The following is a 57,671-nucleotide window of genomic DNA, read 5'->3' as shown; positions in this document are numbered from 1 at the left end:
AGTGGCAATAAGTGATAACGAGCCGTAATGCGCTGGGCAAGCTGCCTTAATTCAGTGCGTTTTAATAACTCTTGCAGTTCAGGTTGCCCTACTAACACAATTTGCAGTAGCTTTTTATGATCTGTTTCGATATTGGTTAACAGGCGCAATTGCTCTAGCACATCAGGAGCGAGTAATTGAGCTTCATCAATAATTAAAATGGTATGACCGCCCGCTTGATTATTTGCCTCAAGGTGCTTTTTAATCACATCAGTAAGTGTCTTCAGAGTCGCATTCGCGCTGTCATACTCAATCTTTAATTCGTCACAAATACTGGCAAGCAGCTCAAGCTGTGACAAAGCTGGGTTATGAATTTGTGCCACTTGCGTGTTTTCAGGTAACTGCTCTTGCAGGCTTCTTGTTAGTGTTGTTTTACCTGTACCCACTTCGCCTGTTAATAATACGAAGCCTCCCGCTTCACCTAATCCATAGGTAAGGTGCGCTAATGCCTCTTTGTGGCGCTCACTAAGAAATAAATACTCAGGATTTGGGGCAATCGAAAAGGGTTTTTCTGACAAGCCAAAATAGCTTAAATACACCGTGTTATTCCTTGCGTTTAAAATCACGGTCTATAATGGCAAAAAACATCGCTACTTAAAACCTTGTTTACATTTTATTGGTTAAATAACGTAAAATAGCGAAAAGGTAAAATTATAGGTGTTTTATGCAGGTTTATTTAGTCGGTGGCGCAGTCAGAGACGCCCTACTTGGTCGTGACGTTAAAGAACGCGACTATGTGGTAGTTGGTGCCACGCCAGAACAACTGATCAGCCAAGGTTATCAACAAGTTGGTAAAGATTTTCCGGTATTTTTACACCCACAAAGTAAAGAAGAATATGCGCTGGCGCGCACCGAGCGAAAACAAGGTCAAGGTTACACTGGCTTCATTTGTGATTTCGCGCCGGATGTCACATTAGAGCAAGACTTAGTTCGTCGAGATCTCACCGTAAACGCCATAGCACAAGCCCAAGATGGCAGCTTAGTTGACCCATTCTCTGGCCAGCAGGATCTTGAAAATCGTGTCTTACGCCATGTCTCAGATGCCTTTAGTGAAGACCCTCTACGCATATTGCGAGTAGCCCGCTTTGCTGCTCGTTATCATTACCTAGGTTTTACTATTGCGCCAGAAACCCAGTCACTATTGACCGAGATGGTTAAAGCCGGTGAACTGAACACGCTAACTGCTGAACGCGTTTGGTTAGAATGCGAAAAATCCCTCAGTGATGGCGCATTTAGCGAGTTTCTGAATGTACTTGCCAGCATCCATGGTCTGTATGTAATTAGCCCTGAGCTTGAAAGTAAATGGTGTGATGAGCTTTACCGTACCTTACAAGCTCGCTTTGCCTATGCGAATGAACAACAAATTAGTGACACTGCGTTATTATTCAGCCAAGTTACCTTAGCGCTTTCAAGCAATGAGATAAAAGCGATAGCTAGCAACATACGCTTACCTAATGAAGTGCGCGATTTAGCGCTGTTTAGCCAAACTCATCAAACAAGTTTAAGTGCAGAAAAGCCGACTAGCGAGACCGTTTTTGCTTGCTTTAATCAACTTGATTTATGGCGTCGCCCTGAACGTTTTGAGCAAGTACTCAAAACATTAGAAGTTAGTCACCAACAGCCTGTAGTTTGTTATGACTCTCTCAAAAACGCAGCCACCCAAGCACGAGCTGTTAACCCGCAACAGTTTATTGCGCAAGGTATTAAAGGCGCAGAAATAAAAACCGCGCTTGAGCAAGCGCGGTTAAAGATTATTAAAGGTTACTTTTCGTAGCGCACTAAACGCAAATAAACATCGGACGTTTTTGCGTGAAGACTGTTGATGCCTTTATCAAATTGATACACCCAAGCTAGATCAGTGCGACTGATCCCTGAAGTGCTACTCCAGTAGTTTTGCAGCTTAGTCGATAAAAATGCGTTTTCGTTAATGCTAGGCTGCACACAACTATGCTCTAAAATACTGGCTAACTCTTTAACATTTGGCACATGCCAATCGCTGTAATCAGCAAAGGTTGCATTTTCAGCCCCGCGTAAAGCTTCGCCCCAAGTAAGCTGCTGACTATTACCTTCACACGTATCCGTTTCAGCGTTGTAGCTTTGACCAAACGTACAACGTTGCCACATTAGACCTGTTTCGCTGTCGCTCACTGTGCCATCTTCGTTAATAACAAAGCGGCTATCAGGAGTCGTTTCATTGACAGCGCTATAACATACTTGCGCAGCGGCATAACCCGATTGAAGAGCAATAACTGTAAGTGCTGTAATTAATGGTAACTTTCGCATATTACTCTCCTGGCGTTCTAACTAAGCGCACAAAGGCGGTGTTACTTTTCGGATAGGCTAAATCATTAGCACTACTCATATCGATAATATAAGCTTGCGATAAACTTGTACCGTCTGCCGCGGTTTGCGAAGTCCAATAAGGCATAAATGAACTGCTACCAGTGCTTAACTGAGTATCACTTGGTTGATTTGGGAAGAAGTCACTGTTAAGTAACGTAGACTCACCTTGCTTGGCATAATCTAATAACCCTAATAATTCCGTGTAAGTTGGCACACGCCAGTTTGTACCACCGCAAAAGTCGCTGCTGTTCACATCATTAATGTAAGTTTGTAGGCCACAGTCACTGGTGCTTGGACAGGTAGAGCCCGCAGCCCCTTGTATACTACCCGTTTGCACACCGCTTGAACCATTTAAATACCAAGTATAATGATTTGATGCTGCACGCTCGGAGGTTGCCGGTGGCAATGTTGAACTTGCTTCTTTTACTTCCCAAATAAGCCCAGTTACATTATCGCGTACGCAACTAAAGCTAGTCGCATCATCTGGAAGTTCGTCAGCAAACTCATTCATCTTAGTAAAATCAAATGCCAAATCACCTAGGCCGACTTTATCGAGCTGATTTGCGACGCTGTCACGACCTATATCTGCGTCTTGGCTTGGGAAGTCTTCGCTGTCACAGTTAATTTTTTGCGAATTGTTGTAGCAATCACTCATCCCGGTATCGTTAATTAACCCCAGTGGTTTTGGGCTAATATCAATAATCACTGTATCTGTGTCGCTACGCGATTTACTGTCTGTCACGGTAACTTCAAAACTAAGCTCTGAATCGGTATCAACATCAGGGGCTACAAACGTCGTGATACATTGGTTCTGGTTTGCCAAGGTCACGGTTTCGCCTGTTAATTGCTGCCAAAAACATGATTTTGTTGCCGTCACAATTTCACTATTGCTGGCATCAAGGGTTACGGTATCAAACTCGATAACCTGCTGATCAACACCTGCATCAGCAATAATTACCTCAACCGTTTTGTTTAAGGTGAACGACGCCTCTGTACTTGCTGAGCCACCTTCATCATCCGTTACAGTTAAACGCCATGTCATCGCTGTATTTGATTCAAGTAGTGGGTGAGTAAAGCTAATGGTTTGGTTGTTGTAGTTGTCAGCCGTTAAATCAGGGCCATCAAGTTGAGTCCATAAATAACTGTCAACTGTACCGTTTTCATCTATATCAGCAGATTCTTCGCCACTTAATGTGATCACATCATTATATTTTGACGGTAACTCTTCTGGCGCAGTTTGGGTGATCACTGCAACTGGCAGTTGATTATTCGAGGTAATAAAAATACTGACCTGATCGGAAACAAGTTGCCCATCGTCGGTTTGGTAATTTACTTTTAAAACAAGTTCTGAGTTAAGTTTAATATCAGGAGCTGTAATGGTTTGTTCAGCACCTTCGGCAGGAAAACCTTCTACTGCGGGGCCACTGACACGCTCCCAGGTAAAGGTACCATCTGCAGGAGAGCCTTTAGCTGAGACAGTAAATTCACTTTTTTCAATAATTTGTTGATCTGAACCAGCATTAACTGTCGCTGCGATTGTATTCGAATCACTCGAACCGCCACCACCACAAGCTGTTAATGTTGTTAATGCTATTAGGCTAAGAGGCACTAATCTCATGAATACCACCTTAAAATACAAAGCCGGCAATAACCGGCTGCCAAATAAACTAACAACTAGCAATTAAAATGCCAAACTTGGGGTTATAAATAACTTTCTTGGTGGATACGTACGAAGAGCTTGGTGCCTATTTTACTGTAATCAACTTTGTATTCTCTGCCATCTAGGGCTTGGATAAACAACAAACGTTTTTCTTCTGCAAATACATCTGGGCTTGATACATACACCATTTCTAAATAACGCTCTTTAGCCTCGCGACGATTTTTTGGCAGGTCTTCTTTAAACGGCTCTAAACCATTTTGAGTAACTTTAATGCGCGGATGGTTCTCACCATTCACAACCACTAAATCGAGTTTCTTATCTTTATGTATAATTGTGTTTCGACCGCTTTTAATAAAAGAACGTTCTTGACTCATAGTCTTTTCCTACTACATAACTGCCGCCTATAGCTTACTTTTCTGTAAGCGAGTCTCTAAAAACTCTTTAGGGTTCAGTTTCCAACGATTCAAATCAGCACTGAATTGCCAAATATCAACATCAAGAACATTGGCAGGTAATAGTAAATCGTATCCTGTCAACTGCCTTAAATGTTGCGTACGATTGGCAAACATGGCAATCAATCCTTTATAAATCTGACCACTAGGGGCCGTGTAGTCCGTCTCTTCCATTAACCATTCTGATGGGCAATCACCATTTTTGCAATACTTTTGAATGACTTGCATAAATAAATGACGTTGCTCGATAAGTAATCGTCCGGCAATTCTTGGGTGAATCTGTGTTAAAAATTCATCTATGTTATTGAGTTTAATACCAACTGCATTTAACTCAAGGTATTCTAAGCCCTGTTCCACTTTTGGTATACCACTATGATGAAAATTAGCACGATTTAACTGCCAATTCCCAATCTTATGATGATAAATAAGCAAATTCTGAGTAAAAGTTAAGCTAAAGTATGGTTCTTGAGTTTTTAAAAAGCCAATAAAAATTGCCGCTATGCAGGTTGTGGCTAAAAAAATCTCAACAATGCTAATTTCACCGGGTCTCAATAAGTTAACCAGCATAATAATGATTAACCCAATTCCGCCAACAATTAAAAACTCACTGCCATGGCGAGATGATTGAGCACGCACTTTTAGTGCAGGAAGATTTTTATCCATAAACAGAGAAGTAAAAAATAAACATCACAATTGTGACCAATATTATTTTTCTGAGCGTTAAACAATAATTACACTTTGGTGCTTTACTCATTCTAAACCTTTCTTAATTTGTCACAATAAAGGAACAAATTAGCATAACTTTTCACTTTTACGCTAAATGCACAAATTTATGAGATACCTGACATACGTGGCACGTACTAATTTTGTACACTACACTCAACTAAATTTCTGGTAACACGACGATGTACTCTACACAATCTGGTAAGGCACTATTCCCTTTTATTATTACCCTTTTTCTAGGGTTATGCATTTACTTATACCTTCCTTCGAGCCAAGGTGAGCAGAGCAACTTCTCAGGCGCTGCAACTCAAGTAACAGCTCACACTGTCACATCTGAAGAAAATGCTGTGCTCATAGAAGCAATAGGTAGCGCTCGTGCTAACCAAGCGATCTATATTCGCAGTGCGCAAAACGATTATGTTACAGATATATTTTTCAATGATGGCGACTTAGTCAGTAAAGGTCAAAAACTGGTTCAGTTACAGTCTCAAGAAGAAGAATTAGCAGTTAAAGAGCTAAGCATTAATTTACGCGAAGAGCGCCGTCAACTTGATCGTCTCACTGAGCTATCACGCTCACAATCAACGGCTAAATCTTTACTAGAAGAGCAGCTTTCACGTGTTGATGCAACCGAGGCGCAGCTTGAGAGCGCCAAAACCAAGCTGGCAGAAATGACAATTAAAGCACCGTTTTCTGGCTTACTTGGCAAGCGCGAGATTTCAATTGGTACTTATGTTAGCAATACTACAAACATCACCACCCTTGATGATATCAGTATCATTAAAGTCGACTTTAAAGTGCCAGAAAAATACCTAGCGCAGTTACAACTGGGTATGAAAGTGATGACGCAAAATGATGCTTACCCAGAAAAAACCTTCAACGGTAAAGTGACCCACATTAGCTCGCGTATCGATTCAGTCACTCGTAGCGTTGAAGTGACAGCAAGCTTTATCAATGAAAAAGGCCTATTACGCCCAGGCATGCTGTTAAATACAGCATTAGAGTTAAGCTCAAACCAAGCGCTAATGGTACCAGAGAAAGCCGTCATTCCTCAGCAAGACAAACACTACGTGTTCCAAATTGAAGATGGCGTTGCTAACAAAGTCGAAGTACATGTAGCGGGTCGTCACAATGGCTGGGTAGCTATTGATAAAGGCCTTGAAAATGGTCAGCAAGTCGTGACTGAAGGCATCATTAAGATCCGTACTGGCAGCAAAGTAAGTATCAAGGGCTAAACCATGAAAATTACTGATACTAGCGTTAAACGCCCGGTCTTTGCGATCGTAATAAACCTGTTGTTACTTACCTTTGGTTTGGTGGCATTTTCTATGCTACCACTGCGCGAATACCCAGATATTGAAACACCGATTGTTAGTGTGAGCACTGATTACACCGGCGCCAGCGCAGAGATCATTGAAACTAAAATCACCCAAGTACTCGAAAACCGCATTTCGGGTATCGAAGGCATTAAAAGTATTAACTCGTCGAGCCGAAATGGCCGCTCAAACATCACCATTGAGTTTAATATCAGCCGCGATATCGATGCCGCATCAAACGATGTACGCGAACGTGTAGCCCGAGCCCTTGATAGCTTACCTGAGCAAGTTCGCCCACCAGAGGTCTCTAAATCAAACAGTGATGAAAGCCCAATTGCCTGGTTCGTACTAAACAGTACTACCATGGATTCATTACAGTTATCTGATTACGCACAGCGCTTTATTGTTGACCGATTAGCCGTTGTTGATGGTGTTTCTAACGTACGCGTGGGTGGCGAGCGTAAATACGCCATGAAAATTTGGTTAAACCGTAAAGCGATGGCAGCACGCGGTATTACCAGTAGCGATATTGAAAACACCTTACGCACTGAAAACGTTGAATTACCCGCCGGTGAAATCGAATCTATCGACCGTGATTTTACAGTACGTACCGCGCGTAGTTATAAAGATCAGCGAGATTTTAGAAACTTAGTGATCAAACGTGGTGATGATGGCTATTTAGTACGTTTAGGTGAAGTGGCTGATGTTCACCTAGAAGCTGCTGACGACGAAAGCTTATTCCGTGGTAATGGCCGTAATATGATTGGTTTGGGTATCGTCAAGCAAGCCAAAGCCAATACCCTAACCGTGGTTGATAATGCCCGCGCAGAGCTTGAAAAAATTAAGCGTAACCTGCCAGAAGGTACCACCATTCAAGACAGCTATGACTCATCTATTTTCATCAAAGAGTCTATTGATGAAGTATATAGAACCCTTGGGATTTCAATGGCGCTGGTTGTATTGGTTATTTACCTATTCTTAGGCAATATTCGCGCAACCCTAGTGCCTGCTGTAACCGTACCAGTGGCGTTAGTGGGTAGCTTTATGTTCTTGCTCGCTATGGGTTACTCAATCAACTTGTTAACTCTTCTGGCACTCGTGCTTGCTATCGGTTTGGTAGTGGATGATGCGATTGTAATGCTTGAGAATATTCACCGCCGTATAGAGCTGGGTGAACCACCACTGCTTGCTGCATTTCGTGGTGCCCGTGAAGTTGGCTTTGCGATTATTGCCACCACCCTCGTACTGATTGCGGTGTTCGTGCCACTAGTGTTTATGGATGGCCGTATTGGTGCCCTATTCACAGAATTTGCGATGGCAGTAAGCGCCGCAGTGTTCTTCTCTAGTATTACGGCATTAACACTTTCTCCAGCGCTTTGCTCTAAAGTATTGAAAGCTTCAGAAAAAGAAAGCAAGTTTAGCCAGTGGATGGATAGAACCTTTAACAAAATCGAAAACGCCTATCGTAACTCGCTGGCTTCAAATATGAGCCGTAAATGGAGCTTGCTACTGACTATGATTTTGGCTGGTGTTGCCAGCTTTATGCTGTTTCAAAAAGTGCCTTCAGAGCTTACGCCAAAAGAAGACCGCGGTACTTTCTTTATCATGATGAGTGGTCCTGAGGGCGCAAGTTATGAAAATAACGCTGCAAACATGGCAAAAATTGAAGAACGTTTAATGCCTTACTCTGAATCTGGTGAATTAAGCCGAGTGCTTGTTCGTGTACCTGGCTGGGGCGGCCAAGGTGGTGTTGCTATCATTGGTATGGCCGACTGGGATAAGCGTAAGCGCTCAACATGGGAAGTAATGGACGAAATCAGCGGCAAAATGACTGAAGTGACCGATGTGCGTGCATTTGCAATTATGCGCCGTGGTATTGGTGGCGGTGGTTCATCTCGCCCGATTGAATTTGTACTGCAAGGTAACGATTACGACCAACTAGCCGATTGGCGAGACCGTATTATTAAGCGCGCTGAGAAAAACCCAGGCATGGTAAGAATCGATCATGATTACAAAGAAACGTTCCCGCAGTTTTTAATCAACATTGATAAAAACAAAGCCGCTGATTTAGGGGTTTCTGTATCGGATGTGGGCCGCACACTCGAAACCATGTTAGGCCAACGCCGCGTAACGACCTTTATCGACCGCGGTGAAGAATACGATGTGATTTTAAAAGGCACCAAAGAAGACTTTGCTAATCCGACTGATATCTCAAATATCTATTTAAAATCACGCAGTGGCGAATTAGTACCGCTTGATAGCTTAATTAGCTTAAAAGAAGAAGCCACTGCATCGCGTTTAAACCGTTATAACCGTATGCGCGCAATTACGTTAAGTGCGAACTTAGCAGATGGTTATACCCTAGAAGAAGCGCTTAACTTCTTAAATCAAGTTGCAGCAGAAGAAAACGACATCGACGGTGCAATCGACTACAAGGGTGAATCGCAGCTGTTCTATGAAGGCGCATCGGCAATGACCTATGTATTCATACTGGCATTGACAGTCACCTTTTTGGTACTTGCTGCCCAGTTTGAAAGCTTTATTCACCCATTTGTGATCATGCTTACTGTGCCACTTGGTTTAGTGGGAGCATTATTTGGTTTGTGGTACACCGGACTTACTCTTAATATTTACAGCCAAATTGGTATTGTAATGCTGATAGGTTTAAGTGCGAAAAACGGTATCTTGATTGTTGAGTTCGCCAACCAACTGCGCGATAAAGGCGTTGAGTTTAACGAAGCGATTAGCCAAGCTGCTACGCAGCGTTTACGCCCAATTATTATGACCTCATTGACCACAGTAATGAGCTCGGTACCGCTAGTTCTTGCAAGTGGCCCAGGTGCAGAAAGCCGCATGGTAATTGGTGTGGTGGTGTTTACTGGTGTTATTGTTGCAACCTTACTTACCTTATTCGTGGTACCTGCAGCATACAGTGCACTTGCTCGAAATACTCAGTCGCCTGAGTACTTACAAAGCAAGTTAGAACAACAAGCAAAAGACAAGCCGTTAGAAGAAATTTAAAACGCACTTTATTGATACAAAACGCCGTCTTTACGGCGTTTTGTTTTTTCGGCTATAGTCAGCAAAACGATAAGGGAGTTTAATATGGATAACAACATACAAATTGCCACTTTTGGCGGCGGCTGCTTTTGGTGTATTGATGCCGCATTTAGACGTGTGAAAGGCGTGCTTAATGTCAGCTCTGGCTATGCAGGCGGTGAGATTGAAAACCCTAGTTATCAGCAAATTTGTACTGGCTTAACGGGTCACGCTGAGGTGGTTCAGCTCGATTTTGACAGTAGTATCGTGAGCTATAACACCCTGCTTGAAATGTTCTTCACTTTACACGATGCCACACAATTAAACCGCCAAGGTAATGATGTCGGCACTCAGTATCGCAGTGTTATTTATTATCATAATGAACAGCAAAAAGCAGAATCTCAAGCCATGATTGATGCTTTACAAAAGCAAATTCGTGAGCCGATTGTCACCGAGCTGAGTCCGCTTACAAACTTTTACCCTGCAGAGCAGTACCATCAAGACTATTACAATGAAAACCCAAATCAAGGTTATTGCAGTATTCTTATTGCCCCAAAGCTTGCAAAGTTCGAACAGTATTACGCAGCTAAACTTAAATGAAAAAAGCCCGCTAAGTAGGTAGCGAGCTTTTAAACGCAGAACTAATAATTTTCCTTATTATTAGAACTGATAACGGGCACCTACAAACAAGCGACGCTCGGCCGTGTTGTAATAATAAAATTCGTCGTTGATGTAATCTCCATCTAGGTCTGTACCATAGGCATCAACGGCGTTGTACTCTTTATCGAATAGGTTTTCTACACGAAGTGACACTGTTAAGTTGTCAGTCGCTTGGTAGTGACCAACTAAATTCCATAACGTATACGATGGTAAGTGCGTTAACTTGCCATCACGATCACCACGGTATTGCATATCGATACCAGCATCAAAATCACCCCATGCTTTGTTTAATGACCAATTTACACTGTGATTTGACACATAGGTTAGTGACTGACCTGTCTCAGTATCTTCAGCTGAAAGGTAGGTAAAGTTAAAGCTGTGATCAAAGCCAAACACTTGGTTTTTAAAGCTAAATTCAACACCTTCATGGCGAGCTTCGTTTATATTAGTTGGGATCCACTGCCCTGATGCATTTGGTGCCCAAGCGATTTTGTTGTCGATTTCGCTGCGGAAAATCGCAATATCAAGGCTGATATCATTCACATTGAGTGATAAGCCAAGCTCTTGGTTATCTGATGTTTCAGGGTTTAACTCTGGGTTACCTGAGCCCGGGTAATATAGGTCATTAAATGTTGGAGATTTAAAACCTGTGCTTTGACTTACGCGGAATGTAGCGATGTCATTTAAGTGATAGCCAACAGCTGCAGTGTAAGTTGTTTCATCACCAAACTGCTGATCATCATCTTGGCGAACGGTTAGGTTTGCCAGCACGTGTTCGTCGTCATAATAAGCGCCAACAAACGCAGCGAATACTTCACGGCTGTCTTTTAAATAAGTACCTGAGTTAGTGTTCACTTCATCTTTATACCAATTCAGACCGCCACTAAGAGTCAGTGCTTGATTGAAAAAGTATTGGCCATTGTAATCAATTTGCTCACGCTCAGTTTCAAACTTATCAACCACCGTTGCACCCGTGTAATCAATGCGTGAGTCATCTGAGCTATCACTTGATATGGCAATATCAATGGCATGACTGTGTTTTTCGAAAGCCTTTTTCCAACCTAGTGAAGCTTGGTAATTTTCGAACTCGCCTTTTTCTACGGTGCTGTCTGCAGGGCTATAAGCACTATCGTATTTTGCTTCGCCTTCTGAGTATTGTGCTTGCGCTAAAAACTCACCTAACTGCTCATTTTGATAACCAAGATTAAAGCCAAGGTTTTTGTTCTCGTAGCCGTCTTCATCTGGCGCTAAGCCTTGCAGAACATCAAAACCATCTGTTTTTTCATAACCGGCATTAACGGCAACATCAACACCTGCAAACTGACCACCTGTCGCTACTTGGTACTCTTGGTAAGAGTCTGAGCCAAAAGTAACATCTAAGGTCGTGTTTTGTGCTTTACGGGTAATGATATTAATCACACCAGCTAGCGCATCAGAACCATATACAGCTGCACGTGAGCCTTTAATTACTTCAACACGCTCAATACTGTTTAAAGGAATATTGCTAATACTTTTATAGCCAAGTGTTGCAGAGCCTGTGCGTACACCATCAATTAAAATAAGTGTATGACGAGAACTTGCACCACGTAATGACACACCAGAGCTTTGCCCAAAACCACCATTGGCATTAATTTGAAAGCCTGCTTGAGTGGCTAGTAAGCTTGGTAAGTCACGAACATAGCTTGCTTCAATATCAGCGCGGTCGATGACAGTAACACTGGCTAATACATCATTAATTGATTGTTCGAATTTATTGGCAGAAACTGTGATGTGCTCGATTGATTGCTCGTCAGCAGATACAGAAAAAGACAACGCAGCAGCAACCGCTACGCCTAACGCAGATTTATTTAGCATGATATCCCCTAGCCTGTGCCCACCGCACACGCGAATAGTAAGTTACTTCAAGGCCGGTCTCCGGACTCTGTACATGCATGGCATCTACATTACCGTTGCGGGGGCAGTGTTGGCATTGTTTTCTCCCTGAAAACGCACCAACTTCCCGATTATCTTGCGACTATTTCACCCTTTGAAATAAAACGTATCTGAAGATACAGCAAGCACCTCGAAAATAGGCCGTTATTGTGATGATTTTGGGGAGGAAAGTCAATGGACGGCTACACTTCTAAACCAAAGTTTTAAGTCTAAAGCTTCAAGCTGCAAGTTAAGTGCTAAGGTGTAAGCCTAAAGTAAAAAAGCCAATCAGCATGGCTGATTGGCTTTTGAATCTCATTTATAAAATTAGAGAAAAATACTCAATATTAATCACAGTAATTCTCAACAACTTTATAGTTTGAGCTTTCAACTTTTTCATAAGTACCTTCATTCGAAAGTACAATTTCAAACAGTTTTACACCGCACGTTTCTTTCCCATTAGGCAACTCAACGTAATCATATAAAGCCTCATAGTTAGCATCTTCTTTTGGCATGAAAGTTATTATTTTTCTACACCAAGAGTACAGCACACCACCTGAATCGTTCTGACCTGGAGAAAAGCCGGTAATTCCAACCCCATTAAATTGAAATGAAAATTGCTTTTCTGCAGGAATATAAACTTCATTTTGATGCGAGTCACCAAGCTCTGTATCATAAGCTGGCATGTTTAAACGGCTGAGACTTCTTACGAGGTTTGCTTTAACACCAAGAGTGGCTATGTGATTATTTGACCCTACTTTTTTAGCAATACACTCACTTTTTTCAGGTACATTGATAAAATTATTATTGCTAGGAACAGACGCTAAACGAAGTTTGGCGCTGGGCCCATCAACCATTGGCTGCGAGTACTTATTTGATGCACATCCAGATAAAATAACAGCCCCTGCCAACACTAAAACTTTTTTCAATACATTCTCCTTAGTGAAATGAAAAGCCAGCATTCTAATTTAGAAACAAAAAAAACCAAGGCTTTTAAATAAAAGTCTTGGTTTAGTCATCATTTTACCCACAAACTTGGTATTTGTTGATAAAAATAAGTACTGTGTGGACCTGTGTATTTTCTGTTTATTACGATCTATTGTTTTGTTTTTTACTGACATAAATATCCTCTAGCTGAAAATAGCTAGAAGATATCTTTTCTCTGTAATCTAATATTCGTCTCAAAATACGCTCCTTGTAAAGTTCAGAAACTTGCAGGCTTATAGCTTAAAACTTAAAGCTATATATTAATCGCGGAAGTTTTTGAACTGGAATGGTTGACCTAAATCAGCAGTACGAACAACTTGCATTGCTTCTTGTAAATCATCACGTTTTTTACCAGTTACACGTAATTCTTCACCTTGAATAGCAGCTTGTACTTTAATTTTTGAATCTTTGATTAACTTAACGATTTTCTTCGCTACGTCTTTTTCGATACCTTGCTTAAGAGCAACGTCACGCATTACGTATTTACCGCTACGCGATTCATCTTTAAGCTCAAGGCTAGATACATCTAAGCCACGCTTTGAAATTTTCGCAGCAAGAATGTCAAAAAGTTGCATTACTTGTTGCGGTGCTTCTGCTTTTAACTTGATTACTTTATCACTTAGTTCGATTGATGCATCAACACCACGAAAATCAAAGCGTGTCTCTAGTTCACGCTTTGCATTATCTACTGCATTCTGCGCTTCGTTCATTTCTACTTCAGAAACAATATCAAATGAAGGCATGGGGTTCTCCTAACATAGTCTTTTTTAAATTCATTTATGGTTGGCAATTATAACGCTTATTTGTCGATTCTTTCTATTTTTATCCGGCTTGTTCAGGTGCGATGCAAAAATTGTTTGATATACTGGCCATTCAATTTCGGCATTTTTAGGGTTTATTGTGACAAGGCGTGTTTACCAAGTTATCTTTTTAGCCAGCATTATTGGCTTTACGATTTTGTTTGCCAAAGAAATTAAAGGGGTGAGTAACCTCTTCCCACACGTAGATAAAGTGGCGCATTTTGGTATTTTCTTTGTACTGGCTTTGGTGATGGATAAAGCCTTTAAATTACCACTTATGGTGCAAATTTTACTGTTAGCCGGATATGGTGCGGCCATTGAGTTTATGCAAGATATGCTGCCTTACCGTCAAGCCTCGGTTGGTGACTTTATCGCTGACTTTATTGGTGCCATCAGCTATTTTGCTATAAAACTTGGTTTTCATTTAGGTAGAAAGCAACGTAATGGCTAATGTTTTAATTGTTGGCGATGGTGCGATTGGCTTATTGTTTAGCCATTTTTTATCTGCACAACATGACATCACATTACTGACCCGTAAGCCGACCCTGACCACACGTTTTTATCAAGCAAGCAATGGTAAATCACACCCTATCAAAGCCCATCTCATTAATCACAAAGAGCTTGGTCATACAGCGCCCTTTGATTTGGTGTTAATAACAGTAAAAGCATTTCAAGTTCAAGCGGCCTTTAAGCAAATAAAACCTTATCTCAGTAGAACATGCCAAATCGTTATTTCTCATAATGGCATGGGTAATGTTGATGAACTTAATGCCCAGCTTTTGAATACGCAAGGATTAGCGTTTTTAACCACGCGTTTAGCTGGTTTTAAAACAACGCCTTATAGCGTAAACCATACAGGTAATGGTGAAAGTGTGCTAGGCGCATGTAATGCAACTGCAAGCGAAAGGCTCAACGAGCTTGAGCAGCAGTTTAGTTACTTGCCGCATTTTTCTGTGAGCGATGATATTCACTCATTGCGATGGCAAAAACTGTTAGTGAATATTGCCATTAACCCGTTAACAGCAATTCATAACGTAAAAAATGGCCAGCTACGTGCACCGCAATTTAACACGCGCATAATCAATTTACTTAGTGAAGCGTGCCTAGTCGCCAATAAACAAGGAGTTAAAGTAAAACTCAGCGAGGCGCTGGATCAAGCCTACTCTGTGATGACAGCCACCGCTGAAAACTTTTCTTCTATGCAACAAGACATCAGCCATAATCGAGAATCTGAAATTGATGCAATTTGTGGTTATGTGTGCGAGCAAGGCGCTAAGTTAGGAATAAAAACCCCCTATAATCAAGCAATGCTCAGCATGATAAAAATAAAAAGTTAAGCTACAAGGGGAAAGTTCTCGTAATGATTTCAGACATTAAAAAAGCGCGAACATGTCGCGCTTTTATCAGTATCTCTTACGGACGATACACTTTTACGTTGCTAAAGCCTTCTTCGTGCAAGATCAGCGCTTGTAGCTGGCTCATCACACCTTTAGCACAATATAAGTAATATTCTTTATCTTTTGGTAAGTCGCCAAATTTAGTCGCTAAGCGGAAGAAAGGTAAATGTACAACTTCAATACCTTCAAGTTCTAGTGGGTTTGCGTCTTCTTCTTCAGGTGAGCGAATATCAACAACAACCGCCCCTTCTGGTAAATCAGATACAGACTCAGCTTCTTTCACTTCTTCTTTTGCTTCGGTGTCGATATCACGAATATCCATCACACGTGCATTTTCAACAACTGTATTTAGCACGTCGAAGTCAAACTTAGCTTCTTCGGCAAGAATAGTTTTGATTTTAGCTTTAACTGTTGGCTTTTTAGAAATGACGCCACAGTATTCAGGCATGCTTTCTGCCATCTCTGCTGTGCCGATTTGACGCGCAATATTGATAATATCTTGCTTGTCGTGTTGGATTAAAGGGCGAATGATTAAAGTTTCCGTCACACGGTCAATCACACTTAGATTTGCCAATGTTTGGCTTGATACCTGACCAATACTTTCGCCAGTTACCAATGCTTGTACACCTAGTTTTTCTGCAACTTGGCTACCGGCACGCATCATCATACGCTTAAGCACAACACCCATTTGGCTGTTTTCAACATTCTCTAAAATCTCAGCAACAACAGGTTCAAAATCAACAGTAACAAACTTCACTTTGTGAGTAGAGCTGAACTGTTTCCAGATATAATAACTTGCCTGCTTAACACCGATTTCGTGCGCCGCACCACCTAAGTTAAAGAACAAGAAGTGAGTACGTGCACCTTTACGGATCATTTGGTAGCTTGCAACACCAGAGTCAAAACCGCCCGACATAAGCGATAATACATCTTCTTGTGTTGGCAACGGGAAGCCCGCCATACCTAAGTGAGTTTGAGTAACAATGTATGCTTTATCATCACGTACTTCTAAGCGAACAGTCACTTCAGGGTGAGATAATTTAACGCGCGCACCTTCAACATGCTGGTTTAAACCACCACCTACGTAGCGCTCTACATCGCTCGATGTGAAATCATGCTTACCAGAACGTTTACAACGCACACAGAAGGTTTTGCCCGCAATCGTGTGGCCGATTAGTTCAAGTGCTTTTTGGTAAATATCGTCGATTGAGTCGAAGTCTGTTTCTGTTACTTCAATAAACTGTACGATACCTGGAATACGTTTTAAGCCATCGATAATATCTAAACGAACTTGCTCAGATTCTAGCAAGCTAACAACAGAGATATTGTCCCAGTTGTTTCTTACCTGCACTTTTTCGTCAACACGACGCAAAACGATCTTAATGTTATTTTCTAATAACTTGGTAAAACGCTTACGAACAGATTTACTCTTGATCGCGATTTCAGGGTGTAATTTGACGATAAATTTAAGCATAGTTCACTCTTAGACTGTGGATTTCACACGCCCTAAGGTATAGCAACCTCAAGGGCGCGCGATTATAACAAAAATTATAGCGTCTAGGAAATAAACTGCTTTGCGGGGTTATAGTTCGCTTTGCTCTGTTTCAGCAAGGGCTAAATACTTTGCCCTTAATTGATTTACTTGCTCTAAGTGTTGCTCGGTGCAATGGGCTTTTAATAGCAGCAATACCTTTAAAATACCGTTATAAATATCGGCTCTGGCAAGTTCGCCGCTTAAGCGGCGAGCTTTGATGTAAGGTGTCCAAAAGCTCACGGTCATTTTAAGCATATGCGCAAGCTCTGTAACATCTTCATCTTCAATACAAATGATACCGCCTTCTCGTAATGCAAAAAGTACCTCTTTTACTTGCTCCAAAAGCTCTGCTTGAAACGCAATGTAGCCTTTTTTCAGCTCTTCATCACGAGATAAAATATCGCCTAAGTTGTCGTAGAAAAACTGAAAACGCCACATAAGTTCAAATAGCGAATCAAGATAGCCCGCTAGGTTTTCTAGTGCATCATCGTCAGGAGTCAGTGGCTTAAAGTGGGTATGTAAATGGTCGCTATACAAAGCAAATATGTGGCGAATAATATCTTCTTTATTTTTAAAGTGATAATACAAGTTACCTGGGCTTATCCCCATATGCGAAGCAATATGGTTAGTTGTTATGGCACGCTCACCGTGGCGATTAAATAATTCGATGCTGGTGTGTATGATCTTGTCCTTTGTGCTCATAGCCTATTTACTCTGTTTTTTATGATTATTACGGTCCCCAGCCGAGCAGTATAAACAAATGCGCGACAATTAAATACTACCTTGAAAAATATTAACCTCAATCGGCTTAGTACCTTATATAGGTGAAGGTTCCTAATCCGATACGCGTATTTTCTAAGCTGCATAGTCGAGAAAACACTGTTAATATAGCAAGCAAATTTATAAATCGCTGATAGTTATGAACGTTACTGCAATCTATCCGGGCACTTTCGACCCACTTACAAATGGCCATACAGACTTAATTCATCGCGCGGCAAAAATGTTCGATAAAGTGATTGTTGCCATTGCGCATAATCCAAGTAAACAACCTTGCTTTACCCTTGATGAGCGTGTTGAACTTGCTAATAAGATTTTGGCGCACCTTGATAACGTGAGTGTAATTGGTTTTTCTGGCTTATTGGCTGATTTAGCTCGCGACCATAAAGCCGAAGTACTTATTCGCGGTATTCGTGCTGTGTCTGACTTTGACTATGAATTTCAGTTAGCTAATATGAATCGTCGTCTAAACCCTGATCTAGAAAGTGTATTTTTAACACCAGCAGAAAAGAATTCGTTTATATCATCAACTCTAGTTAAAGAAGTTGCACGCCACAATGGCGATGTGAGCGAGTTTGTTGACCCTATTGTAGCCAAAGCCTTACAGGATAAAATTCACGGATGAAATTAAAAAAGTTCATTAGCTTAACTGCATTACTAATGATCTCTGCGCCAAGTGTTGCTGGGCCATGGATAGAAAGCGACGACCCACTGCTTCGCGCTTCAATCGAAATGCTATTTAACCAAGGCATTATTAAACAGCCTATTAATAGCTACCCATTAATGTGGCAAGGTATCGCACGGGACCTAGACGTTGCCAATACCAGCCAACTTGATGAGCAAAGCTTATTTGCGTATCAGCATGTAAAACATGCTCTTGATAATGCAAAGCAAAAAACTAGTTCAGGTATTCGCCTAAACTACAACAGCGAGCCACTGTCTCAGCAAGGGTTTGGTAAACGCCACCAGCAAGAAAGCGGTGTAAATAGTTATGGTTCAATCACTGGGAAGCGTGTTAGCGCTAAAGTCAGTGTAAATTACGCCGATGACGCCCTTGATAAGCAGCATGTTACTTACCAAGATAGCTATTTAGCCATACTCCTGGGTAATTGGTCACTTAGTGCAGAGCAAGTAAGCCATTGGTGGGGGCCAAGTAACGATAACGCCCTACTACTATCAAATAATGCGGCGCCAATGAAAGGCGTTCGCTTTACTAGAGCAAATACACAATATGTAGGCCCAAGTTGGTTATCATTTATCGGTAACTGGCAGTTAACGGGTATTTACGCCAAACAAAAGCCATATCTAAATAGCTCAGATGACGGTGACTTTTGGGCGCTCCGATTTGCAAGTACGCCATTAACAGGCCTTGAAATAGCAATTAACAGTGCAGGCTCTGATTATTTAACTAACCTAGAAATTGACCCTGTTACACTCGAAAGCAGTGAATCAACACACCGTTTAACTAGCTTAGATGTTAAGTACTCAACCACTTTAGCGGCTCAACCTATTGCTTTTTATGCTGAGGTAATGGGTCGAAATGAAAGTGGCTTAGCACCGAGCGAGCCTTTTTATACGCTGGGTGTTGAAAGCTATTTTGGCTCGAAAGAAAGTCTATTAAAAAGCTACTTTGAATACTCCAATACAGAGCAAACTTGTGAGCAAATTAGTGATTGCGTATATGGCTCTGGTAGCTATACACAACGCTCACGTTTAATTGGCAGCTCAACACCACGACAAAGTAAATCTGCTATCCTTGGCGCCTATTACCACACTCTAAATGGTTATGGTGGCCATGCTAAGCTTCGTTGGATTGAAAGCGAAGCGGCGCAAGCTGAGCTCGCATCAGATATGAGTCAGCTACAGTTGGAACTCGGTTATCAACAATCTGTCTTTAATGGTCTGTGGAAAGTGACGGGGCTTATTTCAAAAGATGAAATAGGCGATGAGTCAGAAACAAACACAGCCCTTAGAACCAGTTGGGAATTCCGTTTCTAACTAATGAGGTCAAGCTGGTTCAGCTTGGCCTCGAACTCGCCTATATAGCTTCACAAGCCCTAAAAAGTCTTTATTACTGAAAAGAGCGATGAGCATCATGATATCCATCAGATTCACAGTGATACTGTAAACATCCCAAAACCACCAACTTCCAGTATAAGCATAGTTAATATCGAAATACATGGCTAAAAACAGTGATGAATTGACGAGAAGCCCAGTGTACACATAAAGCTTAGCTGGAGCCTGTGCAAGATTTCGCTTTCGAGCAATTAACCATACAATTAGCAGAATTGTTAAATCAGATAGCGCCCATATGACATAGGCAAAGCTTGAATCTAACATATCATAACCAAGCGCGATATTGAGTAATGGGTCGCTCATCATGTAAGAAATAAACAGTGCAAGTGAGATCCACATCACTGTTTTGTCACCATTCGGTACAGATGATTTCTTTACCATGTTATAAAGAAACGACATCAAAAACCCCCACATGATGAATGCTGCGAGGTATACTCCAAAGTTGTCTTGGATTAGTTTAAGCATGAAGTAAGTCTTAAAATTTAGCTACTCTAAAAATACTACGAGTTTCATTAAGCGTTAGTAAGGTGTTCAGGTTTATCTAAAAATGACGCTCTAATTTTATATTTCATAAGACGGCAAAGTTTATGCAAAAGAAAAAAGTCGCGATTCGTAATCAATGCAATGAGCATAATTATATCAACGGTATTTACTCCAAACGAATAGATACTCCAGAGTGCCCAAGGTGTTCTGTTTTCGATAACAAAAATATCTAAAAATATACTAATCATCAAAGTTGCGTTTAAAAGCAACCCGAAGACAATGTAGTAGATCGCATTAAAAGTGCCTATTTTTGTAATGCAAATCCACGCTAAAATTGTTGTTATGGTTAGCAGGTCGAAATAAAACCAGTTTAGATAGCTATAAATAGATAAGTTAAAAATACCACTTAAAAAGTATGAAACCATCATTATAAACGCCAAAATAACTAAGCGTTTATCAGGTTTATTAATGTGGGTCACTAAATTAAAAAGAAAAGCCATTAAGAACCCCCATTCAATGAAAGATCCTATCAAACTTCCGACAAAGTCACTTATGTACATGGCTGTTATTATTAAGCTAATTTATGAGTCTTTGCAGAAGCAAAAACAAAGTTTTTCAATTTATTTAAGAATAGAAAGTCGCGATCAACAATTAGAGCAATAATCATTGTAAAGTCAACTATATTGACTCCGAGAGAATACACATCCCATAAAATCCAATGAGTGGTATTTTTATAAACTTCAACGTCTAGGTAAACAGAAAGGAACAAAATTGTGTTAATTATCAAGCCTACAATAAGATAAATAAATGAAGGCGTAGTACGTTTTACAAAATAGAAAGAAACAACCAAGAATGTAAGTGTAGCTAGATCATAAAGAGCCCAATCTAGAAAAGTAGTAGCAGTATAAGTTATCCAATTGAAAAAATAATCCCCTCCTAGATAGGAGAGCATCATTATAAATGAGCTTAAGAGCAACGTGGTTTTTCTTTTATTTTCATCTATACAATAAACAAAAATATTAAAAAAGAACGCCATTAAAAATCCCCACGCACTCATTGCGGATAGGGAAAAAAAACCTAGTTGCTCTATAAAAGACATTCAGTTCCTAGTACTCTTTCTTGCTAGGTGGGAGCATTGCACCACCGCCACGTTGAATCTCTACACCACCTGATAAAGACAGCGCTTCTTTTGATAAAGTTACTGTATCAGATTGCAGGGTTTTATTACTAGTAGTTTGTTCCAAAGCAGGCTTTGTTTGTTGCATTTGGCTGTAAGCTTGCATTTGCAATTGGCTATTGTTTGAAACTTGCATAAGTTAATTCCTTTAAGTTAATTGTTTTTTCAGTGTAGCTTACAATAGCTTGTAAGCTGAGTTAAGCGCTCTCATTTTTTTGACGCTTTTTTATACTTCATCGCGGCGTTGCCACCGCATTGATAATAAAAGCAATTAACGATCCAACTTTTACAAAAGTTGATCATTTTGATCATAAAAGTCAGTAAATCTAAATTTCAGACATAAAAAAACGCACAGGGGTAACTGTGCGTTTTTCCTATCCAGGGAAAATTAAGCCACGTGTTTACACGGGATCACCGCGCTATTACTCGGCTTTAAAATATATTCCATTGCCACTTCATCGCAATTATCTTTACGAAGGCAAAGCTCACAATCTTTGATCACTTTTTCTGGCAAACTGTCTTTGCTACAAAAGCTGAAACCTTGGCTTGCAAAAAATTCTGGCACTCTTGTCAGAACAATTACCCGACTAAGCGCCAAGCTTTTGGCTTTTTTAAGCAGGTATTCAACAAGTTGACGCCCCTGCCCAGCAATCCGTGACTCAGGATTCACCCCAAGCGAGCGAATTTCAGCAAGGCCGGTATCGTAAATATACAGCGAGGCACAGCCTGCAACTTGGTTTTCAACTTCAGTGACAGCAAACTCATTAATTGAGTGAATCATGTCGCTTTTAGCTCGTGGTAGGTTTTCACCTACCGTAGCCCAATGCTGAATAAGCTTAGCGATAGACTCAACATCATTTAAGGTTGCGTCACGTACCGCTATTTGCTGTTTTTTTTTGCGTATTTGATGGCACTTGTTACTTGCTCGAGAGAGGTACCACCGAGTGCTTGTCTTGCTTTAATACAGGCGTCTATTTCTAATACAGGATATACATCTGATTCGAAAATGCTATGCACTGACTTAAATTGCTCTAAACTTAAATCTTCTAAGTTATTCCCTTGTGTAATAGCCATTTGCACGAGCGTACCAACAATGTGATGACCTTCCCTAAATGGAATACCTTTAGCCACTAAATAATCAGCAAGTTCAGTCGCATTTGAGTGACCACCTTTTGCAGCTGCTAATGTTTTATCTGCATTAACTTTAATGCCTTTGATACACGCTTGCGCCATATGAATACATGCCAGCCAAGTTGGCATCGCATCAAATAAGCCCTCTTTGTCCTCTTGCATATCTTTATTGTAAGCAAGTGGTAGCGCTTTTAATGTCATCATCATGGCACTGAATGCGCCAAAAACGCGGCCAGTTTTACCACGAATTAACTCTAGTGCGTCTGGGTTTTTCTTTTGCGGCATTAGTGAAGAGCCTGATGTTACCCCATCAGAAAGCTCAATAAAGCCCGCTTCACCCGAGTTATAGAAAATTAAATCTTCAGCCATGCGCGATAAGTGGATCATCGAAATCGATGCACAGCTTAATAGCTCAACCACAAAATCACGATCTGATACAGCATCAAGGCTATTGCGTGTAGCACCGGTAAAGCCTAACCCTTCGGCAAGCATTTGCCTATCAATTGGGTACGCAGTACCGGCTAATGCACCGCTACCAAGTGGGCAATAGTTCATACGGTTTTTGGCATCGCTTAAACGGCTCTCATCACGCTCAAGCATTTCAACATAAGCCATACACCAATGACTAAATAACACAGGTTGTGCACGCTGTAAGTGTGTGTAACCCGGTAAAATAGTGCCAAGCTCACGCTCAGCTAAGGCAATAAACTCACCTTTCAGCTCTGCGATTGCTTCAAGAATATGCTCAGCTGTATCACGACACCATAAACGGAAATCTGTTGCTACTTGGTCATTACGGCTACGACCAGTGTGTAACTTTTTAGCAAGGTCACCCACTTTATCAATCAGTGCTGATTCAACATAAGAATGAATATCTTCATGCCCTGCTACAGCCACTGCTTGTGGGTTCGCTTTAACTTCATCTAACAGCTTATTAAGTGCTGCAACTAAGTCATCATATTCTTGCTGATTTAAAACGTTTACTTGTTTTAACGCTCCAGCCCAAGCAACTGAACCAATAATGTCTTGCTCTGCAAGTTGATAATCAAAAGGAAGTGAATCGTTGAATTGTTTAAACGCTTCATCTGGACCCTTAGAAAAACGTCCGCCCCATAGTGCCATTGAACTGTCTCCAAATTCGGCTATTGCCCTGCGATGCAGGGCAATAATTAAATTACTTTTTCGTTAGTGCTGAGATTCTGCTTGAAAGCGAGAATAAACGAATGAAACCTTCTGCATGAGATTGGTCATATACATCATCTTCGCCAAAGGTTGCGAAATCTTCGCTGTATAAGCTATTCGGTGATTTTTTCTGTACCGCAGTGACTTGGCCTTTATAAAGCTTAAGCACTACTTCACCCGTTGCTAACTTAGACAGTGATTCAGCACCTGCAAGAATCGAGTCTTTTAATGGTGTAAACCAACGACCATCATAGACTAAATGAGAGAACTCACCACCAAGCACTTCTTTCCATTTACGGCTTGATTTATCTAGCACTAACTCGTCAATCGCTTGAAGAGCAGCCATGATCACAGTGCCTCCTGGTGTTTCATAACAGCCACGCGACTTCATACCCACTAAACGGTTTTCTACGATATCAACACGACCCACACCATGCGGCGCAGCAATGTCATTTAATTTAACTAAGCAGTCATATGGTTTTAATGACTCACCGTTAACAGCAACCACTTCACCTTCAACAACGTTTAATGTTACATATTCTGCTTCATTAGGTGCTTGCTCAGGCGAGTTAGTCCACGTCCATACTTGATCACTTGGTTGGCACCATGGATCTTCAAGCTCACCACCTTCGTGAGAAATGTGCCAAGCATTAGCATCACGGCTATAAATTTTTGTAGCTGACGCAGAACACGGAATATTACGCTCAGCTAAGTAATCAAGTAATGATTCACGGCTTGATAAGTCCCACTCACGCCACGGTGCAATCACTTTTAGATCAGGTGCAAGGGCTGCGAAACATGACTCAAAACGCACCTGATCGTTACCTTTACCAGTACAACCATGTGAAAGCGCATCAGCGCCTACTTTACGGGCAATTTCAACCTGCGCTTTAGCAATGATTGGACGCGCCATAGACGTACCTAGTAAATAAGTGCCTTCGTAAATAGAACCCGTTTTTAAAGTTGGGTAAATATAATCACTGACCATTTCGTCTTTTAAGTCTACGATATGGCATTCCGACGCACCTGAAGCAATGGCTTTTTCTTCAACGCCTTCAAGCTCCTCTGCGCCTTGGCCTACATCAGCAACAAACGCGATTACTTCACAGCCGTAGTTTTCTTTTAACCATGGCACGATTGCCGATGTATCAAGACCACCAGAATAGGCTAATACGACTTTTTTAATTGAACTCATTGGTGTTCCTTAAACAAAATTTGGATTTAATAATGTGACAAGTAGAGCGTTTTGCGCGTGCATACGATTCTCTGCTTGTTGAATAATTTTTGATGCTGGACCATCCATTACCTCAGAGGTAATTTCAAACTCACGATGCGCTGGCTGACAGTGAAGTACAGTCTGCGCACCGGTTTTCTCTAATAGGGCTTGGTTAAGCTGATAAGGCATATATTTAGCTTTTACCTGCTCAAGCGGTGTTTTATCACCCATTGAAACCCAGGTATCAGCATAGACTGCATTTGCGCCAACTGCCGCCTCAATTCTGTCACTCACCATAACAGACGCGCCATTCATTGCTGCAATTTGCTCTGCTTGCTTGAGAATTTGCGAATCTGGCGAACTACCTTTAGGACAAACTGCAACAAAATCAGTGCCTAAATTGGCTGCTAATAGCATTAGAGAGTGTGTGACGTTGTTACCTTCACCTAAGTAAGCAAGCTTTAGTTTGCTAACATCGCCATGCACTTCTTGCAGCGTTAGAAAGTCAGCAAGTGCTTGGCATGGGTGATATAAATCACATAGGCTATTAACAACAGGCACCGATGAATATTCAGCAAGTGTGGTCAGTGTTTTGTGCGCATTCACGCGAGCAACAATGCCATCAGCCCAAGTTGAGATATTAAGAGCAAAATCTTTAACCGATTCACGAGCGCCCATGGCACCATTTTGTGAATCTAAATAAACTGCGTGACCACCCAGTTTATTAATACCAATATCAAATGATAAACGAGTACGTAAACTTGGCTTTTCAAACAAGGTAACCACTGATTTGCCCGCTAATGCTTGGCTGAAGTCTGTTGGGTTTGCTTTAATTTTTTGCGCTAAGTTTAGTAATTTAAGTGCGCCTTTTTGGTCTAATTCAAGACCATTTAAGAAATTTTTTAACATGAAATACCTATGGTGTAATTTTCGTTCCTACATGCTCGCCTTTTAATAAAGCGACTAAATTCTCTGGCTTCAGCCAGCTTGAGATATACACACCACGTCGTAAATGTTGGGCAGCAAGAAGGCTGGTCTTTACTTTGACCTCCATCCCGCCCTGAATAACTCCTTCAAGGATAAGTGTTTCGATTTGCTGCGTATTAAGTTGATGTAGTGGCTGCTTATTGGCATCAAGCACAGCCTCTACATCTGTCATAAAAATAAGTTCTGCATTAAGCTCTTTAGCGATAGCCGCTGCAGCTTCATCTGCATTGACGTTGTACCATTGGCCATCTTCCCCAAAACCAATAGAGCTCACTAGAGGTAAACGACCTTGTTCAAGCATGCTAGGTAGCACGCTGTCACAACTACCTGAGCACTGACCTACTTGCGCCAATACTTTAAGTTTTTCAGATACCAGTACACCCGCTTCATAAAGGCTTAAACCAACAGGTTTGTGGCCAGCGCTGATTGCTTGGCTCATCAATTGTTTATTGGCACAACCGGCAAGAGCACCAACAATATATGGCATTTGCTCATTTGGGCTGATACGTAAACCTTGATGTTTTGCAGTTACAAAGCCGGCGTCTTTAAGCCAAGCATCAACCAAGGCACCACCACCATGAACAATAACAAAGTTATCTTGTTCAGAGGCTAAAACATCAAAAAGCGCTTTTGCGGCATCTGCGCTATTTAACACAGCACCACCGACTTTAATGATCCAAATTTTCATTACAGCGCTCCTACCAAACCAGTGTGGTGAGGTTCACCCATGGCTAAATTAATACACTGTAATGCTTGCCCAGCTGCGCCTTTTAGAAGGTTATCAATTGCTGACATAACGATGAGTTGCTCACCTTTTTGCTGCCATGCAATATCAACAAATGGTTGTTTAGCGACGCCTTTAATGCTTGGAATTTTATTGCCAAGTAAACGAATTAACGGCTCGTTAGCTAACACTTGATACGCCGCGCTGACTTGCTCTGCTGTTACGCCTGGTTTTAATTGCACATAAATAGTTTCTAAAATTCCGCGAGGGAAATTACTTAAATGTGGGGTGAATAACACAGGGTGACCAAGGTGCTGCTCAATCTCAGGTGTGTGTCTATGGTTAAACAAGCCATAAGGAGCAAGTGACACTTCGCAAAAGTGCGTGTTAACACTGGCTTTTCTGCCAGCGCCTGTAACACCTGACACCGCATTAACAATAATGGCTTGATCAGCTAATAGCCCAGCTTCTTTAAGTGGTTTTAAAGAATTAAGAGCCGCTGTTGGGTAACAACCCGCGACAGCTACAAGGCTCGCTTTACTAATCGCATCGCTATTCCATTCGGCTAAACCATACGCTGCTTGCTCTAAAAGCGCAGGGTGTTCATGTGCGAAACCGTAATAAGTCAGGTAATCCTCATTCCCAGCTAAACGGAAACCACCAGATAGGTCGAATACTTTTTTACCCATGGCTAAAAATTTCGGAGCAAGATCAACACTGACCTTGTGATCAGTACACAGGCATACATAGTCAGCATTGCTTTCGATATCTTGGAAAGCCTCAGCTGTTAGAGGTTGTAGTGGATACTCTAACAATCCAAGGTGCTCAGGGTATAAATCGCTTAATAATTTGCCTTTATCTAAACTCCCTTCAGACACATAACATGCTTGTAGGGTCAGTTTGGGGTGTTTAGCAACTAAACTTGCTAGCTCTGCGCCGCTATAACCACTTGCGCCAATAATCACTACATTCATTGCTTACTTTTACCTATTAAATCTGTTTATCGATACGCCTAAAATTACTCGCTCAATTGCGAATAAAAACACTGTCTAAAGTAATCAAATCAGGTTATCGTCGTTTCGTGTTCATCGTACAGCTTTACTAATATTTATGCTCAAAAAGTGAATTGATATTCATCATAAATACTTTTATATTGTTATGCAATTAGATTGAATAATTATTTTTGGATTTTTTTATGTCGCTACCCTCTTTTATATCTATGTATCAGCAGCTAATTGCTGCCCCTTCAATTAGTGCGATTGAAGATTCTTTATGCATGAGCAATAAAGGAGTAATTACCTTGCTCGCAGACTGGTGCGAAAGCCTGGGTTTTACATGTGAAATCACAGAGCTTGAAAACGGCAAAGGCCGTTACAACTTATTAGCGAAACGCGGTAAAGGAGATGGCGGTTTAATGCTTGCAGGTCATACTGATACTGTGCCATTTGATGATAGCCGCTGGAACTACGATCCATTTAAACTCAGCGAGCATGACAATAAACTTTATGGCTTAGGTAGTATTGATATGAAAGGCTTTTTTGCCTTTGTACTACAGGCTATCAGCGAGCTTGATGAAACTAAGCAAACAGAGCCACTTTTAATCCTAGCCACAGCCGATGAAGAAACCACAATGGCGGGGGCACAACAAATTTGCCGCCACCCAGACTTAAAACCAGCGCGCTGCATCATTGGTGAGCCAACTGATATGACACCGGTATTTACTCATAAAGGCCATATGAGTACAGCCATTAGAGTAATTGGTCGCTCAGGCCATAGCTCTGATCCTGAACGTGGTTTAAACGCCATCGAAGTCATGCATAAAATGATTACAAAACTGTTAATCATCAAAGAAGAATTAAAGAATAAATATTCAGTTGAGCACTTTGAAATTCCGTACCCTACTTTGAACCTTGGTCATATTCATGGTGGTGATAATGCCAACCGCATTTGTGGTTGTTGTGAAATGCACATTGATATGCGGCCTTTACCTGGTTTAAGTGTGCAAGAACTACAAGCGATTTTGCTAACAGCCGCAGAAGAGATTAATGCCCAATACCCAAATGCAGTGAGCGTTATCGACATGCATGAACCTATCCCAGCATTTAGTGGTAGCACTGATGCAGCACTTGTAAAGCTGGCCGAAAAAATCTCAGGTCAACCCGCTGTCGCTGTAAACTATTGTACAGAAGCCCCTTTTATTCAACAGCTTGGCTGCGAAACCATCGTCATGGGGCCCGGCTCAATTAACCAAGCCCACCAGCCAGATGAGTTTTTGGCGATGGAAAAAATTAAACCATCACAAGCGATTATCAGTAACATGATTAAAGCAAGCTGCTTTAGTTAATATACCCAAACCACCTCAAGATGCGAGTTTCAGTTGGAATTAAAAGCGATTTAGGCAAGGCATTGATTGCAAGTAATAGTGGTTCTATTGTTAAAATCAATAACGCAGTATAAATCGCTTTTAAACCAACCCTTCGGGCGCTTCACAGGCACTTACTCTCATCGTTGTTACTTCTTAAAAGGGACTACCATTCTTGCAAAGTAACGCCTTGATATTAAGCACCTGTGAAACGCTGAATTCTGCATCTTGAGGTGGCTTGGGTATAATAAAAAGGGAGCATCACGCTCCCTTTGTTAATCCATATACTTACTTAAATATTTTTTAAATACCGGGTCGGTTTTCGCCAGCTCTTTTTGCTCCGCTAAAATATCTTTTAGAATTGCTTTAGAGGTTAACGGGTTGGCTAATACAACACGAAAAACCACGGTGGGCTGATGGTCATATTTTGCAGGTGTTAAACGTGTACGCGATACAAAAGAGCGACCCGCTTCACGCTGACGCTTTTGCATGCTTGCAGTAAAGCGATTCAACGAAGCGTAAATATCTAATTTAGTTTCTTCGTCTGCTTCTTTCAGTTTCGCTTGGATTTCTTTTGGTACGTAACGATAGGTTAATAGGCAAAGTTCAGGCTCAGAGATTAATTCAAAATCTTCATCCTGCTTGATCATATCGGCAAAAGTGCGCGCTTTCACGATACTGCGATCAATTAGCATCTCGTAGCCTTTACGGCCAATAACACGTAAGCAAGCATGCACTAACATTGCCATACCTGGGCGGCTGCCCTCAAGGGTATGACTGCCTAAATCTTTTGAGCCTTTACGAAGAATATATTCCGCATGATGCTCAATAGCATCCGTCGCTGCAGGGTCTTTAAATAACACTAACCCCGCTCCCATTGGCACATACATTTGTTTGTGAGCATCAATGGTAATTGAATCAGCGCGTTCGATACCGCTTAAAAGGTGGCGGTAATTTGAAGAAAGTAAGGTTGCACCGCCCCATGCAGCGTCAACATGAAAATGACAACCTAGTTCTTCGCTTAAATCAGCCATTTCATTGAGTGGATCTATGCTGCCCGTTTCAGTCGTACCAGCAACACCCACAAGTGCCATTACCTTAATGCCAGACGCTTCAAGCTCATGGGCCTTTTTACGCATCGCATCGACATCGACTTTATTATTTTCGCCGGTTGCGATTGCGACAATGTTATCGCGACCAATACCCAGTAGATCAACGGTTTTGCCTAATGAGTAATGGCCTCGCTCAGAAACAAGCACAGCTAAGCCTTTGTAACCATAGTGCAGCATTCCCGCGATTAAACCCTGTGCAGCAATGCCTTTATAGTCACCATTGGCTTTTAATAAACGGTTGCGGGCAATCCATAAGGCGGTAATGTTAGCGACAGTGCCACCTGAACAGAATGCGCCTAATGACGTTTTCGCACTGTGCATCCATTTGCTATAAAAGCTGTCGTCTTCACCATAAGCAAGGTGATGCATCATGCCCAAAACTTGTCTTTCTAGAGGCGTAAATGCCTTTGAAGTTTCAATTTTTACTAGGTTTTGGTTTAGACCGACCATTAATTTAGAAAGCGGTAACACAAAATGCGGTAACGCTGAGGTCATGTGACCAATAAAGCTTGGTGCAGCAGTGTGCACTGAATGAGCAACCAACTGCTCCATAATATCTTGAGCATAATCAGAAACAAAGGTTGGCTCTTCTGGGATAGTGGCCGTTTGAAAGTCTTTTTCAATTTCGTGCAAAGGCTTTTCAATTGCAGCTATATTCTCATTTAAGAACCCAGCTAAGTTGCTAGAAATTTCAGATTCGATTTTACTTAATGTCGAGTCTGGTGCTTCTGGCACCGTAAAAATACGAATCAAGCTTTCTTTAGAGGCGACGGCACAACGCTTTTGATCCATCCTAATACCCATAATTAGCAGCTAAAAATGCACCTGATGATGGGACATCTTGGTGAACACTTTTGCGGCACTGTTGCTACGAAATTGGCTAACTTTACTGGAATATCACGAAAATGTCTCGCATAAAGCTAAAAAGGCATAATTTCGATGACAAAAAAATGATTTATTGATGAAATTTGCGGTCAAATTATACTATCAGAGAAGTATTTTTTAAGTATAATCAAACGATAACCGCAAAGGGAACGTTTATGCCCAAAGGAATGCAAAAAACTAGCTGGCTGCTATATGGTTTCGCCGTTTTTTTTATTAGTTTATTTGGCTATATCTATTATACCTATGAAACCACACGTAGTGAGATCATGGCAAATATCGATAGCAAATTGCTAAATGCCGCGGTCAGTGTCAAGCATATCCTAGGTGATGACTACCATAATACAGTCAATGCTGGTCTACCTATTTCCAGTTCTACCTACAAAGAAAAGAGTCTTGCCCTTTCAGAGTACGCAAAGCAAATGCAACTTGCTTATGTGTATGCAATGGTCCTTCGCGATGACAAAGTCTACTTTAGCGCCTCAAGTTACACTCAAAAAGATCAAAACACTGGTCGTGTCACACAGTTTTTAGATGCCTACCCCGAAGCGACAGAACTTAACAAAGAAGCCTTTTATTCGACCGAACCCGTTTTTGAGATATCGCAGGATCAATGGGGGTATTTTAAAAGTATCTTTGTTACTTTTGTCGATGATAATGGCCAAACTTATATAACTGGCGCAGACATTACTATAAGTGACTTAAACCAGCAGCTTCAGCAAAGCGTTACAAGGGCGATGGTTACCAGTAGCTTTTTCTTCTTTATTGCATTACTTATAGCAGGATTATATTTCTTACAGCTTAAACGCTCGCTATCAACAGACGCACGCACTGGCTTTGCTAATCATGTTGCCCTTGAATATCACATAAAGAAAACGACCAAACACCGTATGGAATTGGCGATTATCATCATCAACGAGCTTGAAGACATCAGCAGTTTTTATGGCAGTGAAGTGAGTGATAAAGTGATGGCTAACATACTTAGGTACTTTCAATCACGTATACCTCGTGATGGCGGTATTTACCGCTTAACAACCAATAAAATCGCATTATTACGTACTCATACTGATGAGCATAATATCGACGAAGTAATAAACGCTTTTAACAATGCGATCCCAGCACTGAAAGAACCGTTTATTTATGTCAGCTTATCCGCAGGTGTCGCTACAGGTAATAAATTATTACTGATAGAAAACGCCCACATAGCACTTCAGCAGGCCAAACTAAACAACCAGCGTTTAATACGCTATGAAAATGTTTTTAAACAAGTTGAAGAACAATTTAAAAGTAACGTTTTCCTTGCTAAAGAAGTCAAAGAAGCCTTCGATAACAATCGCATAGTGCCTTATTTTCAAGCAATTTATAACAACCAAAGTAAGGCCGTAGATCATTATCAATGCCTTGCCAGAATGGTAAGTTCAACTGGTCGTATTCACGCACCTGATTACTTTATGATGGTACTAAAGCGCTCACGCATGGATGGCCCCTTGAGACGTACTATATTTACTCGTTGTATTGAGCAATTTAGGAAAACCAATGTACGCTGGAGTATCAACATTACCGCACAGGATATCCTTGACCCAAGCTTGAGCGAGTTTTTTGAATTACAGCTAAGGCGTTATCCGCAACCCCATAATATTATCTTTCAATTCCATGAACGCGATGCGATTGCTTACTTTGGTGAAATAAAAACCTTTATTAGCACTTTAAAGAATAAAGGTGCTCAGGTTTTTATTAATGAATTTGGCGCAGGCTTTTCAAACTTGCCTCACATTAGGAAGCTTGAGATCGATGGCTTGAAATTAGATAAAGGGTTGGTAAGCCAAATTCATACTAATAAAGATAACTATCTGTTTATTGAAAACTTGGTGAAATACGCTCAGCAACTAAAATTAGATGTAATCGCTGAGCAAGTTGATAACGAACAAATAGCAGACGCGCTTGCTCGTGCAGGTGTTACTTTAATGCAAGGGAGTCATTTTGCACCGCCAACTCCCTATATTCATTAAAGGTTGATCACCAAGCGGTGGCTTTGTTGACCACTGGCCCAGTACTTTCGTTCGAATGGAGTAATGGCAATATCACTCTCATATAGTTCAACATCGCACTTATGCCCAGCAAGCTCTAATGAGCGGGCAAACTCTTTAACGTATATATCCCAATTGCTTCTGAGCTCTAAGCGACCGCCTAATTTAACGATAAACGGAAATATAGCAGCGCCATGCCATCGTCTTTGCAAGTGCTTGGCTTTTGGCCAAGGATTTGGATACAGCAGATAGTGATGGCTTGGTTGCCAGTTTGCAGCCACTGCTAAACGCCAGAAATCGTTTAAATCAGCTTGCACTAAAATGTACTGCCCCGCATCTGTTTGCTTGTATTCGATATCATGCTTATCTAGACGATGTGATGATTTATCAATGCCAATCACTAACGCATCTGGGTGGCGCTTTGCTAAGTTTGCGGTGCTTTCACCTACCCCACAACAGGAATCAAGAATAATAGGCCCTGCAAACGCTTGCACCTTTTCGTTTACCTGATCAAAAGCCGCTTGCGTATGCTCTGCAATCGGCTTTTTAAATTCAGCACTTAAGTGCTTTAAAACAATTTCGTCTAGCTTTTCATGTAAGCCAGGTTGATTCGATACAATACTTCTCGAATTTGCATCCGTCATTAGTGTCTAAGCCCCACACCACGTTTAATAAGGGTTAATGCTAAGGTAAATAACCCCACAATAAATAAACCAAGTACACCAAATGCTACCGATAAGTCGACATCAGACACACCTAAGAAGCCATATCTAAATGCATTCACCATATAAATAATTGGGTTTACTTGCGATACGCCTTGCCAAAATTCTGGCAACAAGGTGATAGAGTAAAACACCCCACCGAGATAAGTTAGCGGCGTTAAAATAAAGGTCGGGATAATACTAATATCATCAAAGCTATTAGCATAAATAGCATTGATAAGTCCGCCTAATGCAAACACAGCCGACGTTAAAATAACCGTAGCCATAATCACAAAAATATTATGAATTTGAATATCAACAAATAGCAAAGAGACACAGGTAACAATTAAACCAACCAGCATGCCTCGTGTCATACCACCGCCCATGTAGCCAAGTACAATGATGTAGTTTGGCACTGGTGCAACTAAGAGCTCTTCAATGCTTTTTTGAAATTTAGTCGAATAAAAACTCGAGGCAACATTCGAGTAAGAGTTGGTGATCACCGACATCATAATCAGACCCGGGACAATAAACTCCATATAACTAAAGCCACCCATATCACCGATACGAGAACCAATCAGATTACCAAAAATCACAAAATACAGGCTCATCGTGATTGCCGGCGGAACTAAGGTTTGCACCCAAATACGTAAAAAGCGAATACACTCTTTGATCCAAATACTTTTTAGCGCTACTCCATATTTAAACATTATTCGCCTCGCCCTTGTTCTAATAACCCTACAAACAGCTCTTCTAAACGGTTTGCTTTATTTCGCATACTCAGCACTGTGTTACCTTGCTCGCTCAAGGCACTAAATACTTGGTTTAAGCCCTGAGACTTCGCCACTTCAACTTCTAAAGTGTGATCATCGGTCAGTGTGTATTTATAACCTTCAATGCTAATTGGCTGCACAGGTTGCTTTAAATCCAGTACAAAGGTTTCTTTATCAAGCTTGGCAAGTAAGGCTTTAATGGTGGTGTTTTCAACAATCACACCGCTGTCGATAATCGCGATGTTTTTACATAACAGCTCAGCCTCTTCAAGGTAATGGGTAGTCAAGATGATGGTCACACCTTGCTTATTTATCTCGCGAAGAAAATCCCACATAGAGCGGCGTAGCTCAATATCAACACCCGCTGTTGGTTCATCTAAAATGAGTAATTTAGGTTCATGCATCAGTGCACGAGCAATCATTAAACGACGCTTCATACCACCTGAAAGGGTGCGCGCTTGTTTATCTTTTTTCTCAAATAAACCAAGCTGCTTTAAGTATTTTTCAGCACGCTCATGCGCCAGCTTTCTTGGTACACCGTAATAGCCTGCTTGGTTAACTAAGATTTGATTTAGTGTTTCAAACTGACTGAAATTAAATTCTTGCGGCACTAAGCCAAGTTCAGACTTAGCAGCTTCAAGGTCTGTATCAATATCGTGACCAAACACCTGGACACGACCGGCACTTTTATTCACTAACGATGAGATAACACCAATAGTGGTTGATTTACCTGCCCCGTTTGGTCCAAGTAAGGCAAAGAAGTCGCCTTGCTGAACTTGTAAATCAATGCCTTTTACGGCTTCAACACCATTTTTATAAACCTTTTTTAGGCCTTCAATATTTAATGCGATCGTTTTTTCGCTCACTGTTTGCCCTCTCCATAACCCCAACGTTTCGTCAAAGTATGTTCAATGTTTAAATGATCTAAAATTCGCGCCACCATAAAATCAACCAAATCGGAAATCTGCTCTGGTTGATGATAAAAGCCCGGTGCCGCAGGCATAATAGTTACGCCGAGCCGTGCTAGCTTCAGCATGTTTTCAAGGTGGATTTCGCTAAATGGCGTTTCACGCGGGACTAAAATCAGCTGCCCACGCTCTTTAATGACCACGTCAGCGGCGCGTTCGAGTAAGTTATCTGATGCCCCGACCGCAATTGCAGATACTGAACCTGCACTACACGGGCATACCACCATTTTTTTCGGCGCAGCAGAGCCAGATGCAACAGGGCTAAACCAGTTGTCTTTACCAAATACTTTAAGTTGCTCAGGAGCGGCATTAAAAAGTGTACTCAGTTGCTCTGTCGCTTTGTCTTCATTACCCGAAAGTTTGATATTCGATTCTGTATCAAAGACCACTCTTGCCGCACTTGAAATCAATACATACACCTGAAACTGCTGTTCAAGTAATACTTCTAATAACCTTAAGCCATAAGGAGCCCCAGAGGCACCGCTAAAAGCTAACGTTATTTTATCTTTAAATTGCATACAGTTAAGCTCCGTATACTGGTTAGTTTTGTTCAAGAGCAGTGATTAAACGCTGATGAATACCTTCAAAACCACCATTACTCATAATTAAAATATGTTGTGACGGCGCACTGTTGCCAACAACCTGAGTAATGATTTCCTCAGTGCTTTTCATGCAATGCATACCTGCTTTGTCTGCATATTCTTTCAGCGACCAGCTTAAATTTTCTGGCTCAAATAAATACACATCATCTGCTGCATCGAGTGAATCAATCAGGGTTTGTTGATGCACGCCCATTTTCATAGTGTTTGAACGAGGCTCTAAAATAGCAACTATCTTATCAGTGCCTACTTTTGCACGTAGCCCTGCTAAGGTCGTTTTAATTGCTGTTGGATGATGGGCAAAGTCGTCATACACTTTTATTGAGTTAATGTCGGCTTTCAGCTCCATACGACGCTTAGGTGAGATAAACTCAGCTAAGCCTGCAATACTGACTGATACCGCGATGCCTACGTGTCTGGCTGCTGCAATGGCCATTATGGCATTTTTGACGTTGTGCTCGCCCATGGCTTGCCAGCTGACAACACCTTGTACTTGTGAATCTAGTAGCACTTCAAATTCACTACCATCAGCTTTAAGTAAGCGGTAATCCCAATCACCTAACAGTGTTTCGCTTTCGCTCCAAAAGCCACGTTCAATCACATCTTGTAGTGCTTCGTCTTGGCTTGGCCAAATTACTTTGCCACTACAGGGTAATGTACGCATCAAATGATGAAATTGTTTCTTTATCGCGTTTAAATCTTCAAAAATATCAGCATGATCAAATTCTAGATTATTCAGAATTAAGGTACGCGGTAAGTAGTGTACAAATTTACTGCGTTTATCGAAAAACGCCGTGTCGTATTCGTCGGCTTCAATAACAAAAAATGGTGTTTCGCCAACACGAGCAGAGACACCAAAGTTTTGCACGATTCCACCAATCAAAAAGCCCGGTGTCATTCCAGCGTATTCAAGTAACCATGCTAGCATACTAGCAGTGGTTGTTTTGCCGTGTGTGCCTGCTACAGCCAACACCCACGAATTTTGCAGTAAATTATGCTTTAACCATTCTGGGCCAGAAGTATAAGGTAAGCCTTTATCAAGAACGTATTCAACGCAAGGATTGCCTCGACTCATAGCATTACCAATTACCACCATATCTGGCGCAGGTTCTAGTTGGGCAACGTCATATCCTTGAGTGAGCTTTATACCTAGCTCTTCTAATTGTGTGCTCATCGGTGGGTACACATTTTGATCAGAGCCTGTCACTGTGTGACCTAACGATTTAGCGATTGCGGCAATACCACCCATAAAGGTGCCACAAATTCCAAGAATATGAATATGCATCTACTGTCCTGAGCAAAATGAATAAGAGATAAGTAAGGCGCTATAATGCCAAATATAAGCTTTACTTACCATTACTACACGGCATTAGACTTTTGCCAAATAGCCAACATAAAAAAACACCTCAACGTGAGGTGTTTTTGAATTAAGTTTAAAGCCTGTTTACAGCATTAAGAATGCAAACAAACCAACACCTAATAGTAAGCGATAGATAACAAATGGCATCATGCCCATGCGCTCAATCACTTTTAAGAAAAAGAAAATACACGCATACGCAGATATAAAAGATAAACCAGCGCCTAGTAAAATTGCATGCCAATCAATCGCCTCACCTGCAGTAGCCAACTGATATACATAATATGAACCTGCTGCAGCAATAACTGGAATTGACATTAAAAATGAAAAACGCGCAGCACTTTGTTTGTTTAGGCCCAGCATTAAACCCACTGTAATAGTAATACCTGAACGGGATGTACCAGGGAATACCATAGCAAGCACTTGTGAAAAGCCCAGCAATAGCGCACTAAAAAAGTTTACTTGGTAAATATTTTTAACTTGCTTTGCTTTAGCATCGGCATACCAAAGTAGCAAACCAAATACGATGGTTGAGGTGGCAATAACCCATGCATTACGCGAGTAGCTCTCTACAAAATCTTTGAATAAGTAACCAATTAATAATGCAGGAATAGTCGCAACAATAATCCACCAGCCTAAACGACTATCATCGGTTGCACCTTGTGCACCAAACGACTTAAACCAAGCACCAAGAATATCGACCACTTCTTTTCTAAAGTACAATACAACTGCACCTAAGGTTCCAACGTGAACAGCCACATCAAATGCTAAGCCTTGATCGTGCCAACCTAAAACTTGTGAGGGTAAAATTAAATGCGCTGAGCTCGAAATAGGTAAAAACTCAGTCAATCCTTGGATCAGGGCTAAAACAATTATCTCAATAATACTCATGGGTTAGAAAACTCCACCTTCCATAGTTTTTGTTGGGGGTTGTTATAATTATTCCATAACTCAGCCAAAGTTAGCTTAGCTACGGGGTGATAAAAATCAGGCGCTATTTCAGCAAGAGGCTGTAATACAAACGCATTTTTGGTTATTTCATCCCGCGGTAATTGCGCAGGTGTTTCACAGATAATGTCATCATAAAACAATAAATCGAGATCTAATGTCCGCGGGCTAAACTTTTTATCTTCACGGGTGCGGCCATTATCAAGTTCAATTTGTTTCAGTAGTTTACATAGTTTAGCTAATGACATATCTGTTTTTGCTGCAACAACTGAATTATAAAAATTACTACCTGCAAACCCCACCGCTTCACTTTCGTATACTGATGAATGAATAAAATCAGGAAAGTAAGCTTTCAGCGCGATAAGCGCCTGTCGAAGATAGTGCTCTTTATTGACATTAGAACCTAGGCTTATAAAAATTTGCGCCATCTCTAATTTGCCTTACATCGGGTGATCTCAACTCCAACAGTTTGCGCTTGTGGCACTGCGGCTGGTTTACTCACGCGAATAGTGACTTGGCTGGTCGCAAACTCAGCTAAAATAATGGCAGCTAATTGCTCAACTAAAGTTTCTAGTAACTCAACAGGTTTTGCCGTTGTGTGCTCAATCACTCGCTCACTCACTTTGGCATAATCAAGAGCCAAATTTATATCATCTGTCGCCGCTGCAGCAGAAATATCACATAACATTTCGATATCAAAATACAGGCTTTGTTTACTTTCTTTTTCAAAATCATACACGCCAATGATGGTGTCTACGTGCAGTTGTGATATATATACCTTGTCCATTGATACTCCAAGCGACATAAATATTAAAACAACTCCTCATACTAAACGCTTATTGATAACAATAATGCGCTATATAAGCTGTCATACTGTTTTAATATATAAAAATTACCCCTACAATAACGGATAGATGCATTGCAATAAGGTGCTTACATTCTACTCGATGAGAGCGGCAGATGGTTTTGCCGCCAATGATAGCCCAAAAGTGCAGATTAAAAAATAAGGAAGCGCGTGTTAGAAGTTTTAATGTTAGTTTTAGCTTACATACTGGGATCGGTCTCTTCCGCTATCCTTGTATCTCGGCTGTTTAAACTACCAGACCCACGCAGTCATGGATCGAATAACCCGGGTGCTACAAATGTTTATCGCCTTGGTGGAAAAGTCCCCGCTGTTTTAGTTCTTGTCTTTGATATTTTAAAAGGAACCATCCCTGTTTGGGGTGCCTACTTTTTAAAAATAGACCCTCTGATGTTAGGTTTAATTGGTGTGGCAGCCTGTTTAGGGCATATGTATCCGTTATTTTTTAGTTTCAAAGGTGGTAAGGCCGTCGCAACCGCTTTTGGCACGTTATTACCCATTGGTTTATCGCTAGGTGGGATGCTGATCGCAACCTGGCTCATAATTGTTGCTATCACACGTTATTCATCACTTGCAGCACTGGTTACGGTTTCTTTAGCGCCTCTTTATACATGGTGGATAAAACCTTTGTATACCTTGCCAGTTACCTTTTTGACCGTGTTGATAATTTTCCGTCACAGAGCAAATATTACTCGCTTGATGGCGGGGGAAGAGCCAAAAGTAGGGGCTAAGAAAAAAGCCCCAGAGCAGAAATAGTGATGTAAATTAAAGTGCTTCGAGTGAATCAATAGGCCAGCGCGGCTTTGTTTTCATATCAAGGCTAGCAAACTGCCCTGCTTTCAAACGCTGCATACCAGCGTAAGCAATCATTGCACCGTTATCTGTACAAAACTCTGTGCGCGGGTAATACACACGCCCTTTCATGCCTTGCATTACTCGTTCAAGTTGCGCACGCAATTGCACGTTTGCACTCACACCACCGGCGATCACTAAACGTTTGATACCGGTTTGCTTTAATGCACGTTTGCATTTAATGATTAAGGTATCAATTACCGCTGTTTGGAATGCATGAGCTATATCAGCTTTGGTTTGCTCATCATCATCGCTATCACGAATAGCAAGCGATGCCGCCGTTTTTAAACCACTAAAACTAAAATCTAAGCCTGGTTTATCAGTCATCGGACGTGGAAATACAAAACGCTTAGGCGTACCCTGCTCCGCAAGTTTTGCTAAACGCGGGCCACCAGGGTAATCAAGACCTAATAACTTCGCGGTTTTATCGAATGCTTCACCGGCCGCGTCATCAACTGACTCTCCCAGCACTTCGTATTCACCAATGCCAGATACTTTTACCATCATAGTATGGCCGCCAGACACCAGTAGTGCGATAAACGGAAATTCCGGTTTGTCCTCTTCAAGCATTGGCGCAAGTAGGTGACCTTCCATATGATGTACAGCAACCGCTGGAATATTCCAACCATAAGCCAGTGAGCGACCAATTGAGGTTCCCACCAGAAGCGCACCAACAAGTCCAGGGCCTGCGGTGTATGCAATGCCATCTAAGTCTTCAGGACCACAACCCGCTTGTGCAAAGGCAGCATCAATCAAAGGTAAGGTTTTACGTACGTGATCGCGTGAAGCAAGCTCAGGAACCACACCGCCATAATCAGCATGTACTTTTACTTGGCTATACAGTTGATGTGCTAATAAGCCTTGTTCATCATCATAAATGGCAATACCCGTTTCATCACATGATGATTCAATACCTAAAATTCGCATCAATTACTCCGCCAAGAAAAAACAAATGCGTATTTTACAGTGAAAATACGCATTACTGAATATTAAATTGCAATACCAATATTGGTTTGACCATCAGATACCGCAAGTTGCTTAAGCTCTTTTACGTTCTCTGAGGTAATTCGGCCCATTTGCTCTACAAAATCAATAAGCTCTGCAAGCACATCAATTTCATACTGCATTAAAGGGTGTTCACGAACAGCTTTGTTATCAGCAATTTCACCATCCACTGTTAGTTGATATTCAATGAAACGAGCCACCGAGGCCTGTGAAATTTTACTAATATTTAAAAACTCTTGTTCATCTTTGGCTATCAAACCGTGCAGCATGCCAAGCAAGGCTGTCGCTGTATCGATTGCGGGATAGGTGCCAAACATGTCAAAGTCAGTAAGCTCTGGCACGTTTGGTTCAATTTTTTCAATTTGCTTTTCAAGGCTGATTTTACTTTTTGGCAGTAAGATTTTTTCCCAGCAAACACTCAATGCGCTACGAAAAACCGCGGCATCACCGAACCCTGTTGCTTCACTAAATAAGCTATAATTAGGCAACATACGCTCAAGTAATGCGCCACCTAACACCGCTTTTTGCAAATAGTTTAATTCTCTAATACGTTGAAAATTATTCGCTTTCGTCATTCTTTACAGTCCCACAAGACCAACATATTTCAAATGTTGCTCCGTTAAGCTCATGACATTTTGGGCACACCCAGTCAGGAGCCGATTGTTTTAATTGCCGGTAGTTTAGCAATATTTCTTGCGCCTGGCGCTCTTTTAATGCGTAAACAAGTATATCGACCCCTGTTTGTTCAAATGGGATCTCCCCAAGCGCCCCTTGTAAAAGCTCACCTTGCAGTTGCGATTCGATCCCTTTACTTTTTAAAAGCCCTTTAATAATGTTTGCCTCTAAGCCATTTTCAGCCTGAAACACTTTTACCCAAGTGAATGGGTCCTGCTTCGCAGGTTGATTTAAATTACTGTTTTGCAAATCACTTCCCTTTTACTTTTCTATCTTTAAATCCTAAACTACGCTAGCAACTAACTTCGCTGCAATGCTTATTTCAAGGTAGCCACATGACTTTAACAACACCGGGATTGTTATTCCCAGCAATTTCTTTACTGTTACTTGCTTACACCAACCGTTTTTTGGTGCTTGCTCAGCTTATTCGAGAGCTCAATGCACGTGAAGGAGAAAGTATCCGCCCATTAGTTGTTGCACAGATTACCAATTTAAGAAAACGCATTAAATTAATTCGCGTAATGCAAGTTTATGGTGTTGCCTCTTTTTTAATGTGTACCTTATCAATGTTTGCATTATTTATAGAATTTAATACTACTGGAATCATTTTATTTGGCATCAGCCTCGCGTGCTTAGCCTTGTCGCTTCTCACCTCTTTGTATGAGATCCACATTTCTTGCGATGCAATCGAGATTGAATTGAAAAATATCGAAAAAAAACCTCTTTCAGATAAGGCAGAGTAAAATTCACCCTCTATACTTATTCTATGAGATACAACAATAAGTGGTGCTTTTGTGGATGATTTTTTATTTTCTGAAGAATCCTTAGAAGAAAATAATGTAGGTACGGAAGAGGCTGAATACTGGCATATTCTTGTTGTTGATGATGAAGAAGATATTCATCAAGTTACGAAACTAGTATTAGCTGGGTTCACTTTTGAAAATAAAGCGCTTCGCTTTTATCATGCCTATTCTGCTGCTGAAGCGAGAGAGCTTTTAGGTAAAGGTACTCCATTTTCAGTGGCACTTGTTGATGTGGTAATGGAAACAAACCACGCAGGCCTCGATCTCATTCAATACATCCGCGATGAAATAGAAAACCATGATATACGATTAATATTGCGTACAGGTCAGCCTGGGGAAGCCCCTGAAGAAGCCATCATTCGTGATTACGATATCAATGATTACAAAAATAAAACTGAGCTCACCGCGATAAAAATGAAAACTTTGCTCTATTCAGCGCTACGTTCACATCGTGATATTCAGATTATTGATCATCATAAACATGGCCTCGAACAAATTATCAATGCCTCAGCCAATTTCCTAAAATGTGATAGTGTGCAAGAGTTTGCCTCCACAATTTTAAACCATGTTACTAACGTAATGGGGATAAGTGACAGAGAAATATATTGTGCCGCTGCGGTTAACCTGCAATCATCGCCAGCTAATGACTTTCAATTACTTGCCGCTTCAGGTGTTGAGCCAACTCCATGTAAAAATAAAATTCCTGAGGATGTAAAAAACTTATTTATTGATGCACATGAAAGAAAATCGTCTTTAAAAAACAGCACAGATTACATTGGCTACTTTCCAACAAAAGCAGGCCTTGAAACTATGTTGTATGTCAATAAAGGTTCAAAGCTGCAAAATACAGACTATCAACTGCTAGAATTTTACGCCAATAATATCGCACTTGCTTATGACAACTTAAAGCTTAGAGAAATGGTCAAAGAGTCACAAAAAGAGTTGTCGTATATTCTTGGCGAAGCAGTCGAAAAGCGCTCAAAGGAAACTGGCTCACATGTTAAACGTGTCGCTTTGTACAGTGAGTTACTCGCAAAATTATATGGCTTGGATTCGTTCCGCTGTGAAATCATCAAACTGGCTTCACCATTACATGATATTGGTAAAATTAGTATTCCAGACAAGATTCTAAATAAGCCTGGTAAACTCACTGATGAAGAATGGGAAATAATGAAAACTCATGCCGAAACTGGCTATGAAATACTAAAAAACTCAACAAACGAAATATTAAACTGTGGGGCCTTAATTTCCTACCAACACCATGAAAAATGGGATGGAACTGGTTATCCGCAAGGACTAATTGGTGATAATATCGATATTGTTGGTCGAATTACTGCAATTGCAGATGTATTTGACGCACTTTGCAGTGACCGATGCTACAAAAAAGCATGGCCACTCGATGATGCTCTCTCATTGATAAAAGAGCAACGTGGGAAACATTTTGATCCAATTTTAGTCGATCAGCTACTTGAAAATTTAGCGCTTTTCTTAGAAATTAAGGAACGTTATCCTGATTGATGTAACTTTTCTGTAAAACAAGTACTTCCCAATACGGGTACAATACTTTACTATGCCTCTCGTGATGTAAAATTGTACCGCCTGGATGTAGGGCTTACTTATAACAAGGGACTATTAAAGTGAGATTTGAACAACTTGAACAATTCGTAGCATTAGGCGTGCTAAGGCATTTCCGCCAAGCTGCAGAGAAAACTCAAATAAGCACTTCTGCATTAACTAGAAGTATTCAAACACTTGAAGATGAAATTGGTTATGAGCTAGTTACTCGCTCTACTCGCTCAGTAAAGTTAACCAAAGAAGGTGAGCTTTTCCTAGAGTATGCAAAACAAACTCTCGACAATCTTGAAGAAACCAAGAAGCATTTATTTGAATCATTAAACGGCTGCGCAAGTGAAAAACTGATTATTGGCTACACCAACAAAGCGAGCACGGTTGTGCCTGTTTCTTGCGGTCAGTTTTTAGCGCAGTACCCTCATGTGAAAATCGAGATGCAGTTGCAAGAGCAAAGTGAGCTAGTACGTAAACTACAATTAGGTGAAATTGATATCAGTGTATGTTCGCAAGCGATGAACAGCATTGGCAGCGATATACATTTACCTGATCAACTAATCATTTTCGTGGCTAAAAATCACCCGCTTGCAAATAAAAGTGACATTAGTAAACGCGACTTAGCTGACTACCCTATGTACAGCTGTTTTTCACAGTCAAAACAAGTGCAATCTATGCTAAACGATGCAATTGATTCTTTTGATAAGACATCAAGCATCAAAGTAGGCAGTATTGAACAAGTTATGGATGGTCTGAAAAAATCAAACCATATCGCGATTGCCAGCATTGAGCATACTAATAGTGTGTCATCTGATCCGGAATTACTATTATTAAAAACTAATAAAGGTATCGCACACGACCAGCTAATAATCCAAACAAACCAACAAATCAATGAGAATTCTCACGTTAGCCACTTACTCGATCTCATTGAAAAAACGGCCCTTTCAAGCCAAGGTTAGAAGCTATTTAATCTACTGCTAGCCTGTAATTAATCAGGCTAGCCATTCTTTTTTATTTCTTCATTTTTACTGCATAAAAAGCGTGCATAACACAATTTTTCATATACACTTACGCACCTTTTTTTGATTGTGCATATGAATGACCGCACCGCTTATTACCGACACATACTTAGATGCTATTGAACGTACTGGTTATGCTGTTGTTGAAAACGCGATTAATGAAAGCTTAATTGCTGATTTAATTGCCGATTGCTATCGCATTAATCCGCATTTTCATACCGCAGGTATTGGCCGATTAAACGACCAACAAATAGATAAAACTGTGCGTAAAGATAAAACCTTTTGGTTTGATAGCTCAAGCCAAGCACAAATTACTTATCTGGCGACCATGGAAGCAATAAAGACACAGTTAAACCGTGGCTTTTATTTAGGCTTATTTGACTATGAATGCCATTATGCAAAGTATCAACAAGGTGACTTTTATAAAAAGCACTATGATGCCTTCAAAGGCCGTTCTAATCGCATTTTTACAACGGTTTGTTACTTAAATACGCCAGAATCTGGCGGTGAATTGGTGATCTACAAACCAAAGAGTAAAGAGATTGAAATAGTCATTAAACCTCAAGCGGGCTTATTGGTGATGTTTGAAAGCGAACGCTTTATGCATGAAGTATTACCCGCAAACGATGTACGCTACTCAATTGCGGGTTGGTTCAGAAAAAATGCCTCAATCAGCGGTATTATCGACCCACCAAGATAATTAAAAGGACAATGGCAAGGATGCTGCTAAACCGATAAAAATCACTAACCCCACATAGTGATTATTCAAAAATGCTTTGAAGCAAGGCTCTCGCTCTCGTTTATGAATAAGCGTTTGTTGATAAAGTAAAAAACCAACCGCTGCAGCTAAGCCCAGCCAATATGGCAAGCCAAGCTGATGACTCATACCTATGTAAGCAAGAATCGCAATAAATAAGGCATTGAGTAAAAAGATGATATGTCTGTCATAGCTGGCAAACAAGATTGCTGTCGATTTAACGCCAATCTTTAAGTCATCATCTCTATCAACCATGGCATACATGGTGTCATAAGCCACAGTCCAAACAAGATTCGCGATAAATAGGAGCCAGGCTTCTAATGGTACTGAGCCAATTGATGCCATATAGGCCATTGGAATAGCCCAACTGAATGCCGCGCCAAGTACAACTTGCGGCAGCTGGGTGTAGCGCTTCATAAATGGATAACAGAACGCCAGTGCTAAAGCACCAAACGATAGTAAAATCGTTGACCATCCAAGTGTTAACACTAAGCCAAACGCCACCACAATGAGTAGTACAAATAAGCTCAGAGCCTCACCACTTGATACCAAACCTGCTGCTAGCGGTCGCTGGGCTGTGCGCTTAACTGAGCCATCAATTTTACGATCGGCAAAGTCATTAATTACACAGCCGGCACTGCGCATCACAAAGACACCCAAACTAAATACCACAAAATTTAATAAGCTCGGCGTGCCAAGCTCAGCAAGCCACAACGCCCAATAAGTTGGCCATAATAGCAACAAGGTACCAATAGGCTTATCGGTACGCATTAACTGTTTATAGTAAGGTATATGTGCGACCTTAAGTGCAGCTAGCTTCATAGGTAAATATACGCTCCAGGTAAGAATACTTCAGCCACGAGAAAGTGAGCATTAGATAAGCTAAAAACACTGCGCCTTCCCCACAATGCTTGTGAAGAGTAGCCTATTTCAGCTGTTAAAGCTTGAATACCGTGCTGCTGTGAAAACTCAGCAACTTCTATTTCAGTGCGCGATAAGTTTGGGTCTTGAAAAATAACATCGCCCAGCGGCCTTGTCCCCATACTTAGTAACTGCTGCTTTTTTAATGTATCATCTGCCGGCAACCAGCTTTGTGCATAAACCATTGGTTTACCATCGCATAGTAGTAACACTTCGCGATTTAATGCCTGACTTAAAGAGGTATTGAGTAATGCTTGTTGCTCGCGGGTTAAGTCAAAAGGTGCTTCGTTTAAAACTTTAACTGAAAAGACCTGACAGTGACTTTTAAGCTTAGCTGTTAATGACCCAGCTTCAAGCAACCAACTTTGCTGTTGTTGCGTCAAATCTGGAAATGCTGAAGCAGGCTGCCAATTTGCAGCTAATGAAACTGGGAATGTGATCACAACGACTCATTATTTTTAAAAACCGTGCAAATGATATCACTGCTGCACGTTTGGCAAAAGTCATGATTTAATCTCAAGCTGGGTTAAAAAACGCAGAACAGCCTGTATCTTAAGTGAATTTGGGTATAGACTAAAAATCATTGAAAGGGTGGAATATTCTTAACTATGAAAAAATCATTGTTATCAATTTACTTGATAAGCATGCTACTTGTTACTGCAACAAGTTGGTCTGTTCGCGCTGAATCAAACGTTGGCTACTTTGGTTTTGAGCCTGACATCATCACTAACTACATAGGTCAAGGTAATAAAAAACTTGGCTATGTTCGTATTACGGTGGATCTCATGCTCAATGATCTATCTGATATCGCAATCGTAGAACATCACACTCCACTATTGCGTGATGCGATTGTTGAAATACTCTCAAAAGAGCCTGAAGAAAACATTAAATCGCTTACCGGCCGCGAAGAAATAAGAAAGCGCTGCACCGAAAAGCTAAAAGCACTACTAAAACAAGAAACAGGACAAGAGATTGTCCGAGAAGTGTTATTTACTAAGTATTTATATCATTAATTGTAAGATGGCGGCATTAGCCGCCATTTTTATTTACGCGATTATTTGCGTGAAAGCAGCTTGTCTGACACGGCATAAGCCATACCAGCCAATAACCCCGCTAAATGCGCCCAGTTCGCCATACTCACAGGCAACATATCTACAAAGCCTAGAATAAGCCATACCAGCATAAAACCGACAATGCTATTACTTACTAGTGGCGGCTCTGTTGGCCTCATTACGCTGTAAATCCAACAAAAACCCAGTAAACCATACACAACGCCGCTTAGACCACCAAAGTTAGGCCCAACTACTAAAAACTGTGCCCAGTTACTAATGAATGCCGTCACTAAAAATAAACCCACTAAGGTTAATTTGCCACTGCGTTTTTCTATATCGTTACCCAGCGTCATCCACCAGATCAGATTAAAAATAAGATGAATAGCGCTAAAATGCACAATGGCAGGTGTAAACCAAGTTAGTGGCTGTGCAGGGTTGAACTGCAACATACTGTAAATAGTTTCAAAACCACCTAATAAGAAGGCAATAAATATAGCTATCGAGACTAGAGTAACTGTACGGTTTAGCCAGCTTAATGCCTTAAAGCGAGCTTTTAAATTAAGGGATTGCCCTTGATATGACAGAGGCGATTGTGTACTGCCTACCTGCCATGAAGCTTGTTGGTATTTTTCGTCATGAGGGTTAGCAGCAAACTCCTGCCAAAGAGATTGGGCTTGATGAAAGTGCTCTGGAGCAACACAAATAATCACAGTTTGTCCATCTTGCGAGCGCAGCTCTCCATGTAAGCCCTTACTTTTTATGTAATCTATAAAGCCTTGTGCGGCGCGAGGATTATTTATGCTACCCAACTCAATCATCGTTCAATATGCTCCGGAAGTTGCGCTTGCCAAGCTGTAAAGCCACCATCCATGCTGTATACGTCTTCAAACCCCTGCTCAACTAAATAGCTAGCAGCACCTTGAGAGCTCACACCATGATAACAAACGATGATGATTGGCTGGTCAAACTCTTTATGCATCATAAATTCGCTGATGTTGGCATTTGATAAATGCTCAGCACCTGGGATATGACCCGTTTGAAATGAGTTAGGATCGCGAATATCAGCAATCACAACCTCTTCTTTATCTAACAGCGCAAATGTTTCGCTCACTGAAATATGTTTATACGACATAGTACTCTCTAAACTAAAAAGGCGGCCAAAGCCGCCTTATCAAATTACTCGGTATTAATCCCAGTTGAGGATTACTTTACCTGATTGGCCTGAAATCATTGTATCAAAGCCTGCTTGGAAGTCATCCACGGAGAACTGGTGAGTGATAATTGGTTTCAGATCAAGGCCTGACTGAATTAGACTCGCCATCTTGTACCAAGTTTCAAACATTTCACGGCCATAAATCCCTTTAATGATTAGACCTTTGAAAATAACCTGGTTCCAATCAACCGCCATATCTGAAGGTGGAATACCTAACATGGCAATTTTACCACCGTGATTCATGTTGTTTAGCATGCTGTTAAATGCTACTGGCACACCTGACATTTCAAGACCAATATCAAAGCCTTCAGTCATGCCAAGCTCTTTCATTACATCTTCAAGCTTTTCAGTTGCTACGTTTACAGCACGAGTCGCGCCCATTTTACGCGCTAAATCTAGACGGTATTCGTTCACATCGGTGATAACCACATGACGTGCACCAACATGTTTGGCAACAGCAGCTGCCATGATACCAATTGGGCCAGCACCTGTGATTAATACGTCTTCACCGACTAAGTCAAACGACAACGCTGTGTGTACTGCATTACCGAATGGGTCAAAGATTGATGCTAGTTCATCTGGAATGTTATCTGGAATTTTAAATGCGTTGAAAGCTGGGATCACAAGGTATTCAGCAAATGCACCTTCACGGTTTACACCAACACCTGTTGTATTACGGCATAAGTGCACACGACCGGCGCGACAGTTACGACAGTGACCACAGGTAATATGGCCTTCGCCAGAAACACGGTCGCCAACTTGGAAACCACGTACTTCCTGACCCATATCGACCACTTCACCTACATATTCGTGACCAACAACCATTGGCGTAGGAATTGTATTTTGTGCCCACTCATCCCATTTATAAATATGGACATCTGTTCCACAAATTGCTGTTTTGCGGATTTTAATAAGCAGATCGTTATGGCCAACTTCAGGTTTTGGCGCATCAGTCATCCAGATCCCTGGTTCTGCTTTTAATTTAGATAATGCTTTCATGATTTATACTCAATTAAACAAAACCGAAGCAAAAGCTTCGGTTTAGGAAATAAAATTAGATAACACCCATTTCTTTACCAATACGGGTAAAGGCAGCAATAGCGGTATCTAATTGCTCTTTTGTATGCGCCGCAGAAATTTGCGTACGGATACGTGCTTGGCCTTTAGGTACTACTGGGAATGAGAAACCTGTTACGTAAATACCTTCAGCAAGTAATTTGTCAGCCATGGCTGAGGCAACTTTAGCATCGCCTAACATGACAGGGATAATCGCGTGGTCTTTACCTGCACAGGTAAACCCTGCAGCTTCCATTTGTTCACGGAAATACTTTGCGTTATCCCAAAGTTTAGCGCGTAACTCGCCGCCATTGCTTAGCATCTCAAGTACTTTAATTGATGCAGTAACAATTGATGGTGCAAGTGAGTTTGAGAAAAGATAAGGACGAGAACGCTGGCGTAACCACTCAACAATTTCTTTTTTACCTGATGTGTAACCGCCTGATGCGCCACCAAGTGCTTTACCAAGGGTACCCGTGATGATATCAACACGGTCTAGTACACCGCAGTACTCTGGCGTACCTTTACCATTTTCACCAACAAAACCAACAGCGTGAGAGTCATCAACCATCACTAATGCATCATATTTATCGGCAAGATCACAAACCGCTTCAAGGTTACAAATAACGCCGTCCATTGAGAAAACGCCGTCAGTAGCGATTAACTTAGTTTTAGCGCCCGCTTCATCAGCAGCAATAAGTTGCTTTTCAAGGTCACTCATGTCGTTATTTGCATAGCGGAAACGCTTTGCTTTACAAAGACGTACACCATCAATGATCGAAGCATGGTTTAGCGCATCAGAGATAATCGCATCATCTGGACCTAGAATTGTTTCGAATAAACCTGCGTTTGCATCAAAGCATGATGAGTAAAGAATGGTGTCTTCTGTTTCTAAGAACTCAGAGATCTTTTGCTCTAAAGTTTTATGGATATCTTGAGTACCACAAATAAAGCGCACAGACGCTACACCAAAACCGTGATCATCAAGGCCTTGTTGAGCAGCTTTAATTAACGCTGGGCTATTTGCTAAGCCAAGGTAGTTATTAGCGCAAAAGTTAATAACCTTATCACCAGAGGCAACTTCAATTTGAGCCTGTTGCTGCGACGTGATAACACGTTCGCTTTTGTATAAGCCCTCAGCTTTCACTTCATCAATTTGCTGCTGCAACTGATTAAAAAACGCAGATGCTCTCATCTGTAATCTCCACATATTCTTGTACCTAATCAGAAATGATTAGCATGAATTTAAATTTTGCACCTATTGTAAAAGCTTAGACGAACAATTGCACTGTTTGCAGTTCGTCGCAAACCCTCAACTGGTGTGGGTTTGTGAACTTAAACTGGTCTTACCTCATAAATTATAAATATAAATTGGGTAAATCAGCTAAAGATTCACAAACAATATCGGCATGTTGCTCTGTTGACTCAGCATAACTTTGCCCTGAGCGAACTAAAACACGGGTCGCGATATTGGCTCTTTCAGCGGCAATAAGGTCGCCAAGCTTATCACCGACCATAATACTTTGTGATGGGTCGATTTGATGCTCATCGATGGCTTGTAACAGCATACCCGGAGCAGGCTTGCGACAGTTGCACTCTTGCAAATAAGCAGGCTCAGCCTTGCTTGGATGATGCGGACAAAAATAGACATCAAGAATTGTAACGCCATGGCGTAAAAATTCGCCCTTCATCCACTCAGTAAGGTTGGAAAAATCTTGCTCTGAATAATAACCACGGCCGATCCCCGATTGGTTAGTTACTACCACAATTTTATAACCAGCGTCGGCGAAGGCTTTGCACGCCTCGAATACACCGGGTACAAATTCAAACTCTTCTGGTTTGTATACATAGCCATGATCAATATTGACCACACCATCACGGTCTAAAAATAAAACTTTGCTCATGACAATTGCTCTTTATCTACCACGTGGTCAAACATCGAAATCACCTTTTCTACACTTATTTGCGCCATTAAATCAGCCCCTTTAACGCGTATTCCCCAAGGTAGCTGTTGCGCTGTTTTGCCTGTTTGTTCACGTAAATTTTGGTGATAAACCTCAACAACATAGTCTTGATACAAATAAGGTCCTGTGCGTTTTGGGTTTGAGTGGGCATACAAACCAATAACAGGTGTTCCTACCGTTACAGCCATATGCGCAGGCCCAGTATCAGGAGCTAACACTAACGCCGCACGTTTCAAAACACATAGCAGTTCTTTTAGTTGAGTTTTCCCTACTAAGTTAAGCACAGGTGCCGAACTCTGCGCGATAATTTGCTCGGCAAGTTCAATCTCTAAAGGGGTTGGGCCGCCAGTAATAACCACCGAAAAGCCTTGTTGATGAGCATGTTCAGCAAGTGCAGCATAACGCTCAGGTAACCAATTTCGCTCTTTTTTACTTGCCGCAGGCGAGATAACAAAAATACGCCCAGCTAAACGTTCTTCACCTAATAGCGCATCGGCTGCTTGTTGATGCTGCTCAGTAATTGGCATTTGCCATTGAGGTTTGTAATCAGGGATGCCAATTGCTTGAGCAAAGCCTTTAAAACCTTCTAATACATGCGCCTCTGATTGCGGGGCAATACGCTTATTAATAAACAAACTATGCAACTCTTTTGAGCGTGCCCAATCAAACCCCACTTTGATCTTTGCAGGAATACAACGGGCTGCTAAATTCGCTCTGAGTGCGACTTGCATATGTAATAGCACATCAAATTTACGCCCCTTGAACGTGTCTTTAAGTTGCTGATAAGCCTGTTTGCCCAGCTTTTTATCGAACACAACAAACTCAACACCTGGTAAATCGGCCAGTAACATAGCCTCAACTTTACCAATCACCCAGGTAATTTTTGCCTTCGGTTGTGCCTTTTGAATTGCTTGCACTGCTGATACGGCATGACATACATCACCAATTGCCGAAAGCCTTAAAATGCAAATATCTGAATAGGAGGTTGATTGAGTCACGTGCGCCCTTAGCTACAGCAAATAATATGCGATCTTAAATTAACTTGATGCTAATGCAAGCACTTATGCGAAAAGCTAAAAATACGGTAAGATAGCGCTAATTTTATTTAATCTTGAAGTTGTTATGTTTGAAACTCAGCATCTGCAAAACACCACCCTTTTGTGTCACCCAGCTTATAAAGACGAGCTCACGCAACAGTGGTTCGATGCCAATTATTGGCAACAACAAGATAAAATCGTTGGTGCAAAAAAAGGTCGCGCAACAGCGTGGTTTTTTAAACATCAACAGCTTACAGGCGTTCTTCGTCACTATTGGCGTGGTGGTTTAATTGGTAAGTTACTGAGCGATCAGTACCTATATGTTGGTTTGAAGCAAACTCGAGTCTATAAAGAATTTACACTGATGATGCGTTTGCTTGAGCTTGGCCTAAATGTGCCGACACCCATTGCGGCAAAAGTGACCAACCACGGCTTAATCTATCGCGGCGATATCATCACCGAAGCAGTAACTGGCGCAAAAAGCGTGTTAGATATTTTAATCACGCGTCCACTTAGCCAGTCTGAGCTAAAAGCGATAGCAGTCACTCTCAGCGAGTTTCACAATCATGGCGTCTATCACGCAGATTTAAACATCAATAACATCCTGTTCGATGATACTGGTAAGGTGTTTATAATCGACTTTGACCGCGGTGAAATCAAACAGCCACATGCTAGCTGGCAAACAGAGAACATTAAGCGCCTTGCCCGTTCATTTGCAAAAGAGCAAGGCCGTAATGAAGTGATGCATTGGCAACAAAGTGATTGGCAGTCACTGGTGTGTGACTACCAAGCATTGCTTAAGACTTAATTTTGCTAATTACGTTTGATGTTGAGCAGCCATTAAGAAACTCAAGTACTTCGACTTTTCCGCCATGGCGTAGAACATGATCGGCACCAGCAATTTGGTCAACGGTGTAATCGCCGCCTTTTACTAGCACATCAGGGCTAATTTGCTCAATCAGCTTAGCTGGCGTGTCATTTTCTTCAATGCTGCCAAATGGAATAACCCAATCAACTGACGTAAGCGCACTTAATACCATAGCACGCTCATCCAATGGATTAATTGGTCTTTCTGGGCCTTTTAAGCGAGTGATTGATTCATCATTATTTAAGCCAACAACCAGCCTATCACCTCGTGCTTTAGCCTGAGCAAGATAGCGTACATGGCCTGCGTGAAGAATATCAAAGCAGCCATTAGTGAAAACTATTTTTTCACCATTTTGCTTAGCAAACTCAATATGCTGAAGCACATCTTCAAACGGCGTTTGGTAATGCTCGCCAGTTTGCTGCAAATATTGACCAAGCTTACGGCTCAACTCTTCTGGGGACACGGTTGCGGCACCCAGTTTACTCACCGCAATACCAGCAGCGAGGTTGGCAATTTCAACTGCATCTTTTGCAGCCATTCCCGCACCAAGCATCACTGCTAATGTTGCAATTACAGTATCGCCTGCGCCAGTAACATCGCTGACTTCAAGCTGCTGGGCTGCAAAATCATGTTTTTCTGCTTGGCTAATTAACGACATGCCCTGCTCTGAGCGCGTTAATAGCATCGCAGCGATGCCCGCTTCACTGATTAGCTTACGAGCGCTGTCAGTCAAGTTTTGCTCAGAATCAGTTTTACCACCAGCAAGTTTAAATTCGTTTAAGTTAGGGGTTATGTAATCGGCACCACGGTATAAGTTTAAATCAGATGATTTAGGATCAATAAGCACCGTTTTACCTGCTTTCTTTGCAACCTGAACCATTTGTTGAATTAAGCTCAGAGAGCCTTTGTTGTAGTCAGAAAACAACACAAAATCGTAGTCATCTAAAACCAGCTCTAAACGGTTTAATAACAGTTGACTGTGTTGCTCAGTAAAGGTCTCTTCAAGATCAAGACGCACAACTTGTTGATGGCGGCTGATTACTCGCATTTTAGAAATAGTCGGTAAATCGCAAACACTCACTAATTGCGAATCAATTTTCTCTGAACTTAAAATTGTTTCGAGGATTTGCCCACTTTCATCTTCACCAACTAAGCCTAGTAGACCCACTTTACCATCTAAACGGGCAATATTTTTTGCAACGTTTGCTGCACCACCGGCTTTGTCTTCAAACTTACTGACTTTTACAACAGGTACAGGGGCTTCAGGCGAAATACGACCTGAGTCGCCATGCCAGTATCTATCTAGCATGACATCACCAACGACTAAAATACGCGCCTTTGAAAGGTTTTTTAGTAACGCTAAATCCATTACTTTTGCTCCGCTACAACCATATCGATGGCTTCGCATAACCAATGCCCGATAAACATGTGCGCCTCTTGGATACGCGCGGTTTCATCATTTTTAATAATAATAGGTAGCTTAGCGATATCTTTTACCTTACCACCATCTCGACCTGTTAATGCCACAGTAAAGGCGCCGATTTCATTTGCCGCTGCCAGTGCAAGATTGATGTTAGGGCTAGTGCCAGATGTGGTTAAGCCAATCACCAAATCTTCAGGCTTACATAACGCCTGCACTTGGCGCTCAAATACAGTATCAAAATGATAGTCGTTACTGTGAGCGGTTAAAATTGAGGTATCTGTTGTCAATGCGATAGAAGCAAGTGGACCGCGCTCCAATTTATAACGCACAACAAACTCAGCAGCTAAATGCTGTGCATCAGCCGCGCTACCACCATTACCAAACCAAATAACCTTACCACCTGCTTGTAAAGCACTGTGACAAGCTTCTAGTAGTTTCATTACTTCAGGGTGGTAGGTTTCCATCGTCTCAAACAACATTTGATGACGATTTAAACTTTCTAGGTAGCTTGCCGCTACAGAATCAAGATTTGACATAAATATTCCTTAAAAAGTATTAACGGCTTTGCTTACCAAAAATAGGCTACAGATAACCAAGTATAGTTATCGCCAAAAACATCTTCACCATAGGTAAGAGTTGTCTCTAATGTATGCTCGTTTAATTGACGCGTGTTACTTAGTTGAAGTTCAATTGCATCATCATATTCTCGACTAAATCCACCTATATCATACTCGTAGTTACTTTTATTCGAAATGGTTGAAACTTTAGCACGCCATAGAGACTGAAAAGATTCAGAGTAAGTCACTTCTAAAACATTTACTTCAGACGGTACGCCGTCACCAAAGTAACGCTGATCTGCAGCAAAATGTCCAACAACAAATCCATCTACCGTATTACCCTTAGTAGGATAAATATAATTTTTATACCAAAAGCTGTGCATATTGGTATGTTCAAATCTAAAACTTATTGAGTCTGTTAATTTTGGGAAAAAAGCCCCTAAACTATAAGCGACATTACCAAACTGATAGTTTTTGTGCTCTTTAGTATCTTCACCACCGTATTCAAAATAAAGCTCTGTTGGCAATCCCCAATTAAAGTTAATTACATTTGTAATTGAAGCGAACTGATCGCCCAGCTCCGCATCAGAGCTACCTACTAATGCAACATTATCATTTCCGGCAGGATCAAAAAAAGCGTCAAATACATCTCCAGCATCTACTTTACGAGGCCCACCGCCAAACTGCATCATTCGGTTAAGGCCAATTTTCCAACCACTAATAGGTTCAATACTGAAGTGAGTACCCGCAAGTTTAGGCGTACCACTATGAAGTTCACCTTGATATAAAATACCATTCTCAACATGTTCTAACTCTGAATAATACAATTCAAAATCAAAATTCCACCAATTATGAGCAGGCTTTACCATACCAATCGAAATTGACGGGGCTGTTTTTGCGTTGGTTGAAATGATTTGTGCAGAATGCTTAAACGGCGAGAACCAATGTTCTTTATACCCAAGGTTTAACTGTAAATCTTCACCAGCAAAACTAATAAACGAATTGTAATTTACAAACTTATTTGCCTTGGCTCGGTAATCAACTCCAACCTGTACTAGCGTGTAATCATTGGCACGCCAAATACCTTCAAAAAAGCCTTGTCCCCATTCATCAGAACTAAGTCCGCGTTGATTTGCTATTTTTTTACTGTTGTCTGTATCAACTTGTAATTTAACACCTGCACGTGTTACTGCATCATCACTTTGATAAGGCTTTATTTTATAACGGATAGCTGCGACTAGTTCTGGCTCTTTTTTTTCAAGCTCAAGAAGCGCACTTTCTACTTCCGATAAACGATAAGGTTTAACCATAGGCGCGCCTGTGGTTAAGGCAAACAAAGTATCTAATTGATGATCAAGCTGTGCATCCATGCCAATCGGTAAGTAGGCGGTAGGTGCTGCAAATAAAGGCATTGAACAACTTAGAAAAGCACCAATTACCGAGGCTTTTATCATTTTAAATTTCATAACTGCTTCGTTGATTTATTAAGTAACCGAAATATTACCAAATTAGCTAACAGTAAACACTTTAAAACTTTCTTTAATAACCCTTTTTAACATTTTATATTTAGATCCCAAAGGTTCCACGCTATCATAACGTTTTACCTATATAGGCTAAGCAATGGCGCGCATTTTATACTCTTTACTTTTATACCTACTAAGCCCACTGGTTGTTTTTTACCTGTATGTTTTACGCGGC

General features: G+C 41.1%; 59 protein-coding genes, 1 pseudogene and 1 riboswitch (2 of these 61 cut by a window edge). Of the genes and pseudogenes, 18 read left to right on the top strand and 42 right to left on the bottom strand.

The window, feature by feature from the left end; all coding sequences use genetic code 11:
- Positions 1-578, bottom strand: partial view of an ExeA family protein gene (locus tag L1266_RS05575; protein WP_138599682.1) — the 5' portion only. It extends 343 nt beyond the left edge of the window; 578 of the gene's 921 nt are visible here — the first part of the coding sequence; its start codon is at positions 576-578; its stop codon lies beyond the left edge, outside the window.
- Between the two features lie 125 nt (positions 579-703).
- Between L1266_RS05575 and L1266_RS05570 the strand changes: the two genes are divergently transcribed.
- Complete coding sequence (locus L1266_RS05570) at positions 704-1,813, top strand: tRNA nucleotidyltransferase (RefSeq protein WP_138619270.1); 1,110 nt, start codon at positions 704-706, stop codon at positions 1,811-1,813.
- On the opposite strand, the gene L1266_RS05565 is transcribed toward L1266_RS05570, so the two are convergent.
- From L1266_RS05565 to L1266_RS05550, 4 genes are all read right to left on the bottom strand, one after another.
- On the bottom strand, positions 1,801-2,322 hold the full coding sequence (locus tag L1266_RS05565) for an Lcl C-terminal domain-containing protein (protein ID WP_054551113.1): 522 nt from the start codon (positions 2,320-2,322) through the stop codon (positions 1,801-1,803). The genes L1266_RS05570 and L1266_RS05565 overlap by 13 nt on opposite strands.
- Before the next feature lies 1 nt (position 2,323).
- Positions 2,324-4,000, bottom strand: coding sequence for an Lcl C-terminal domain-containing protein (locus L1266_RS05560; protein WP_138619268.1), 1,677 nt, complete (start codon positions 3,998-4,000; stop codon positions 2,324-2,326).
- 83 nt (positions 4,001-4,083) lie between these two features.
- Positions 4,084-4,416, bottom strand: a complete 333-nt coding sequence (locus L1266_RS05555; protein ID WP_054551111.1) for a hypothetical protein — start codon at positions 4,414-4,416, stop codon at positions 4,084-4,086.
- 27 nt (positions 4,417-4,443) lie between these two features.
- Positions 4,444-5,157 (bottom strand): DUF2982 domain-containing protein, encoded by a 714-nt coding sequence (locus L1266_RS05550; RefSeq protein WP_235377055.1) that lies wholly within the window; start codon positions 5,155-5,157, stop codon positions 4,444-4,446.
- Between the two features lie 242 nt (positions 5,158-5,399).
- On the opposite strand from L1266_RS05550, the gene L1266_RS05545 reads away from it, so the two are divergent.
- The 3 genes from L1266_RS05545 (at position 5,400) to msrA (ending at position 10,172) form a co-directional block, all read left to right on the top strand.
- Positions 5,400-6,452 (top strand): efflux RND transporter periplasmic adaptor subunit, encoded by a 1,053-nt coding sequence (locus tag L1266_RS05545; RefSeq protein WP_138619266.1) that lies wholly within the window; start codon positions 5,400-5,402, stop codon positions 6,450-6,452.
- A gap of 3 nt (positions 6,453-6,455) precedes the next feature.
- On the top strand, positions 6,456-9,554 hold the full coding sequence (locus tag L1266_RS05540) for an efflux RND transporter permease subunit (protein WP_138619264.1): 3,099 nt from the start codon (positions 6,456-6,458) through the stop codon (positions 9,552-9,554).
- A gap of 84 nt (positions 9,555-9,638) precedes the next feature.
- The gene (gene msrA / locus L1266_RS05535) at positions 9,639-10,172 is read left to right on the top strand and encodes a peptide-methionine (S)-S-oxide reductase MsrA (protein WP_054551107.1); all 534 of its coding nucleotides are present in this window, start codon (positions 9,639-9,641) and stop codon (positions 10,170-10,172) included.
- Positions 10,173-10,232: 60 nt separating this feature from the next.
- Here msrA and L1266_RS05530 read toward each other — a convergent pair whose 3' ends face one another.
- The 3 genes from L1266_RS05530 to L1266_RS05520 form a co-directional block, all read right to left on the bottom strand.
- Positions 10,233-12,086 carry a TonB-dependent receptor domain-containing protein gene (locus L1266_RS05530; RefSeq protein ID WP_138599676.1) on the bottom strand — a complete coding sequence of 618 codons (1,854 nt, stop codon included), beginning with the start codon at positions 12,084-12,086 and terminating at the stop codon, positions 10,233-10,235.
- 34 nt (positions 12,087-12,120) lie between these two features.
- A riboswitch (cobalamin riboswitch) is annotated at positions 12,121-12,276 on the bottom strand.
- Between the two features lie 214 nt (positions 12,277-12,490).
- A complete protein-coding gene (locus L1266_RS05525; protein WP_138619262.1) occupies positions 12,491-13,072 on the bottom strand; it encodes a hypothetical protein in 582 nt (193 codons plus the stop codon).
- Positions 13,073-13,390: 318 nt separating this feature from the next.
- A complete protein-coding gene (locus L1266_RS05520; RefSeq protein ID WP_054551104.1) occupies positions 13,391-13,873 on the bottom strand; it encodes a YajQ family cyclic di-GMP-binding protein in 483 nt (160 codons plus the stop codon).
- Positions 13,874-14,030: 157 nt separating this feature from the next.
- On the opposite strand from L1266_RS05520, the gene L1266_RS05515 reads away from it, so the two are divergent.
- Both L1266_RS05515 and L1266_RS05510 read left to right on the top strand, forming a co-directional pair.
- Complete coding sequence (locus tag L1266_RS05515; RefSeq protein ID WP_054551103.1) at positions 14,031-14,381, top strand: VanZ family protein; 351 nt, start codon at positions 14,031-14,033, stop codon at positions 14,379-14,381.
- Entirely contained in the window at positions 14,374-15,267 is an 894-nt protein-coding gene (locus L1266_RS05510; RefSeq protein ID WP_235377054.1) for a ketopantoate reductase family protein, read from the top strand. The genes L1266_RS05515 and L1266_RS05510 overlap by 8 nt, the downstream gene beginning before the upstream one ends.
- 76 nt (positions 15,268-15,343) lie before the next feature.
- Here the strand turns inward: L1266_RS05510 and thiI are convergent, their stop codons facing one another.
- Together thiI and L1266_RS05500 are read right to left on the bottom strand one after the other, a co-directional pair.
- Positions 15,344-16,801: a tRNA uracil 4-sulfurtransferase ThiI gene (gene thiI, locus L1266_RS05505; protein WP_062566412.1), complete on the bottom strand. Its 1,458-nt coding sequence runs from the start codon at positions 16,799-16,801 to the stop codon at positions 15,344-15,346.
- A gap of 108 nt (positions 16,802-16,909) precedes the next feature.
- Complete coding sequence (locus L1266_RS05500; protein WP_054551100.1) at positions 16,910-17,563, bottom strand: TetR/AcrR family transcriptional regulator; 654 nt, start codon at positions 17,561-17,563, stop codon at positions 16,910-16,912.
- A gap of 217 nt (positions 17,564-17,780) precedes the next feature.
- Between L1266_RS05500 and coaD the strand changes: the two genes are divergently transcribed.
- Entirely contained in the window at positions 17,781-18,263 is a 483-nt protein-coding gene (gene coaD / locus L1266_RS05495) for a pantetheine-phosphate adenylyltransferase (protein WP_054551099.1), read from the top strand.
- The gene (locus tag L1266_RS05490; RefSeq protein WP_235377053.1) at positions 18,260-19,636 is read left to right on the top strand and encodes a capsule assembly Wzi family protein; all 1,377 of its coding nucleotides are present in this window, start codon (positions 18,260-18,262) and stop codon (positions 19,634-19,636) included. The genes coaD and L1266_RS05490 overlap by 4 nt, the downstream gene beginning before the upstream one ends.
- Before the next feature lie 9 nt (positions 19,637-19,645).
- On the opposite strand, the gene L1266_RS05485 is transcribed toward L1266_RS05490, so the two are convergent.
- The 9 genes and pseudogenes from L1266_RS05485 to argC form a co-directional block, all read right to left on the bottom strand.
- Positions 19,646-20,179 carry a hypothetical protein gene (locus tag L1266_RS05485; protein ID WP_166340586.1) on the bottom strand — a complete coding sequence of 178 codons (534 nt, stop codon included), beginning with the start codon at positions 20,177-20,179 and terminating at the stop codon, positions 19,646-19,648.
- A 47-nt stretch (positions 20,180-20,226) separates the two neighbouring features.
- Positions 20,227-20,697: a hypothetical protein gene (locus tag L1266_RS05480; protein WP_199530177.1), complete on the bottom strand. Its 471-nt coding sequence runs from the start codon at positions 20,695-20,697 to the stop codon at positions 20,227-20,229.
- Positions 20,698-20,768: 71 nt separating this feature from the next.
- On the bottom strand, positions 20,769-21,296 hold the full coding sequence (locus tag L1266_RS05475; RefSeq protein WP_199530178.1) for a hypothetical protein: 528 nt from the start codon (positions 21,294-21,296) through the stop codon (positions 20,769-20,771).
- Positions 21,297-21,303: 7 nt separating this feature from the next.
- Complete coding sequence (locus L1266_RS05470; RefSeq protein WP_199530179.1) at positions 21,304-21,510, bottom strand: hypothetical protein; 207 nt, start codon at positions 21,508-21,510, stop codon at positions 21,304-21,306.
- Positions 21,511-21,762: 252 nt separating this feature from the next.
- Positions 21,763-23,627 (bottom strand): annotated as a pseudogene (argH, locus tag L1266_RS05465) (argininosuccinate lyase).
- A 52-nt stretch (positions 23,628-23,679) separates the two neighbouring features.
- On the bottom strand, positions 23,680-24,882 hold the full coding sequence (locus L1266_RS05460) for an argininosuccinate synthase (protein ID WP_054551091.1): 1,203 nt from the start codon (positions 24,880-24,882) through the stop codon (positions 23,680-23,682).
- 9 nt (positions 24,883-24,891) lie between these two features.
- Positions 24,892-25,812 carry an ornithine carbamoyltransferase gene (locus L1266_RS05455; protein WP_054551090.1) on the bottom strand — a complete coding sequence of 307 codons (921 nt, stop codon included), beginning with the start codon at positions 25,810-25,812 and terminating at the stop codon, positions 24,892-24,894.
- 7 nt (positions 25,813-25,819) lie between these two features.
- The gene (gene argB, locus L1266_RS05450; protein WP_235377052.1) at positions 25,820-26,578 is read right to left on the bottom strand and encodes an acetylglutamate kinase; all 759 of its coding nucleotides are present in this window, start codon (positions 26,576-26,578) and stop codon (positions 25,820-25,822) included.
- Positions 26,578-27,588, bottom strand: a complete 1,011-nt coding sequence (argC, locus tag L1266_RS05445; RefSeq protein WP_235377051.1) for an N-acetyl-gamma-glutamyl-phosphate reductase — start codon at positions 27,586-27,588, stop codon at positions 26,578-26,580. Before argC ends, argB begins: the two co-directional genes overlap by 1 nt.
- 221 nt (positions 27,589-27,809) lie before the next feature.
- On the opposite strand from argC, the gene argE reads away from it, so the two are divergent.
- Positions 27,810-28,958, top strand: a complete 1,149-nt coding sequence (argE, locus tag L1266_RS05440; RefSeq protein ID WP_235377050.1) for an acetylornithine deacetylase — start codon at positions 27,810-27,812, stop codon at positions 28,956-28,958.
- Positions 28,959-29,251: 293 nt separating this feature from the next.
- Here the strand turns inward: argE and panP are convergent, their stop codons facing one another.
- Positions 29,252-30,880: a pyridoxal-dependent aspartate 1-decarboxylase PanP gene (panP, locus tag L1266_RS05435; RefSeq protein ID WP_187489838.1), complete on the bottom strand. Its 1,629-nt coding sequence runs from the start codon at positions 30,878-30,880 to the stop codon at positions 29,252-29,254.
- A gap of 248 nt (positions 30,881-31,128) precedes the next feature.
- Between panP and L1266_RS05430 the strand changes: the two genes are divergently transcribed.
- On the top strand, positions 31,129-32,979 hold the full coding sequence (locus tag L1266_RS05430; RefSeq protein WP_138599663.1) for an EAL domain-containing protein: 1,851 nt from the start codon (positions 31,129-31,131) through the stop codon (positions 32,977-32,979).
- Here the strand turns inward: L1266_RS05430 and trmB are convergent.
- The 8 genes from trmB to folB all read right to left on the bottom strand — a co-directional run bounded on the left by trmB (position 32,976) and on the right by folB (position 39,130).
- A complete protein-coding gene (gene trmB / locus L1266_RS05425) occupies positions 32,976-33,641 on the bottom strand; it encodes a tRNA (guanine(46)-N(7))-methyltransferase TrmB (protein WP_054551084.1) in 666 nt (221 codons plus the stop codon). The genes L1266_RS05430 and trmB overlap by 4 nt on opposite strands.
- Positions 33,641-34,408, bottom strand: a complete 768-nt coding sequence (locus tag L1266_RS05420; RefSeq protein WP_036970898.1) for an ABC transporter permease — start codon at positions 34,406-34,408, stop codon at positions 33,641-33,643. The genes trmB and L1266_RS05420 overlap by 1 nt, the downstream gene beginning before the upstream one ends.
- On the bottom strand, positions 34,408-35,337 hold the full coding sequence (locus L1266_RS05415) for an ABC transporter ATP-binding protein (RefSeq protein WP_235377049.1): 930 nt from the start codon (positions 35,335-35,337) through the stop codon (positions 34,408-34,410). The genes L1266_RS05420 and L1266_RS05415 overlap by 1 nt, the downstream gene beginning before the upstream one ends.
- Entirely contained in the window at positions 35,334-35,957 is a 624-nt protein-coding gene (locus L1266_RS05410) for a flavin prenyltransferase UbiX (RefSeq protein ID WP_054551081.1), read from the bottom strand. Before L1266_RS05410 ends, L1266_RS05415 begins: the two co-directional genes overlap by 4 nt.
- Before the next feature lie 22 nt (positions 35,958-35,979).
- Positions 35,980-37,323, bottom strand: a complete 1,344-nt coding sequence (gene mpl / locus L1266_RS05405; RefSeq protein WP_235377048.1) for a UDP-N-acetylmuramate:L-alanyl-gamma-D-glutamyl-meso-diaminopimelate ligase — start codon at positions 37,321-37,323, stop codon at positions 35,980-35,982.
- Positions 37,324-37,482: 159 nt separating this feature from the next.
- Positions 37,483-38,286: an undecaprenyl-diphosphate phosphatase gene (locus tag L1266_RS05400; protein WP_054551079.1), complete on the bottom strand. Its 804-nt coding sequence runs from the start codon at positions 38,284-38,286 to the stop codon at positions 37,483-37,485.
- A complete protein-coding gene (gene folK / locus L1266_RS05395; RefSeq protein WP_235377047.1) occupies positions 38,283-38,771 on the bottom strand; it encodes a 2-amino-4-hydroxy-6-hydroxymethyldihydropteridine diphosphokinase in 489 nt (162 codons plus the stop codon). The genes L1266_RS05400 and folK overlap by 4 nt, the downstream gene beginning before the upstream one ends.
- Before the next feature lie 2 nt (positions 38,772-38,773).
- The gene (gene folB, locus L1266_RS05390) at positions 38,774-39,130 is read right to left on the bottom strand and encodes a dihydroneopterin aldolase (protein ID WP_138599658.1); all 357 of its coding nucleotides are present in this window, start codon (positions 39,128-39,130) and stop codon (positions 38,774-38,776) included.
- Positions 39,131-39,358: 228 nt separating this feature from the next.
- Between folB and plsY the strand changes: the two genes are divergently transcribed.
- A complete protein-coding gene (gene plsY / locus L1266_RS05385; protein WP_235377046.1) occupies positions 39,359-39,961 on the top strand; it encodes a glycerol-3-phosphate 1-O-acyltransferase PlsY in 603 nt (200 codons plus the stop codon).
- Between the two features lie 9 nt (positions 39,962-39,970).
- Here the strand turns inward: plsY and tsaD are convergent, their stop codons facing one another.
- The 3 genes from tsaD to L1266_RS05370 form a co-directional block, all read right to left on the bottom strand.
- Entirely contained in the window at positions 39,971-40,984 is a 1,014-nt protein-coding gene (gene tsaD / locus L1266_RS05380) for a tRNA (adenosine(37)-N6)-threonylcarbamoyltransferase complex transferase subunit TsaD (RefSeq protein WP_054551076.1), read from the bottom strand.
- Between the two features lie 62 nt (positions 40,985-41,046).
- Positions 41,047-41,637, bottom strand: coding sequence for a YjaG family protein (locus L1266_RS05375; protein ID WP_054551075.1), 591 nt, complete (start codon positions 41,635-41,637; stop codon positions 41,047-41,049).
- Positions 41,621-41,986, bottom strand: a complete 366-nt coding sequence (locus L1266_RS05370) for a putative signal transducing protein (protein ID WP_054551074.1) — start codon at positions 41,984-41,986, stop codon at positions 41,621-41,623. Before L1266_RS05370 ends, L1266_RS05375 begins: the two co-directional genes overlap by 17 nt.
- Before the next feature lie 86 nt (positions 41,987-42,072).
- Between L1266_RS05370 and L1266_RS05365 the strand changes: the two genes are divergently transcribed.
- The 4 genes from L1266_RS05365 to L1266_RS05350 all read left to right on the top strand — a co-directional run bounded on the left by L1266_RS05365 (position 42,073) and on the right by L1266_RS05350 (position 45,825).
- Entirely contained in the window at positions 42,073-42,480 is a 408-nt protein-coding gene (locus L1266_RS05365) for a DUF2721 domain-containing protein (RefSeq protein WP_054551073.1), read from the top strand.
- A gap of 51 nt (positions 42,481-42,531) precedes the next feature.
- Positions 42,532-44,058: a response regulator gene (locus L1266_RS05360; protein WP_054551072.1), complete on the top strand. Its 1,527-nt coding sequence runs from the start codon at positions 42,532-42,534 to the stop codon at positions 44,056-44,058.
- A 119-nt stretch (positions 44,059-44,177) separates the two neighbouring features.
- Entirely contained in the window at positions 44,178-45,065 is an 888-nt protein-coding gene (locus tag L1266_RS05355) for a LysR family transcriptional regulator (protein WP_235377045.1), read from the top strand.
- A gap of 139 nt (positions 45,066-45,204) precedes the next feature.
- Positions 45,205-45,825 carry a 2OG-Fe(II) oxygenase gene (locus L1266_RS05350; RefSeq protein ID WP_054551070.1) on the top strand — a complete coding sequence of 207 codons (621 nt, stop codon included), beginning with the start codon at positions 45,205-45,207 and terminating at the stop codon, positions 45,823-45,825.
- Here the strand turns inward: L1266_RS05350 and ubiA are convergent, their stop codons facing one another.
- Complete coding sequence (ubiA, locus tag L1266_RS05345) at positions 45,826-46,704, bottom strand: 4-hydroxybenzoate octaprenyltransferase (RefSeq protein ID WP_235377044.1); 879 nt, start codon at positions 46,702-46,704, stop codon at positions 45,826-45,828.
- The gene (locus L1266_RS05340) at positions 46,701-47,246 is read right to left on the bottom strand and encodes a chorismate--pyruvate lyase family protein (RefSeq protein WP_166340545.1); all 546 of its coding nucleotides are present in this window, start codon (positions 47,244-47,246) and stop codon (positions 46,701-46,703) included. Before L1266_RS05340 ends, ubiA begins: the two co-directional genes overlap by 4 nt.
- A 201-nt stretch (positions 47,247-47,447) precedes the next feature.
- Here L1266_RS05340 and L1266_RS05335 point away from each other — a divergent pair, with 201 nt between their 5' ends.
- On the top strand, positions 47,448-47,816 hold the full coding sequence (locus L1266_RS05335) for a flagellar basal body-associated protein FliL (RefSeq protein WP_371351978.1): 369 nt from the start codon (positions 47,448-47,450) through the stop codon (positions 47,814-47,816).
- A 41-nt stretch (positions 47,817-47,857) separates the two neighbouring features.
- On the opposite strand, the gene glpG is transcribed toward L1266_RS05335, so the two are convergent.
- The 6 genes from glpG to L1266_RS05305 all read right to left on the bottom strand — a co-directional run bounded on the left by glpG (position 47,858) and on the right by L1266_RS05305 (position 53,086).
- Complete coding sequence (gene glpG / locus L1266_RS05330) at positions 47,858-48,673, bottom strand: rhomboid family intramembrane serine protease GlpG (protein ID WP_054551066.1); 816 nt, start codon at positions 48,671-48,673, stop codon at positions 47,858-47,860.
- Positions 48,670-48,987 carry a thiosulfate sulfurtransferase GlpE gene (glpE, locus tag L1266_RS05325; protein ID WP_054551065.1) on the bottom strand — a complete coding sequence of 106 codons (318 nt, stop codon included), beginning with the start codon at positions 48,985-48,987 and terminating at the stop codon, positions 48,670-48,672. Before glpE ends, glpG begins: the two co-directional genes overlap by 4 nt.
- 54 nt (positions 48,988-49,041) lie before the next feature.
- Positions 49,042-50,067 (bottom strand): L-threonine 3-dehydrogenase, encoded by a 1,026-nt coding sequence (tdh, locus tag L1266_RS05320; RefSeq protein ID WP_054551064.1) that lies wholly within the window; start codon positions 50,065-50,067, stop codon positions 49,042-49,044.
- Positions 50,068-50,122: 55 nt separating this feature from the next.
- Positions 50,123-51,319 (bottom strand): glycine C-acetyltransferase, encoded by a 1,197-nt coding sequence (locus L1266_RS05315; protein WP_054551063.1) that lies wholly within the window; start codon positions 51,317-51,319, stop codon positions 50,123-50,125.
- 163 nt (positions 51,320-51,482) lie between these two features.
- On the bottom strand, positions 51,483-52,028 hold the full coding sequence (gene gmhB / locus L1266_RS05310; protein ID WP_138619224.1) for a D-glycero-beta-D-manno-heptose 1,7-bisphosphate 7-phosphatase: 546 nt from the start codon (positions 52,026-52,028) through the stop codon (positions 51,483-51,485).
- Complete coding sequence (locus L1266_RS05305; protein WP_235377043.1) at positions 52,025-53,086, bottom strand: glycosyltransferase family 9 protein; 1,062 nt, start codon at positions 53,084-53,086, stop codon at positions 52,025-52,027. Before L1266_RS05305 ends, gmhB begins: the two co-directional genes overlap by 4 nt.
- Before the next feature lie 124 nt (positions 53,087-53,210).
- Between L1266_RS05305 and L1266_RS05300 the strand changes: the two genes are divergently transcribed.
- Positions 53,211-53,933, top strand: coding sequence for a 3-deoxy-D-manno-octulosonic acid kinase (locus L1266_RS05300; RefSeq protein WP_054551060.1), 723 nt, complete (start codon positions 53,211-53,213; stop codon positions 53,931-53,933).
- Here the strand turns inward: L1266_RS05300 and hldE are convergent.
- Genes hldE through L1266_RS05285 form a run of 3 tightly spaced genes read right to left on the bottom strand, consistent with a single transcriptional unit; the run spans position 53,923 to position 57,439 of the window.
- Positions 53,923-55,362, bottom strand: coding sequence for a bifunctional D-glycero-beta-D-manno-heptose-7-phosphate kinase/D-glycero-beta-D-manno-heptose 1-phosphate adenylyltransferase HldE (gene hldE / locus L1266_RS05295; RefSeq protein WP_235377134.1), 1,440 nt, complete (start codon positions 55,360-55,362; stop codon positions 53,923-53,925). The two genes, L1266_RS05300 and hldE, sit on opposite strands and share 11 nt — an antisense overlap.
- Positions 55,362-55,952, bottom strand: coding sequence for an SIS domain-containing protein (locus tag L1266_RS05290; RefSeq protein WP_054551058.1), 591 nt, complete (start codon positions 55,950-55,952; stop codon positions 55,362-55,364). Before L1266_RS05290 ends, hldE begins: the two co-directional genes overlap by 1 nt.
- A 32-nt stretch (positions 55,953-55,984) precedes the next feature.
- A complete protein-coding gene (locus tag L1266_RS05285) occupies positions 55,985-57,439 on the bottom strand; it encodes a capsule assembly Wzi family protein (protein WP_235377042.1) in 1,455 nt (484 codons plus the stop codon).
- Between the two features lie 154 nt (positions 57,440-57,593).
- Here L1266_RS05285 and waaA point away from each other — a divergent pair, with 154 nt between their 5' ends.
- A protein-coding gene (gene waaA, locus L1266_RS05280) for a lipid IV(A) 3-deoxy-D-manno-octulosonic acid transferase (protein ID WP_235377041.1) crosses the window boundary here: on the top strand, positions 57,594-57,671 show its beginning. The gene runs 1,182 nt beyond the window's last position; only the first 78 of its 1,260 coding nucleotides appear in the window; the start codon lies at positions 57,594-57,596; its stop codon lies beyond the right edge, outside the window.

Source organism: Pseudoalteromonas sp. Cn5-37, from assembly GCF_021532495.1.
In the GTDB taxonomy this organism is placed as follows: Bacteria; Pseudomonadota; Gammaproteobacteria; order Enterobacterales; family Alteromonadaceae; genus Pseudoalteromonas; species Pseudoalteromonas simplex.
This window is presented reverse-complemented; position numbering and strand designations above follow the sequence as displayed.

Excerpts from the sequence above, each read along its gene's own strand:
- L1266_RS05485 (WP_166340586.1), bottom strand. The coding sequence starts at position 20,179 with ATGCTTAAACTAATCCAAGACAACTTTGGAGTATACCTCGCAGCATTC.
- L1266_RS05565 (WP_054551113.1), bottom strand. The coding sequence starts at position 2,322 with ATGCGAAAGTTACCATTAATTACAGCACTTACAGTTATTGCTCTTCAA.
- L1266_RS05475 (WP_199530178.1), bottom strand. The coding sequence starts at position 21,296 with ATGTCTTTTATAGAGCAACTAGGTTTTTTTTCCCTATCCGCAATGAGT.
- L1266_RS05555 (WP_054551111.1), bottom strand. The coding sequence starts at position 4,416 with ATGAGTCAAGAACGTTCTTTTATTAAAAGCGGTCGAAACACAATTATA.
- hldE (WP_235377134.1), bottom strand. The coding sequence starts at position 55,362 with ATGGATTTAGCGTTACTAAAAAACCTTTCAAAGGCGCGTATTTTAGTC.
- coaD (WP_054551099.1), top strand. The coding sequence starts at position 17,781 with ATGAACGTTACTGCAATCTATCCGGGCACTTTCGACCCACTTACAAAT.
- tdh (WP_054551064.1), bottom strand. The coding sequence starts at position 50,067 with ATGAAAGCATTATCTAAATTAAAAGCAGAACCAGGGATCTGGATGACT.
- L1266_RS05420 (WP_036970898.1), bottom strand. The coding sequence starts at position 34,408 with ATGTTTAAATATGGAGTAGCGCTAAAAAGTATTTGGATCAAAGAGTGT.
- thiI (WP_062566412.1), bottom strand. The coding sequence starts at position 16,801 with ATGCTTAAATTTATCGTCAAATTACACCCTGAAATCGCGATCAAGAGT.
- glpG (WP_054551066.1), bottom strand. The coding sequence starts at position 48,673 with ATGATTGAGTTGGGTAGCATAAATAATCCTCGCGCCGCACAAGGCTTT.
- L1266_RS05510 (WP_235377054.1), top strand. The coding sequence starts at position 14,374 with ATGGCTAATGTTTTAATTGTTGGCGATGGTGCGATTGGCTTATTGTTT.
- tsaD (WP_054551076.1), bottom strand. The coding sequence starts at position 40,984 with ATGCGAATTTTAGGTATTGAATCATCATGTGATGAAACGGGTATTGCC.
- L1266_RS05520 (WP_054551104.1), bottom strand. The coding sequence starts at position 13,873 with ATGCCTTCATTTGATATTGTTTCTGAAGTAGAAATGAACGAAGCGCAG.
- panP (WP_187489838.1), bottom strand. The coding sequence starts at position 30,880 with ATGGATCAAAAGCGTTGTGCCGTCGCCTCTAAAGAAAGCTTGATTCGT.
- L1266_RS05560 (WP_138619268.1), bottom strand. The coding sequence starts at position 4,000 with ATGAGATTAGTGCCTCTTAGCCTAATAGCATTAACAACATTAACAGCT.
- L1266_RS05430 (WP_138599663.1), top strand. The coding sequence starts at position 31,129 with ATGCCCAAAGGAATGCAAAAAACTAGCTGGCTGCTATATGGTTTCGCC.
- folK (WP_235377047.1), bottom strand. The coding sequence starts at position 38,771 with ATGGCGCAAATTTTTATAAGCCTAGGTTCTAATGTCAATAAAGAGCAC.
- argB (WP_235377052.1), bottom strand. The coding sequence starts at position 26,578 with ATGAAAATTTGGATCATTAAAGTCGGTGGTGCTGTGTTAAATAGCGCA.
- L1266_RS05335 (WP_371351978.1), top strand. The coding sequence starts at position 47,448 with ATGCTACTTGTTACTGCAACAAGTTGGTCTGTTCGCGCTGAATCAAAC.
- L1266_RS05500 (WP_054551100.1), bottom strand. The coding sequence starts at position 17,563 with ATGAGCACAAAGGACAAGATCATACACACCAGCATCGAATTATTTAAT.
- ubiA (WP_235377044.1), bottom strand. The coding sequence starts at position 46,704 with ATGAAGCTAGCTGCACTTAAGGTCGCACATATACCTTACTATAAACAG.
- trmB (WP_054551084.1), bottom strand. The coding sequence starts at position 33,641 with ATGACGGATGCAAATTCGAGAAGTATTGTATCGAATCAACCTGGCTTA.
- L1266_RS05285 (WP_235377042.1), bottom strand. The coding sequence starts at position 57,439 with ATGAAATTTAAAATGATAAAAGCCTCGGTAATTGGTGCTTTTCTAAGT.
- L1266_RS05410 (WP_054551081.1), bottom strand. The coding sequence starts at position 35,957 with ATGCAATTTAAAGATAAAATAACGTTAGCTTTTAGCGGTGCCTCTGGG.
- msrA (WP_054551107.1), top strand. The coding sequence starts at position 9,639 with ATGGATAACAACATACAAATTGCCACTTTTGGCGGCGGCTGCTTTTGG.
- L1266_RS05470 (WP_199530179.1), bottom strand. The coding sequence starts at position 21,510 with ATGCAAGTTTCAAACAATAGCCAATTGCAAATGCAAGCTTACAGCCAA.
- argE (WP_235377050.1), top strand. The coding sequence starts at position 27,810 with ATGTCGCTACCCTCTTTTATATCTATGTATCAGCAGCTAATTGCTGCC.
- L1266_RS05350 (WP_054551070.1), top strand. The coding sequence starts at position 45,205 with ATGACCGCACCGCTTATTACCGACACATACTTAGATGCTATTGAACGT.
- L1266_RS05570 (WP_138619270.1), top strand. The coding sequence starts at position 704 with ATGCAGGTTTATTTAGTCGGTGGCGCAGTCAGAGACGCCCTACTTGGT.
- L1266_RS05550 (WP_235377055.1), bottom strand. The coding sequence starts at position 5,157 with ATGGATAAAAATCTTCCTGCACTAAAAGTGCGTGCTCAATCATCTCGC.
- L1266_RS05375 (WP_054551075.1), bottom strand. The coding sequence starts at position 41,637 with ATGACGAAAGCGAATAATTTTCAACGTATTAGAGAATTAAACTATTTG.
- mpl (WP_235377048.1), bottom strand. The coding sequence starts at position 37,323 with ATGCATATTCATATTCTTGGAATTTGTGGCACCTTTATGGGTGGTATT.
- gmhB (WP_138619224.1), bottom strand. The coding sequence starts at position 52,028 with ATGAGCAAAGTTTTATTTTTAGACCGTGATGGTGTGGTCAATATTGAT.
- L1266_RS05480 (WP_199530177.1), bottom strand. The coding sequence starts at position 20,697 with ATGGCTTTTCTTTTTAATTTAGTGACCCACATTAATAAACCTGATAAA.
- L1266_RS05540 (WP_138619264.1), top strand. The coding sequence starts at position 6,456 with ATGAAAATTACTGATACTAGCGTTAAACGCCCGGTCTTTGCGATCGTA.
- folB (WP_138599658.1), bottom strand. The coding sequence starts at position 39,130 with ATGGACAAGGTATATATATCACAACTGCACGTAGACACCATCATTGGC.
- L1266_RS05400 (WP_054551079.1), bottom strand. The coding sequence starts at position 38,286 with ATGAGTATTATTGAGATAATTGTTTTAGCCCTGATCCAAGGATTGACT.
- glpE (WP_054551065.1), bottom strand. The coding sequence starts at position 48,987 with ATGTCGTATAAACATATTTCAGTGAGCGAAACATTTGCGCTGTTAGAT.
- L1266_RS05530 (WP_138599676.1), bottom strand. The coding sequence starts at position 12,086 with ATGCTAAATAAATCTGCGTTAGGCGTAGCGGTTGCTGCTGCGTTGTCT.
- L1266_RS05315 (WP_054551063.1), bottom strand. The coding sequence starts at position 51,319 with ATGAGAGCATCTGCGTTTTTTAATCAGTTGCAGCAGCAAATTGATGAA.
- L1266_RS05490 (WP_235377053.1), top strand. The coding sequence starts at position 18,260 with ATGAAATTAAAAAAGTTCATTAGCTTAACTGCATTACTAATGATCTCT.
- argC (WP_235377051.1), bottom strand. The coding sequence starts at position 27,588 with ATGAATGTAGTGATTATTGGCGCAAGTGGTTATAGCGGCGCAGAGCTA.
- L1266_RS05290 (WP_054551058.1), bottom strand. The coding sequence starts at position 55,952 with ATGTCAAATCTTGATTCTGTAGCGGCAAGCTACCTAGAAAGTTTAAAT.
- L1266_RS05300 (WP_054551060.1), top strand. The coding sequence starts at position 53,211 with ATGTTTGAAACTCAGCATCTGCAAAACACCACCCTTTTGTGTCACCCA.
- L1266_RS05455 (WP_054551090.1), bottom strand. The coding sequence starts at position 25,812 with ATGTTAAAAAATTTCTTAAATGGTCTTGAATTAGACCAAAAAGGCGCA.
- L1266_RS05460 (WP_054551091.1), bottom strand. The coding sequence starts at position 24,882 with ATGAGTTCAATTAAAAAAGTCGTATTAGCCTATTCTGGTGGTCTTGAT.
- L1266_RS05545 (WP_138619266.1), top strand. The coding sequence starts at position 5,400 with ATGTACTCTACACAATCTGGTAAGGCACTATTCCCTTTTATTATTACC.
- L1266_RS05365 (WP_054551073.1), top strand. The coding sequence starts at position 42,073 with ATGACTTTAACAACACCGGGATTGTTATTCCCAGCAATTTCTTTACTG.